The 57,671-nt window shown below is 39.8% G+C and carries 53 protein-coding genes, 4 pseudogenes and 1 other annotated feature; of the genes and pseudogenes, 27 read left to right on the top strand and 30 right to left on the bottom strand.

All coding sequences use genetic code 11. The features are described 5' to 3' along the window. Positions 1-112: 112 nt before the first annotated feature. A complete protein-coding gene (locus FTT87_RS07745; protein WP_373423504.1) occupies positions 113-661 on the top strand; it encodes a DUF2062 domain-containing protein in 549 nt (182 codons plus the stop codon). Positions 662-844: 183 nt separating this feature from the next. On the opposite strand, the gene apbC is transcribed toward FTT87_RS07745, so the two are convergent. Then, entirely contained in the window at positions 845-2,122 is a 1,278-nt protein-coding gene (gene apbC / locus FTT87_RS07740; protein ID WP_086195997.1) for an iron-sulfur cluster carrier protein ApbC, read from the bottom strand. Positions 2,123-2,460: 338 nt separating this feature from the next. Between apbC and FTT87_RS07735 the strand changes: the two genes are divergently transcribed. After that, positions 2,461-2,793 (top strand): hypothetical protein, encoded by a 333-nt coding sequence (locus tag FTT87_RS07735; RefSeq protein WP_086195998.1) that lies wholly within the window; start codon positions 2,461-2,463, stop codon positions 2,791-2,793. 314 nt (positions 2,794-3,107) lie between these two features. Here FTT87_RS07735 and FTT87_RS07730 read toward each other — a convergent pair whose 3' ends face one another. Next, on the bottom strand, positions 3,108-3,686 hold the full coding sequence (locus FTT87_RS07730; protein WP_180081220.1) for a hypothetical protein: 579 nt from the start codon (positions 3,684-3,686) through the stop codon (positions 3,108-3,110). Between the two features lie 604 nt (positions 3,687-4,290). Further along, on the bottom strand, positions 4,291-4,773 hold the full coding sequence (locus FTT87_RS07725) for a VOC family protein (protein ID WP_200223048.1): 483 nt from the start codon (positions 4,771-4,773) through the stop codon (positions 4,291-4,293). A gap of 1,536 nt (positions 4,774-6,309) precedes the next feature. Here FTT87_RS07725 and hcaE point away from each other — a divergent pair. From hcaE to FTT87_RS16225, 4 genes are all read left to right on the top strand, one after another. Then, entirely contained in the window at positions 6,310-7,677 is a 1,368-nt protein-coding gene (gene hcaE / locus FTT87_RS07720; RefSeq protein ID WP_166167679.1) for a 3-phenylpropionate/cinnamic acid dioxygenase subunit alpha, read from the top strand. Continuing rightward, the gene (gene hcaF / locus FTT87_RS07715; RefSeq protein ID WP_180042443.1) at positions 7,674-8,192 is read left to right on the top strand and encodes a 3-phenylpropionate/cinnamic acid dioxygenase subunit beta; all 519 of its coding nucleotides are present in this window, start codon (positions 7,674-7,676) and stop codon (positions 8,190-8,192) included. Before hcaE ends, hcaF begins: the two co-directional genes overlap by 4 nt. Positions 8,193-8,345: 153 nt before the next feature. Then, complete coding sequence (locus FTT87_RS07710; RefSeq protein ID WP_180042444.1) at positions 8,346-9,311, top strand: 3-carboxyethylcatechol 2,3-dioxygenase; 966 nt, start codon at positions 8,346-8,348, stop codon at positions 9,309-9,311. Between the two features lie 4 nt (positions 9,312-9,315). After that, complete coding sequence (locus tag FTT87_RS16225; RefSeq protein ID WP_180042445.1) at positions 9,316-9,462, top strand: hypothetical protein; 147 nt, start codon at positions 9,316-9,318, stop codon at positions 9,460-9,462. A 588-nt stretch (positions 9,463-10,050) separates the two neighbouring features. On the opposite strand, the gene FTT87_RS07700 is transcribed toward FTT87_RS16225, so the two are convergent. The 4 genes from FTT87_RS07700 to FTT87_RS07685 form a co-directional block, all read right to left on the bottom strand. Then, positions 10,051-11,499 (bottom strand): NAD-dependent succinate-semialdehyde dehydrogenase, encoded by a 1,449-nt coding sequence (locus FTT87_RS07700; protein WP_180042446.1) that lies wholly within the window; start codon positions 11,497-11,499, stop codon positions 10,051-10,053. A 19-nt stretch (positions 11,500-11,518) separates the two neighbouring features. After that, a complete protein-coding gene (gene gabT / locus FTT87_RS07695) occupies positions 11,519-12,778 on the bottom strand; it encodes a 4-aminobutyrate--2-oxoglutarate transaminase (RefSeq protein WP_166167689.1) in 1,260 nt (419 codons plus the stop codon). 280 nt (positions 12,779-13,058) lie between these two features. Further along, the gene (locus FTT87_RS07690; protein ID WP_180081222.1) at positions 13,059-14,240 is read right to left on the bottom strand and encodes a hypothetical protein; all 1,182 of its coding nucleotides are present in this window, start codon (positions 14,238-14,240) and stop codon (positions 13,059-13,061) included. Between the two features lie 145 nt (positions 14,241-14,385). Next, a complete protein-coding gene (locus FTT87_RS07685; RefSeq protein ID WP_166167856.1) occupies positions 14,386-15,657 on the bottom strand; it encodes a Glu/Leu/Phe/Val dehydrogenase in 1,272 nt (423 codons plus the stop codon). 319 nt (positions 15,658-15,976) lie between these two features. On the opposite strand from FTT87_RS07685, the gene FTT87_RS07680 reads away from it, so the two are divergent. After that, positions 15,977-17,479 (top strand): PLP-dependent aminotransferase family protein, encoded by a 1,503-nt coding sequence (locus FTT87_RS07680; protein WP_166167694.1) that lies wholly within the window; start codon positions 15,977-15,979, stop codon positions 17,477-17,479. Positions 17,480-17,896: 417 nt separating this feature from the next. After that, on the top strand, positions 17,897-19,342 hold the full coding sequence (locus FTT87_RS07675; RefSeq protein ID WP_180081224.1) for an amino acid permease: 1,446 nt from the start codon (positions 17,897-17,899) through the stop codon (positions 19,340-19,342). 754 nt (positions 19,343-20,096) lie between these two features. Here the strand turns inward: FTT87_RS07675 and FTT87_RS07670 are convergent. Continuing rightward, entirely contained in the window at positions 20,097-21,089 is a 993-nt protein-coding gene (locus FTT87_RS07670) for a Fic family protein (RefSeq protein ID WP_180174640.1), read from the bottom strand. 250 nt (positions 21,090-21,339) lie between these two features. Between FTT87_RS07670 and FTT87_RS07665 the strand changes: the two genes are divergently transcribed. From FTT87_RS07665 to FTT87_RS07655, 3 genes are all read left to right on the top strand, one after another. After that, positions 21,340-22,559, top strand: a protein-coding gene (locus tag FTT87_RS07665) for an IS3 family transposase (protein ID WP_180174639.1) whose coding sequence is annotated in 2 segments (ribosomal slippage) — positions 21,340-21,616 and positions 21,616-22,559 — 1,221 coding nt in all. Because the reading frame shifts where the segments join, the coding sequence is not laid out codon by codon here. After that, positions 21,615-21,731, top strand: a sequence feature (AL1L pseudoknot). Its footprint overlaps the gene before it by 117 nt. Before the next feature lie 41 nt (positions 22,560-22,600). Continuing rightward, positions 22,601-23,281: a cupin domain-containing protein gene (locus FTT87_RS07660; protein WP_180174638.1), complete on the top strand. Its 681-nt coding sequence runs from the start codon at positions 22,601-22,603 to the stop codon at positions 23,279-23,281. 160 nt (positions 23,282-23,441) lie between these two features. Then, positions 23,442-24,173: a Fic family protein gene (locus tag FTT87_RS07655; protein ID WP_180174637.1), complete on the top strand. Its 732-nt coding sequence runs from the start codon at positions 23,442-23,444 to the stop codon at positions 24,171-24,173. Between the two features lie 53 nt (positions 24,174-24,226). On the opposite strand, the gene FTT87_RS07650 is transcribed toward FTT87_RS07655, so the two are convergent. The 19 genes and pseudogenes from FTT87_RS07650 to FTT87_RS16220 form a co-directional block, all read right to left on the bottom strand. Then, positions 24,227-24,874, bottom strand: coding sequence for an OmpA family protein (locus FTT87_RS07650; RefSeq protein ID WP_180174636.1), 648 nt, complete (start codon positions 24,872-24,874; stop codon positions 24,227-24,229). Between the two features lie 4 nt (positions 24,875-24,878). Beyond that, a complete protein-coding gene (locus FTT87_RS07645) occupies positions 24,879-26,798 on the bottom strand; it encodes a hypothetical protein (RefSeq protein WP_180174635.1) in 1,920 nt (639 codons plus the stop codon). Positions 26,799-26,801: 3 nt separating this feature from the next. Beyond that, positions 26,802-28,079, bottom strand: coding sequence for a hypothetical protein (locus tag FTT87_RS07640; RefSeq protein ID WP_180174634.1), 1,278 nt, complete (start codon positions 28,077-28,079; stop codon positions 26,802-26,804). Positions 28,080-28,095: 16 nt separating this feature from the next. Further along, entirely contained in the window at positions 28,096-29,151 is a 1,056-nt protein-coding gene (locus FTT87_RS07635; RefSeq protein ID WP_257230570.1) for an ATP-binding protein, read from the bottom strand. 96 nt (positions 29,152-29,247) lie between these two features. Beyond that, entirely contained in the window at positions 29,248-30,150 is a 903-nt protein-coding gene (locus FTT87_RS07630) for a YafY family protein (RefSeq protein WP_180174633.1), read from the bottom strand. 592 nt (positions 30,151-30,742) lie between these two features. Beyond that, entirely contained in the window at positions 30,743-33,868 is a 3,126-nt protein-coding gene (locus tag FTT87_RS07625; RefSeq protein ID WP_180174632.1) for a type I restriction endonuclease subunit R, read from the bottom strand. 23 nt (positions 33,869-33,891) lie between these two features. After that, the gene (locus FTT87_RS07620; RefSeq protein WP_180174631.1) at positions 33,892-35,028 is read right to left on the bottom strand and encodes an AAA family ATPase; all 1,137 of its coding nucleotides are present in this window, start codon (positions 35,026-35,028) and stop codon (positions 33,892-33,894) included. A 1-nt stretch (position 35,029) separates the two neighbouring features. Next, positions 35,030-36,250 carry a restriction endonuclease subunit S gene (locus FTT87_RS07615; protein ID WP_180174630.1) on the bottom strand — a complete coding sequence of 407 codons (1,221 nt, stop codon included), beginning with the start codon at positions 36,248-36,250 and terminating at the stop codon, positions 35,030-35,032. Beyond that, positions 36,247-37,797, bottom strand: coding sequence for a type I restriction-modification system subunit M (locus tag FTT87_RS07610; protein ID WP_180174629.1), 1,551 nt, complete (start codon positions 37,795-37,797; stop codon positions 36,247-36,249). Before FTT87_RS07610 ends, FTT87_RS07615 begins: the two co-directional genes overlap by 4 nt. 151 nt (positions 37,798-37,948) lie before the next feature. Next, positions 37,949-38,956 (bottom strand): HNH endonuclease domain-containing protein, encoded by a 1,008-nt coding sequence (locus FTT87_RS07605; RefSeq protein WP_180174643.1) that lies wholly within the window; start codon positions 38,954-38,956, stop codon positions 37,949-37,951. Continuing rightward, positions 38,953-39,535: pseudogene (locus FTT87_RS07600) on the bottom strand (class I SAM-dependent methyltransferase). The gene FTT87_RS07605 and the pseudogene FTT87_RS07600 overlap by 4 nt, the downstream one beginning before the upstream one ends. Before the next feature lie 72 nt (positions 39,536-39,607). Continuing rightward, entirely contained in the window at positions 39,608-39,838 is a 231-nt protein-coding gene (locus FTT87_RS07595) for an AlpA family transcriptional regulator (protein WP_005096077.1), read from the bottom strand. Positions 39,839-39,933: 95 nt separating this feature from the next. Continuing rightward, the gene (locus FTT87_RS07590) at positions 39,934-40,833 is read right to left on the bottom strand and encodes a hydrolase or metal-binding protein (protein WP_180174628.1); all 900 of its coding nucleotides are present in this window, start codon (positions 40,831-40,833) and stop codon (positions 39,934-39,936) included. 177 nt (positions 40,834-41,010) lie between these two features. Then, the gene (locus tag FTT87_RS07585; protein ID WP_180174627.1) at positions 41,011-42,075 is read right to left on the bottom strand and encodes a YqaJ viral recombinase family protein; all 1,065 of its coding nucleotides are present in this window, start codon (positions 42,073-42,075) and stop codon (positions 41,011-41,013) included. Positions 42,076-42,226: 151 nt separating this feature from the next. Next, complete coding sequence (locus tag FTT87_RS07580; protein ID WP_180174626.1) at positions 42,227-43,261, bottom strand: DUF932 domain-containing protein; 1,035 nt, start codon at positions 43,259-43,261, stop codon at positions 42,227-42,229. A gap of 23 nt (positions 43,262-43,284) precedes the next feature. Continuing rightward, a complete protein-coding gene (locus FTT87_RS07575; protein WP_180174625.1) occupies positions 43,285-43,584 on the bottom strand; it encodes a hypothetical protein in 300 nt (99 codons plus the stop codon). A gap of 122 nt (positions 43,585-43,706) precedes the next feature. Beyond that, the gene (locus FTT87_RS07570) at positions 43,707-44,600 is read right to left on the bottom strand and encodes an inovirus-type Gp2 protein (protein WP_180174624.1); all 894 of its coding nucleotides are present in this window, start codon (positions 44,598-44,600) and stop codon (positions 43,707-43,709) included. A 413-nt stretch (positions 44,601-45,013) separates the two neighbouring features. Next, positions 45,014-45,187 (bottom strand): annotated as a pseudogene (locus FTT87_RS07565) (transposase domain-containing protein); the annotation flags it as partial. A 725-nt stretch (positions 45,188-45,912) separates the two neighbouring features. Beyond that, positions 45,913-46,286: pseudogene (locus FTT87_RS16220) on the bottom strand (IS66 family insertion sequence element accessory protein TnpB). Between the two features lie 338 nt (positions 46,287-46,624). Here FTT87_RS16220 and FTT87_RS07560 point away from each other — a divergent pair. Then, entirely contained in the window at positions 46,625-47,470 is an 846-nt protein-coding gene (locus tag FTT87_RS07560; protein ID WP_180174623.1) for a hypothetical protein, read from the top strand. Here the strand turns inward: FTT87_RS07560 and FTT87_RS07555 are convergent. The 3 genes and pseudogenes from FTT87_RS07555 to FTT87_RS07545 form a co-directional block, all read right to left on the bottom strand. After that, positions 47,464-48,171: pseudogene (locus tag FTT87_RS07555) on the bottom strand (tyrosine-type recombinase/integrase); the annotation flags it as partial. The gene FTT87_RS07560 and the pseudogene FTT87_RS07555 sit on opposite strands and share 7 nt — an antisense overlap. A gap of 176 nt (positions 48,172-48,347) precedes the next feature. Continuing rightward, positions 48,348-48,617: a hypothetical protein gene (locus tag FTT87_RS07550; protein ID WP_180174622.1), complete on the bottom strand. Its 270-nt coding sequence runs from the start codon at positions 48,615-48,617 to the stop codon at positions 48,348-48,350. A gap of 1 nt (position 48,618) precedes the next feature. Further along, positions 48,619-49,335: a hypothetical protein gene (locus FTT87_RS07545; protein ID WP_180174621.1), complete on the bottom strand. Its 717-nt coding sequence runs from the start codon at positions 49,333-49,335 to the stop codon at positions 48,619-48,621. 143 nt (positions 49,336-49,478) lie between these two features. Between FTT87_RS07545 and FTT87_RS07540 the strand changes: the two genes are divergently transcribed. The 15 genes from FTT87_RS07540 to FTT87_RS07470 form a co-directional block, all read left to right on the top strand. Then, entirely contained in the window at positions 49,479-49,748 is a 270-nt protein-coding gene (locus FTT87_RS07540) for a helix-turn-helix domain-containing protein (protein WP_180174620.1), read from the top strand. Between the two features lie 215 nt (positions 49,749-49,963). Further along, entirely contained in the window at positions 49,964-51,889 is a 1,926-nt protein-coding gene (locus FTT87_RS07535; protein ID WP_257230569.1) for a Mu transposase C-terminal domain-containing protein, read from the top strand. Positions 51,890-51,947: 58 nt separating this feature from the next. After that, positions 51,948-52,709, top strand: coding sequence for an AAA family ATPase (locus FTT87_RS07530; protein WP_257230568.1), 762 nt, complete (start codon positions 51,948-51,950; stop codon positions 52,707-52,709). Between the two features lie 60 nt (positions 52,710-52,769). Next, positions 52,770-53,432, top strand: coding sequence for a hypothetical protein (locus tag FTT87_RS07525; RefSeq protein ID WP_180174618.1), 663 nt, complete (start codon positions 52,770-52,772; stop codon positions 53,430-53,432). Continuing rightward, on the top strand, positions 53,422-53,643 hold the full coding sequence (locus FTT87_RS07520; RefSeq protein WP_180174617.1) for a hypothetical protein: 222 nt from the start codon (positions 53,422-53,424) through the stop codon (positions 53,641-53,643). Before FTT87_RS07525 ends, FTT87_RS07520 begins: the two co-directional genes overlap by 11 nt. Next, positions 53,624-53,974, top strand: a complete 351-nt coding sequence (locus tag FTT87_RS07515; RefSeq protein WP_174560794.1) for a LysR family transcriptional regulator — start codon at positions 53,624-53,626, stop codon at positions 53,972-53,974. The genes FTT87_RS07520 and FTT87_RS07515 overlap by 20 nt, the downstream gene beginning before the upstream one ends. A gap of 10 nt (positions 53,975-53,984) precedes the next feature. Next, the gene (locus FTT87_RS07510; RefSeq protein ID WP_180174616.1) at positions 53,985-54,194 is read left to right on the top strand and encodes a TraR/DksA C4-type zinc finger protein; all 210 of its coding nucleotides are present in this window, start codon (positions 53,985-53,987) and stop codon (positions 54,192-54,194) included. Positions 54,195-54,204: 10 nt separating this feature from the next. Further along, positions 54,205-54,822, top strand: coding sequence for a DUF3164 family protein (locus FTT87_RS07505; protein ID WP_016167194.1), 618 nt, complete (start codon positions 54,205-54,207; stop codon positions 54,820-54,822). Positions 54,823-54,849: 27 nt separating this feature from the next. Further along, positions 54,850-55,122, top strand: coding sequence for an HU family DNA-binding protein (locus FTT87_RS07500; protein WP_180174615.1), 273 nt, complete (start codon positions 54,850-54,852; stop codon positions 55,120-55,122). 83 nt (positions 55,123-55,205) lie between these two features. Then, on the top strand, positions 55,206-55,559 hold the full coding sequence (locus FTT87_RS07495) for a hypothetical protein (RefSeq protein ID WP_180174614.1): 354 nt from the start codon (positions 55,206-55,208) through the stop codon (positions 55,557-55,559). Between the two features lie 61 nt (positions 55,560-55,620). Then, a complete protein-coding gene (locus FTT87_RS07490; RefSeq protein ID WP_180174613.1) occupies positions 55,621-56,034 on the top strand; it encodes a hypothetical protein in 414 nt (137 codons plus the stop codon). Next, positions 56,031-56,327, top strand: a complete 297-nt coding sequence (locus FTT87_RS07485) for a hypothetical protein (protein ID WP_180174612.1) — start codon at positions 56,031-56,033, stop codon at positions 56,325-56,327. Before FTT87_RS07490 ends, FTT87_RS07485 begins: the two co-directional genes overlap by 4 nt. Continuing rightward, the gene (locus tag FTT87_RS07480) at positions 56,324-56,755 is read left to right on the top strand and encodes a gp16 family protein (protein WP_180174611.1); all 432 of its coding nucleotides are present in this window, start codon (positions 56,324-56,326) and stop codon (positions 56,753-56,755) included. The genes FTT87_RS07485 and FTT87_RS07480 overlap by 4 nt, the downstream gene beginning before the upstream one ends. Then, positions 56,721-57,155, top strand: coding sequence for a Mor transcription activator family protein (locus FTT87_RS07475; protein ID WP_016167200.1), 435 nt, complete (start codon positions 56,721-56,723; stop codon positions 57,153-57,155). Before FTT87_RS07480 ends, FTT87_RS07475 begins: the two co-directional genes overlap by 35 nt. A 119-nt stretch (positions 57,156-57,274) precedes the next feature. Next, a partial coding sequence (locus FTT87_RS07470) for a M15 family metallopeptidase (RefSeq protein WP_180174610.1) occupies positions 57,275-57,671 on the top strand: 397 nt, incomplete at its 3' end.

The following is a 57,671-nucleotide window of genomic DNA, read 5'->3' as shown; positions in this document are numbered from 1 at the left end:
TTAAAAAAAATTTCAACAAATACTATTTTAAGGTTGATCATTTATATTTATCTGGCTTGATCTGTCTCTGAGGGATCGATTCAGGCACAATACATCATCATTTAAGCGGCCTATTTTTATGGCAAAACAGTTCTTTCAGTCCTGGCTTCCCTCACCGCAAAAAGTTGCAGGGATGAAAGTAATGAAAATTTTTGGTGAGCGTACCTTAAATCCTTTACTTTGGTATGTGAACAGAAAGTCCATTTCAAAAGCTGTTTTTATTGGCACGTTTTGGGGCATGCTACCTTTACCATTTCACAGTATTTTGATTGTATTGACGGTATTGCTATTTGAAGTCAATTTACCTGTGAGCTTATGTCTTGCCTGGCTGACCAATCCTTTTACCCTGGTTCCAATTCTGTATCTGGGGTTCTGGTTAGGCAGCAAAATTTTCCAGGTCAATATGATTGATCAGGATATGATGCTGGGGGTGTTGCATCAGATCAGCCACGCTATCACCCACTTTGGGCATGGACACATCGACTTGAGTCTGGCGAAAATTTTATTATTCGGGTTGGTACTAGAGGCTTTCATCTTTGCAATTATATTCTTCGTGATTACCCGATTATTGTGGCGATGGAATATTATTCAGCACCATAAACGGCGCCGATATTTTCAATAATCATTGCATCTTTTAACTATATTTCACTATTTAGCCTATTCATATTCGCTTTAACAATAAAATAAACTTCTGTCTAATTGTTGATCCCCCGATTTATTTCCTCCCATCAAGAGAAAATTAAAGGAATTAAAGCCCAAACAACATTGGGCTTTTCGAAAATATTGCTTTAATCAGACAGTAAATTTAAAAAATTCTATTGTGTGGTTTTTCTACTTTCGGCAATTGATCGGCAATTTTTTGCGCAATCGCCATATAACTTTCAGCTGCATCATCCCCCACGAGTACAGAAGGTTTACCAGCATCGGCATTTTCACGGATTTGCACATTGAGCGGTAAACGCCCGAGTAAAGGAATATGGTATTGTTCAGCCAATTTGTCACCTCCACCTGTACCAAAAATCTGTTCCTCATAACCACAATTAGAGCAGATATGGGTCGACATATTTTCCACTACACCAATTACCGGAATCTGGACCTTATTAAACAGTTCAATGCCTTTGGTTGCATCCAGTAAGGCAACATTTTGCGGGGTGGTGACAATCACTGCCCCGGTCACCGGAATACGCTGCGCCAAAGTTAATTGAATATCCCCTGTCCCTGGTGGCATATCAATCATCAATACATCCAGGTCTGGCCACAAAGTCTGATTAAATAATTGCATTAAAGCGCCAGTCGCTTTGGGACCACGCCAGGCAACCGGGGTATTGTTATCTCCGGTTAGATGTCCAATCGAGAGTACTGCCATACCGTAGGCATCCAGCGGAACAAAGTTTTCTGCTTCAATCATGGGCGTACGTCCGGCATTGCCCAGCATGGTTGGAATACTCGGCCCATAGATATCTGCATCCAGAACACCGACTTTTAAGCCAAGTTTCTGTAAAGCCAATGCAAGATTGACGGTGGTGGTCGATTTGCCCACTCCCCCTTTACCTGATGAAACCAGGATCACATTTTGAATGCGTGGATGCTTGGGCACATCTCTTTGCTGCGGTGCCGGTTTCTGGATTGGTGGGTTATTCGGATCTTCTGCAGCTTTGCTTTCAGCTGGAGCAGTTTGTCCGGCAGCATCTACCACAGGGGGAAGTTTTTGCGCTGAAGCTGCCGTTGAAGCCTGTGCATCACTTGCACAGCTATGCCCCTGTTTGCCATGCTCAGGATTAGAACAGCTTTCATCCTGTTTATGCTTTTGTTGAATAACATGCATATTCAGTTCCCGGATGCCGCATTTTTCCAGTGCATCGGCCAAATCATCATGAATTTGTTGTAAATGATCAGCTTCTTCAGGATAAGTATGAAGAGTGATTTGTAATACCTGACCTTCTACATTGACCTGAGTAATCCGGTCTTTCAGGGCATGCTTGGAATTGGGCAAGATATAGCCCTGTAACACATTCTGGATTTCTTCCTCCTTCACCTCTTGCGCGGGTGAAAACACAGATTTAAGCGAAGAAAGCCACGACATAAGTTTACTCCAAGTACGGACATACAGCTGAATAGTATAGTTTAGCTTTAAATGCCTCGAAGGTTAAGCATAGTTCTCTATAGCTTGATGAATGTATGAATAAATCCAAATAAATCGATAGCTTGGACTATTTCATATTGTATTTTTATTTATGTCTTCAAAACCCTTGTTTAAGTCGTTTACCTAGTAAGCATATAGGGCGGTAAAACAGCTTCAGGTCAGATTAATTTATCCAGCATCCAGCCTTATTTCTGTTAATAATTCTGCTACAGACATGCTGCTATTTTGTTCTTTATATTGATAAATTGTTTTGATTGTCATTTTATTTTGGGGATAACATGTTACTTAAATATATAATTCCAGTGATTTTTTTGTCAGTAGTGTCATTTAATCACGCAGCGAATGAGACATCATCCATCCACACGCCTTCTGGTCAGTCCATCAGTTTGGGAGATTCTTATTCCGACATGCAAAACCGTATGTCTTTATCCCCCAACTCCATGAGCACACATGAAATCAAAGAAGGAAAAAACCATTATCTAGCCATGGACTATACCTATACAGTTGAAAATATGCTTTACACCATTACCATCGTGAACGATCGGGTGAAAAAAATTGAATGGCTGAATACCGATCAGGATATTAATAAAGATCAAATTACAAAAGAATGATGCAAAATCATTCATAGAAATGGCGACACTGGATAGTCCTTAGCGGTAAAATAACTTTAAAAACAAGCAAATCCAAGTCGCATCATTTTTTAATTTGTACAGGTCTTGGTGGCTATATTCTTTAGCTCTTCCAATTGACTACAGGTATAGGTGTTAAGTTCATCACATCTAATCGCAGCGGCATGTTGCAGTCCTGAACGGGATTTAAATTGCAGCGGCATACTCAGCAAACCGCTGCAATACAAGATAAAGTGTTTATCTCCAAAGATAATCTGCGTTTAAAGAATCATGACCACGACAGCGCACGATGACCTTTATTTAACCGGAATCATCAAGTGCTGATAAGGCGTTCCGGGCCACATGACATAAGGTACGGCAGTATCTGGCTGGGCATTTTGGGGATACATGTTATAAAAACCAGATTCGGCACCGACAATCATGACGTGTGGGCCGGTCTTGATCCAATGGTTACCTTTGGTGGGTTTTTGGGCATATGGGTCGGTATTACTGGCATCGGTTCCACCCGCCAACATATACATAAAGCCGATTTTACCTACATTTGGCGGTTTGTGTCCCATCCAGGCTTCTGCCCATTTCAGCGCATCCTTGTCCATGCACATTGGATCTGGACCGGGGGTAGTCGGATTATCAGGCATACAGGTAAAACCATTATTGCCTTTGCGCAAAGTGCGCATCTTGCCATCTTTGCCTATAACCACAATGGTGGCTGCTGCACTGACTTTTTTCGGTGCTGCGCTCATGGCGCTGGCGATAGCCTTCTGGTCAGCTGCGGAGGTACTGCCCGGTTTGCCACCTGTGGTCTCCGCTGCAAGTATGGCCAGTGTGGATAGAACTATCCATCCGCTCATCATTAATATTTTAGCGATGTTCATGGTCTTTTTCTCCAAATAGGAGGTTATGTTTGGACCCCTCACTCAAGTTATAAGATCCAATATTCGCCTTATAACAAAAATAGCTAAAATGGAGAAAAGCATCATTATTGTTTTATGGATTATTTTTAACCACATTTAATTATTCCATCAATATGATGTACCGCAATGCACAGATTTCATAACAAATGAAATCACTAGGACACAATAATTTACCAATATAGAAACCATGCCACTCACGGTATCCTGAACATAAAACGATCTTATTTGGACTGTCCCCAATATTGTGGAAAAATATTGTCTATTCTCTTTTTGAATAGGGAAAGAACATGATAAGTGATCATCACTTCAGATGTAGTGACAGCTTAAATTTTTCATTAAAAACGCAGCTTCAGCTGCTTTAACCTGTGCTAAAAATTATAGAAGGCTTTAATTTTGCAGCTTCTAATCAGGCAACTGATAAAAATTCTCGAACAAGAGTTTTCTAATAAAAGTTTTTTAATATTTGATTTGGTTTTTTAAATATGGTTCTTTTCAACATGTTTTGAGTTGCCCCATCTAAGCAAGCGGCCACAACTTGAAGGAATTGCCAGCTCCTGCCCACATCTCAAGCACGAAATGCGGCTTCTATTACAGAAATGTCAATTTTTTTCATGGTCATCATGGCATCAAATGCACGTTTGGCAGCCGCACGGTCAGGACTGGTATAAGCTTTCGTTAGGACGATTGGGGTAATCTGCCAAGAGATTCCCCATTTATCTTTACACCAACCACATTCGCTTTCCTGACCACCATTTCCGACAATCGCATTCCAGTAGCGATCCGTTTCATCCTGATCCTCGGTCGCCACCTGAAATGAGAACGCTTCGTTGTGTTTAAATGCTGATCCGCCATTCAGTCCGATGCAGGCAACGCCTAGCACGGTAAACTCCACAGTTAAAATATCCCCTGCTTTCCCTGATGGATAATTTCCAGGTGCACAATGTACTGCACCGATCGATGAATCAGGAAAGGTCTCAGCATAAAATCTTGCAGCGCCTTCAGCGTCATTATCGTACCAAAGGCATATGCTATTCTTTGCAATATTCATCATTTCACCTCTTTATAGAGACTAGAGTTGATGTGATTCGTCATCACTGTCCAATATGTCCAATATCGGTCTAAATATGCTATTCAACACTTTTTCTATATTTAAGCAAAAAATGGAATAGGCCTATTTCATAATTGTATTTTTATTAATCTAAACGTATTTTTTAGTGAGCAAAACTACTAATTTTTCATAGGATTTAATGAATGATGATAAAAAATTATGAGATAGGTTTGTGGTATTCCTCTATCACTAAAATATTTTCATTTTGATAATTAACGATAATTCATGGGAGTCTGAGAGACGATCATTTTTAGGGGGATTACCGATAATTAAATGATTACTACTTTCATTAAATGCTGATTTAGAGTTAAACATAATTTTCACAATATTTTTGGCGTCTAAATCCCTATTTTTATTCATGAAAACCGTATTAGACTTAAGTAGCAAAAGATAGAGGATATTCGTCAGGAATTGATTAATGTGGGCTTTTTGATAGTTTTTTTTGATGCTGCCATGGTTAGAAAAATAGCTAAAGTTGCTGAATTTGAACGATGGTTGATGATTTAAAAATAAACGATTTATCAAAAGAAATAAAAAACGAGCCTCTGTACTCCTCCGGAGTTCCTTCATATTCACCTAAAGGATAAATTAGCTTTATATCCATGACTGAAGCACACGTTCATCCATACTCAAAGACACAATATAGCCCAGCAAAATGGTACATTCTCAGCTCACCCCGATCGAGATAATAAAGGTTAGACAGGATATTCTTGACCTTTTGTACAATATTGTGCCGAATGCCCTAAGCTTTTAGTAAAGTCAAAAACCGCGTTGTGCAGGGTCAAGTACCCATTTAAGGAAAATACATTTTCCTCAGCAAACTCCTCTTTAGGTTTGATACATTATGGCTTTTCACATCAATGCCTTATTCCTCATCTTTGATTTATTGACTAAGAGAAGTTCACCTCTTCAGCAACGCTCATAAAGTAATGGAGGCACCATAGTTTTATATAACCGACTCGCCGAGTAATAAAAAATCTTACACCTAACACCTAAAAAAATATGCCCACCTTAAATATAAGTATTTTAGTAGGAATTACTACTTTAATTATAATTGTAAATACAAAAATTAAAATAAAACAACACATCCAAAATATGAGTAATTTAGTAGGAATTATTCCTAAAAAACAATGAAAAAACATATCAATAAAAATAGATAATATTAAATTAAATGTTTGTAAATAAACAATAAAAAATTGAAAAACAATATTCTAGTTAAATAATATTAATTAAATTAAAAAAACACACTTTAAATACTATCAATTTAGTAGGAATTACTAAAAAAAATACGTTCATTAAATTAAAAAACAGATTATAATCACGAGCAATTTAATAGGAATTATTACCACAATAATAATCCATTAAATATATTAATTAAAATAAATAAAATATTTCCTAAAATACACCCGAAAATTTCATCATCGTTGAAAAGTTAAGTCTATTACTTTGTGCCAAGATTGGTCGCAGGAGCTTTTCATGAGTGGAAAAATTGATGTGCGCGAAATCGACGCTTTAGTCGATGCACAAAATGGACGTATTACTCCATCTATTTATACAGATCCAGATTTATACGAATTAGAACTTGAACGCGTGTTTGGTCGTACATGGTTATTCCTTTGCCATGAAAGCCAGATTCCTAAAGCCGGTGACTTTTTTAACACCTACATGGGTGAAGATCCGATTATTGTGGCACGCCAAAAAGACGGTTCAGTTAAAGCATTCTTAAACCAATGTCGTCACCGTGCTATGCGCGTAAGCTTCGCAGACTGTGGTAATACCCGTGCGTTCACTTGCCCATACCACGGCTGGTCATACGGTATTGACGGTTCTTTAAAAGACATTCCGCTTGAAGAGCGTGCTTACCCACAAGGGGCTTGCAAAAAAGAATGGGGATTACTTGAAGTAACCCGTGTTAAATCCTACAAAGGCCTGGTATTTGGCTGCTGGGATGAAACAACGCCTGACCTAGAAGAATACATGGGCGATATGGCTTGGTATTTAGATGGTGTTCTAGATCGTCGCCCTGGTGGTACAGTGATTGTTGGTGGTGTACACAAGTGGGAAATCGAGTGTAACTGGAAATTTGCTGCTGAACAGTTCGCATCTGACCAATACCACGCATTGTTCTCTCATGCATCTGCAGTACAGGTGCTTGGTGCAAAACCGGACGATGATGCGTCTAAACACCTTGGTGCAGCACAAACGGCCCGTCCAGTGTGGGAAACAGCGAAAGACGCGATCCAATTCGGTTCACGTGGCCATGGTTCAGGCTTCTTCTTCACCGAAAAACCAGATGCAAACGTTTGGGTAGATGGTGAAGTAGCAAACTATTTCCGTGAAACTTATGAAGAAGTAAAAGAACGTTTAGGTGAAACCCGTGCACTGCGTCTAGCAGGTCACAACACCATGTTCCCGACACTGTCTTGGTTGAACGGTACTGCAACACTTCGTGTATGGCACCCACGTGGTCCAAACAAAACTGAAGTTTGGGCATTCTGTATCTGTGATGCTGATGCACCACAAGACGTGAAAGATGCATTTGAACGTTCTGCAACCCGTGCTTTCGGTCCTGCTGGTTTCCTTGAGCAAGATGACTCTGAAAACTGGGTAGAAATTCAAAAAGTATTACGTGGTTATAAAGCTCGTCAAAACAAACTGATCGTTGAGATGGGTAAAGGCAGCGAAAAAGTACGTGAAGATGGTGTCCCTGGTATCACCAGCTATATTTTCTCTGAAACAGCAGCACGTGGTTTTTATCGTCGTTGGGCAGACCTGCTGATTCATAAAGAATGGGAAGATGTTGAGAAAGCAACTGAAGCATATGAGAAGGAGCTTGTGAAATGAGTCAAATCAGTGTGGAACTTCATTACGAAATCAGTCAGTTCCTTTATCGTGAAGCAAAATTGCTGGATGACTGGAAATTCCGCGAATGGCTGGATGTTATGGCAGACGACGTTTCTTACGTCCTGCGTACGACGCCAAACGCGCAAACCCGTGACCGTCGTCGTTCAGTTGAGCCACCAACAACTTGGGTGTTCAACGACAACAAACATCTGTTGGAACGCCGTGTAGCACGTCTGGAAACAGGTATGGCTTGGGCGGAAGAGCCTCCATCACGTACCACTCACATGGTGAGCAACGTGATTGTCGAGCCAACTGAAGTTGCAGGCGAATACGACGTGTACGTGACTTACCTGTTATACCGTTCTCAAAAAGAGAAAGATATTACGATTTACTGTGGTAAACGTCACGACAAGATCCGTAAAGTTGAAGGTGGTTTAGGCTGGCAAATTTTTGACCGCAAAATCACCCTAGACCAAGTGACTTATACCTCACATAACCTGAGTGTGTTCTTCTGATGAATAAGATTTTTGTTTGTCAAGTTACAGTCTAGATATCCGTAGTTTACGTCAGCTGTATGCTAGATGCTTTGATGAATAAAAATCTAGTCTGATCAAAACGGACTTATCGGCAGCCTGTTCTTAGGCTGCCTTCCTTTTAAGGAGTCTCTTATGGCTATCAAACTTATTTGTGCATCTCATAGCCCTTTAATGGAATTTGCTTCACCTCAGGAAAAACGCAAAGAACAGGTTGTTCGTGATGCCTTTGCCAAACTGGCAGTTGAAGTAAAAGCTTATGACCCTACCCTGATCATTACTTTTGGTCCTGACCATTTTAATGGTTTTTTCTATGACCTGATGCCAAGCTTCTGTGTCGGTGTTCGTGCCAAGGCTGCAGGTGACTGGGACTATGGTAAAGATAATGACCACCTGAATGTACCTCAAGACAAGGCACTGGCTTTGGTTCGCAATGTACTGGATGAAGGTGTGGATGTTGCATATTCTTATCGCATGCAAGCCGACCATGGGGTAACCCAGCCTTTACATTTCCTCTGTGAAGGTCAGCTTGACCGTTATCCAACAATTCCGGTTTTTATTAATGGCGCTGCAGCACCCATGCCCACCACCAAGCGTACCATCGCTTTAGGCCGTGCTGTAGGTCAGTTTATCAAATCTTTAAACCTTGAAAATGAACGTGTACTTGTACTGGGTACGGGTGGCCTTTCACACGATCCACCGACTCCGCAAATGGGTTCTGTGCCACCAGAAGTGGAAGAGTTCCTGATTGCGGGCCGTAACCCGACACCTGAAGCACGTAATGCCCGTCAGGCGAATGTGATTTCTGTCGGTCAGCGTCTGGCTGCAGGCGACAAGAGCATTTCTGTGCCTCTAAACCCTGAGTGGGATCTGGCATTACTTGAAAAATTCAAAAATGCAGATTTCGCTGCACTGGAAGCCATGACTGAAGCTGAAATCCGCCGTGACGGTGGCCGTGGTGGTCAGGAAGTTCGTGCCTGGATGGCTGCATTTGCTGCCTTGAGCGAACTGGGCGAATACGACATGACGACACATTGCTATGAAGAAATCAGTGAGTGGATTGCGGGCTTCGGCATCGTATCTGCTGAGTTAAAAGCTTAATGACATGAGCAACATCGAAACCATCCGTGGCAATAGCGTAAATAAAATCAACGCTGAAGCGCATACGGTTGAATTTCAAAATGGTGACGGTGTTGCTTATCACAAGCTGTTGCTTGTAACGGCTGGTATAGGATGTCACTTGGTAAGCTAAGGATACGTTGAGTAAACATATTTATACTCTGCTTAATCTGGAAGAATCACCGGCACTGGTTCCCATAGTGCAGCCAGGCCGCCCAGACTTTTCAATTTGCCGAAAAAGTTGCCTGAAGGCGAAGGTATTGATTGGAATGTTGGGATTATAGATGCTACAAAAATTCTAATCTAAAGGTCTAAAACAGAAGAAAAACTATAGTGACCAGAAAAAAACGCATTTTCAAACAGCTAAAATTTTTAACAACTGTGCAACTCCCTTAAGAGATGTATTTGAAGTGGCCGTAAAGAATAATATTATTTCTAGAAATCCAATGAATAAAATCAAAAACCGTAAGGTTCAAGTTGAAATACCGGACCCCTTTACAAGAAAAGAAATGGAAACTCTTCTTTCATGGCTAGGATCAGAATAATTTTAGCCAATAAAGATATTTGGCAGAAAATCAATTCCAGTTATTGATATAGACAAATCATGTTGCTTAAAAATATTTTTTAACTGCTGTGTGAGTTAAGTTTAAACAGTTTTTATTGTATAAAAATCAGCCCTGAATGGGCAGGGCTGATTTTTAACTGGTTGATGTAGCATTTATTATGAAGATAAATCTACACACAGATATTTCATTTCGAGATATTCATCAATACCGAATTTAGAACCTTCACGTCCTAAACCAGATTGCTTCACACCACCAAATGGCGCAACTTCATTAGAAATGGCACCGGTATTAATTCCGACCATGCCATATTCCAATGCTTCACCGACACGCCATTGACGCGCTGTACTCTGTGTGAATACATAAGTAGCCAAGCCAAACTCGGTATCATTTGCCATCGCCACCGCTTCTTCTTCCGTGTGGAAGCGGAATAATGGAGCCAATGGACCAAAAGTTTCTTCTTTAGCCACTTTCATGTCCTGGGTTACTTCAGTCAGCACGGTAGGCTCAAAGAAAGTGCCGCCTAGACTTGAACGCTGGCCACCAATTTTAATCTGTGCACCTTTGCTCGCTGCATCTGTAATATGCGACTGCACCTTGGTAATTGCATCTTCATCAATTAACGGGCCTTGAGTGGAACCGTCTTGACGGCCATCACCCACTTTTAAATTGGCTACAGCGGCAGTCAATTTCTCAGCCAGCGCATCATAAATGCCATCTTGCACATAAATACGGTTGGCACAGACACAGGTTTGACCGCTATTACGGAACTTGCTGACCATAATGCCCTGAACCGCCTGCTCCAGATTGGCATCATCAAAAACCAGTACTGGCGCATTGCCACCCAGCTCAAGTGACAGTTTTTTGATGGTTGGCGCACATTGCTGCATCAAAATGCGGCCGACTTGAGTCGAACCGGTAAAGCTCAGCTTTTTCACTGTGTCGCTTTCGCACAAGGTTTTGCCCACTTCAATGGCATCGCCACTAATGTGCAGCAATACATCTTGTGGTAAACCTGCCTGTAAAGCTAGCACTTCCAGAGCATAGGCTGTTAATGGCGTTTGCTCAGCCGGTTTAACCAGCATAGAACAGCCGGCAGCAATTGCAGGCGCAGCCTTACGGGTAATCATGGCTGCAGGGAAATTCCACGGCGTAATTGCAGCGGTGACCCCAATTGCCTGTTTGATGACCAACAAGCGCTGATTCGGCAACGTTGGTGTCAGCACTTCACCGTCAATACGGCGCGCCTGTTCAGCAAACCAGCGGATAAAGGAGGCGGCATAAGCAATCTCACCGCGCGCTTCAGCTAAAGGTTTACCTTGTTCAGCAGTCAAAATCTGAGCCAATGACTCTTTATTTTCCTGCATCAAATCAAACCAGGCCCACAGCACATCAGCGCGTTGTAATGCTGTTTGTGCTTTCCATGCCTTCTGTGCCGTCTGTGAACGAGCAATTGCTTGTTCTACCGATGCACGGTCATGGGATTTCACCCATGCCAGCGTGTCATGTGTTGCCGCATCTTTTACTTCGATGTAATCGCCACTTAAGGGCTGATCCAAGCAAACATCCGGATGCTGTAATAAATATTTCAAATGATCTGGAAGCATTTCAATCCCTCATTCATTCTTATGCAGTTAAAGTTGCAAATCCCTGTTCTAAAATAGCCAGGCCTTCACGGAATTGCGCTGTTGGAATGGTTAAAGGATATAGGAAACGAATCACATTACCAGAACGACCGCAGGTTAAAATCAGCAGGCCATTTGCCATTGCATAGTTTTGCACCGCTTTGGCCTGTTCAGCCGTTTCCAATTCTACTGCAACCATTGAACCCAGCGCGCGAATATCAGTGACTACATTGCTGCTGGCTTTAATGTTATTTAATACCGAAACCAGTTCCGCACCCAAGACATTGGCACGATCACACAGACCTTCACCTTCAATCACATCAATAACTGCATGTGCTGCAGCAACGGCGATCGGACTACCCGCATAAGTACCGCCTAAGCCGCCAGGATTCGGTGCATCCATAACTTCAGTACGACCAACCACGCCAGAGATCGGGAAACCACCGCCCAGGCTTTTTGCCATCGTGATCAGGTCTGCTTTGGTTTCGTAGTGATTCATGGCAAACAGTTTACCGGTACGGGCAAAGCCTGTTTGTACTTCATCTGCAATCATCAAAATACCATGCTGATCACACAATGCACGTAAACGCTTTAAAAATTCTGCCGGTACAACATTAAAACCGCCTTCACCTTGCACAGGCTCAAGTACGATTGCCGCCACATCATGTGCAGCCACATCTTCAGCAAAAATGTCTTCAATGCTTTGGATGGCATCGTCCACAGTAATGCCTTTTGACTCTACCGGATAACGTGCATGGAAAACACCCGCCGGCATTACCCCAAAGTCACGTTTGTAAGGGGCAGTTTTACCCGTCATGGCCATGGTCATGAATGAACGACCATGGAAACCGTTACCAAAAGTTACAATGCCGTGACGGCCAGTATAGGCACGGGCAATTTTAACTGCATTTTCTACTGCTTCAGCACCAGTAGAAAAGAATGAGGTTTTTGCAGGGCCGTCAATTGGTGCACGCTCATTAATACGCTCAGCAAGAGAGACATAACTTTCGTAAGGTACAACCTGATAGGCTGTATGGGTAAATTTTGTTAATTGTTCAGTAACAGCAGCAATAATTTTAGGATGACGATGACCGGTATTCAGTACCGCAATACCACCTGCGAAATCGATATATTGATTGCCTTCAGCATCCCAAATTGTCGAGTTCTCTGCTTTCTCCGCGTACCATTGACACATGACACCAACACCACGAGGCGTCGCTTGCTGTTTACGTGCATTCAGTGCAGAGTGTTTACTGTCCATTTTGTATCCTCATTCTTGATTCATACAGTGTAAAATTTTGGCATCCATATCATGTGATTGATGAGATGCAAATGACTGGTTGATCTTCCTCATTTTGCGCTTTTATCGGCCTGACACGAGAGCCACTTTGAATCAGATAGACAGGGCCAATTCACCCTGTCCCGAAGATTTAAAAAATCAAAAAACAGAATAATTAAATACAAATCATAAACTTGAAATTACACCATAAAAAAATAGCACCTTTTTATAAGGTGCCATCTTGATAACTGAGAGCAAAAATTTAGAAATTGTACATAAACAGTAAATTCAGCAGTCGGCTATGGCCTGCTGCATCTCCTTGCGCCAAAGAACCGGCATCACCGCCAATGAATACATCATTTTTACCGATGATATATTCGGCTGCCAGCGAAAACTGCTTAACATCCAGCTGAGCACCCAAAATATTGCGTGTAGATGTGGCGAAACCGGACTTGTCTTTATCAAAGACGGTATAGCTGACATAAGGCGTCAGATCGTAATCCTTATAAAAATCAGTCATTTGATAATCCAGATTCGCCACATAATAATTGGCTTTATTGGCCACATGATACTTCGATTCAAAAGAACCTACCGTCGCATAATTTGGATTATCTACAGCCTGGGTATCTGCGCGATTCTGTCCGGCAGTCAGGGTCAGGTTTGCATTCTGGTAGTTTAAGCGACCAAACACATTCCATGCATTGCGATGCCCAGTTTGACCATTGCGGTTATTTTCCAAATCTGAATACCAATACGAGCCGCCAACATTCAGTTTAACCGGGCTGTCCTGTAGTGGAATCTGCTGATTGATACGTGCAACCCACATGTTTTTTTCTTCAATGTCATCGGTGCTGGCATCTTCCGGCTTGACATAATTGGCCGCATAACGCGCAGCATCGTCACCAGTGCCGGCAAAACTTCCCCCATCACGCACAAAATAAGCCACATTGACTTTGGTATTTGTACCTAGCTGCTGCTGCCAGTTAATACCCAGATTATGCACATCTTCCAGTCCGGCATTGTCCATTGAACTGCCGTACCAGCTGCTGCTCCAGAAGCGGCCAATACCAAAAGGCATATCTTGCAGACCCAAGGTGATGCGGCTGTCATCATTCAGCTTATAGCCCAAGTTGGCATTCACCAAAGTTGAAAAATCACATAGGGTATCATTTTGATAGCAACGGTATTCCACATCGCCGAACAATGACTTGGCATCATATTTCAGGCTGAGTTTCGCCGCATTAAACTTTACTTTATGGTCACTGTCCGAATAATCCTTATCCTGATAATTCGCTCGTAGCCACCCCGATACGGTCAGTTTGCCTAAATCGGTATCGGCATCTCCCCAAGAAAGCGAATCTGCCTGCACGGTGGCAGACATCGTAACGGCACTGGCGACAAGCGCACAGAACGAAAATGGTTTTACTAAAAAACGTTGCGACATTATAGAAGCCCCAAAAAAGAAATAATAATTTTCAAAACCAGGTCGCTGGCAAAAGCAAAGTTTCTGACCAAATGGAATCAGCAAAGGCGTTAAATATCCAAACTTATGCCGGGTCAAATATTGCATCCTGCAAGAGACCCTACCCTTAACCTGGATAGATGCCGCGCTCTTGGCGAGCCATCAGAATTCGTTCACATGCCAAAATATAAGCTGCGGTACGTAAAGAACATCCGGCCTGCATGGCTTTGAGCCAAACGTCATGCACAGCATTTTTCATGATCACATCCATGCGCTGATTGATTTCTTCTTCTGTCCAGAAATAGCTGGCAAGGTCTTGTACCCATTCGAAATAGCTGACAGTCACGCCACCAGCATTGCAGATCACGTCCGGTACAACAGTGATTTGACGCTGACTCAGGATTTCATCCGCTTCAGTGAGGGTCGGACCATTGGCCCCTTCCAAAATGATCTTGGCTTGAATAGTTTGGGCAACATGCACATCAATCACCCCTTCCAGCGCCGCAGGAATAAACACTTCTGCGGGAATTTGCCAGAATTTTGCCATCGCGATTTCGTCGCTTGCAGCAAACCCCTGAATCTTGTGATAGGTGTTTGAATATTCCATTAACTTGGGAATATCAATCCCTTGTTCCTGATATAGGGTTGCGGAGTGATCCTGTACGCAAATCACTTTGCTGCCATTTTCATGAAACAGCAAGGCGGCTTCGCTGCCGACATTACCAAACCCCTGCACACACACCCGGGCATCCTTTAAATCCAGGTCAATTTGCTGCGCCACTTCACGCCCGCTAATATACACGCCACGTCCTGTGGCTTTACTGCGGCCTAAAGAACCGCCAAGATGCACGGGTTTCCCGGTCACCACACCGGTAATGGTAGAACCGGCATTCATGGAAAAGGTGTCCATCATCCAGGCCATAATTTGCGGATTGGTCCCCACATCCGGTGCCGGAATATCCTTTTGCGGCCCAATAACCAAATTGATTTCTGCGGTATAACGCCGTGTCAATCGTTCTAGTTCACGCTTGGATAACTGGCTTGGATCAACCCGTACACCGCCTTTGGCCCCCCCAAAAGGTAAATTCAGTGCCGCACACTTAATCGTCATCCATGCCGACAGTGCCATCACCTCATCTAAATTGACATCAGGATGGAAGCGCACACCGCCCTTGCCCGGACCGCGGGTCAAATTATGCTGAACTCGATAACCTTCAAAATGCTGAACGCTGCCATCATCCATAATCACCGGAATATCCACAATCAGGCTTCGCTTCGGACGTCGCAACATATCCAGTCTTTCGCTGAGTTCACCCAGATAAGGAGCCACTTTATCCAGCTGTTTCAGATAATTGTTCCAGGCCGTCGTACCGTGCTCGGTATAGGTGAGCCCCTTCATCATTGTGTTCATTGCATGATCCTATTTTTTGTATGCAGACGCATTTCCTTGCGACCGCAAAAAGTATAAATTTATCTCTGCTTGTCGGCATTTATTGATTCAGCTCTGTAGCCAGCGTGATCTGAGCTAAAACATTCAGCTTGGATTTTTCGCTTTGGCTTTAACCAAGATATGTGTATATTGCCTGCCGTTTACAGGCCCGTATTTACATGCACTGTGCAACAACGGGATACTTTACAATTACTGCCTGACCAGATTATTTTGCACATACCGATATCGCTCTCACGAGAGCCACTTTGAATTTGTAGGAGAGAGCCAATTGCGTAGCTTGCTTGGAGACTATTTGCTGCAGCGATTACAGCAAGATATCGATGGAACATTGCAGCTACGATTATTTCGCTGCTTACGTAATGCCATAATTGACGGCGTATTGGCACCCAAGACTCGTCTGCCGGCATCCCGCGATCTGGCCAAAGAGATCAAGGTTTCCCGTAATACGGTATTAAGTGCGTATGAACAATTACAGGCACAAGGGTATGTCGATGCCCGCACAGGACAAGGCACCTGGGTCACAGATAAACTGCCCGAATCCTTTTTAATCAAGGCGGAAAATAGCAACGCCCCTATTCAAGAAAAAAAATCTCAGCAAAGTTACAGCTTGTCTCAGCGTGGTTCTTACTTAATCGGCTATTCAGCAGCCTCGCCTTATCAATGGGGTGCTTTTGTTCCCGGTGCACCGGATGTGACAGAGTTTCCGCATCACATTTTTAGCAAAATTCAGACCCGTTTGAGCCGTGAACCGGAAATTACCCGCTTGATTTACAGCAATGCTGGCGGCTGTCTGGAACTGCGCCAAGAACTTGCGGAATATCTGAAAATTGCACGTTCGGTGCAATGCGATGCCGATCAAATCATTATTACCGAAGGCACGCATCAGGCGATTGATTTAGTCTCGCGTACCTTGAGCGACATTGGCGATGAAGTCTGGATCGAAGATCCAGCCTACTGGGGCGCCCGCAACATTTTGCGCATTAACGGGGTCAATCTGCGTTCACTGCCGGTCGATCAGGAAGGCATTATTCCTGATCTTGATCCGAAAGTACCCCCCAAGCTGATCTTTGTTACACCCTCCCACCAGTATCCGCTAGGTTCACATCTAAGCCTGGAACGACGCAAACAGCTGATTGCAATTGCCCGGCAGCATAAAAGCTGGATTGTGGAAGATGATTATGACAGTGAATTCAGGTTTTCAGGCCAGCCCTATCCGTCTTTACAAGGATTGGAACCTGATTCCCCGGTCATTTATATGGGCACATTCAGCAAAACCATTTATCCTGCACTGCGTATCGGCTATCTGGTGGTTCCGAAGAAACTGTTTTCCCCGCTGCGCATTGTGGCCGCAGAACTCTATCGCGGTGGACATTTAATTGATCAGAAGGCACTGGCAGAATTTATCCGTGAAGGCCATTATGAGGCGCATATCCGACGCATGCGCTTACTCTACAGTAAACGCCATGCATTTCTGATTGATTTAATTCACCGTCATTTAGGTGAAGATTTTCTGCACGAATACAACACGGCAGCAGGCCTACACCTGATTTTAAAACTGCCAAGCAGCAGTGATGATGTCCTGATTGCATCGAATGCACTTGATCAAGGTATTAAGGTCAGAGCCCTATCGCAATACTATACCAAGCACTATTCTACCCGGCAGAAAGGATTACTGCTCGGTTTCGCCTGCGTGAGGGAACAAGAAATATTGGTGGCTTTCGGCGTACTGTTGAAATGCTTGCGCGACAATGGAATTCATACTTTAAACTAGTAAAATTCCGATTCTAATTAAAATTTTATTTTTAAAATCAATATATTATAGGCCAGTTTTTAAACAAGGAGTAAAACCTTTTATGGCCACTTCATTTTATTTAGTCTTTATTTTTCTGTAAACATTTCTTTCTGTAATTTTCACCTTTTTAAAGCAATTGGCTCCCTTCAATAGCTAAAAAATGGCTCTCGTCACCTGACAACAAAAAAGAGAAATTAGCAGCATACATAAACAGCATGTAACAGTTTTGTAATCAAAGTGTGATTTTTCATGTGTTTATAGAAACATCAGCTTTATTAAGTTTAACTTAAAATTAATGAAGTGATTGCGAATTCGGTTACAGTTTCAAAGGATAGATAGTGTACACAAGGTAGAGAGCTCTATTGCTGTTACACTATGGATATTAAGGGAAATTATATGGCAGAACATCAACATGTCTCCACGCCCGATTCATCACACGGCTTAAAAAGTGGACTTAAGTCACGTCATCTTACAATGATCTCGATTGCCGGGGTAATTGGTGGCTCACTGTTCATTGGCTCTGGTAATGTAATCTACTCGGCAGGTCCCGCTGCAATTTTGGCCTATGCTTTTGGTGGGTTGCTCATTCTATTAATCATGCGCATGCTGGGTGAGATGGCCGTTCTCAACCCGGATAGCGGTTCATTCTCAACCTATGCTGATCGTGCAATTGGCCGCTGGGCAGGTTTTACCATTGGCTGGCTGTATTGGTGTTCTTGGGCCTTACTGATGGGCTGGGAAGCGTATGTCGCAGGTAAAATTCTCAACAGCTGGTTTCCGTTTATCCCCATCTGGGGCTATATGCTCCTAGTGATTGTGTCATTGGTTGTAGTTAACTTACAAAATGTCAAAAACTATGGTGAATTTGAGTTTTGGTTTGCACTGATCAAAGTGATTGCAATTGTTATTTTCTTAGTCATTGGTAGCTTGGCCGTCATGCACTTATGGCCATGGAGCCAAGCAGGTGCGACAGGTATTACCCATTTAACCGCTGAAGGTTTCATGCCCAATGGTTTCTCTGCGGTAATCACGGCATTACTCGGAGTTATGTTTGCCTACATTGGCGCTGAAATTGTGACGGTGGCTGCCGCAGAATCACAAAACCCTGCACGTGAAATCCGTAAAGCATCGAACTCAGTGGTATGGCGTATCATGTTGTTCTATGTTGGTTCAATGCTTATTACCGTCTGCCTCATTCCACATAACAATCCACTACTCAAAGACCCAACTTGGGGAACCTATAGTGTGACCTTAACTGCACTTGGTATTCCAGAAGCAAAACACATTGTCAATTTTGTGGTTCTGACTTCAGTGTGTAGCTGTTTTAACTCTGCACTCTATACCTGTTCACGCATGCTGTTTTCATTGTCAAAACGTTGCGATGCACCGAAAAGTTTTGGTTTAATCAACCGTAATGGTAGTCCTTGGATGGGTGTTCTGGTGTCATCATCATTCGCTTTATTGGCAACCTACCTGACGGCCACTGAAAGTATGAATGTCTACGACATCTTTATGTTAGCGACAGGTACAGCGGCACTCTATGTCTATCTCACCATTGCTTTTTCTCAATTACGTATGCGTAAGAAATTAGAAGCGGAAGGACAAGTGATTGACTTTAAAATGTGGTTATTCCCCTGGCTGACTTATCTGGCAATTTTCTTTATTATTTGTGCCCTGATTACCATGCTGGTTGAAGGAACATATTTCAAAGAAGTGACTTATACCAGCTTGCTTGCACTCTTTATTGTGGGATTAGGCATCTGTGCACAAAAATTCAATTGGGGTAAAGATTCACAAAAAAAAATTTCGCAAAATAGAATAAACCTGAGCGACAATATTTAACGCTCAAGCTGATAAAATAAATCTTGGGGACAGAATCAGACCCAGCTGGTAGGTGAATCGTTAATCTAAACTTTCACCTACCAATAACAATAAAAGATCTTTTATCATTCAAAAACTGCTCTTCTTTTTATCGGATATAAATAGTAGCAACGTTCTCAATAGTCGGGCATCATCTGCCTAAAATGCCTTAAATAATCTCCCATTTTATAGATCTTTTTTTCTTGGATAACATGGCGAACAAAATCAAGTTCCCGATAGTCCTTATCTTCAGATTTTAGATTTTCTAATACTGGATCTGATAAAGGGCGCTTTTTAATATCTGAACGCTTTATTGTGTATCACAATGGTTTCAATTACTTATCAATAATACACGATATGATCAAACTCATATACTCGGTTAAGCTCAGTTATATACAGGCATAAAAAAAGCCTAAACCATTGAGATTTAAGCTTCATTTACTTATATATCGTCATTCAACAACATACAAATTTAAGAGGTGGCGTCAATTGAACTCAAAACCTAACTCATTCATTTTAAAGCTCTTTTGTTGAATAAAAAAATTCATTGACCCAATTTTGACCCAAATTAGATTTAGTGCATTGAATCACTTTAAAATCTTGTTCAAATCCGAATTCAGGATTTGAAGTAGCGTACGGCATTATAGCAGCAAATTACACTTAGAAATAAATATAATGTTATAACATTTCAATTAGCTCATTATGATATTAATAATCACATCAACTTCAGTACAGTTCAATTTTTTAATTTGTACTTTTGCTTAGGACTCTTAGGCTTATCAGGAAGGGTACGTTCAATCACACCTGCTTCTAATGCTGGAGTTAAATAATTTTTTTGGAATGTGGCTCGATGGGACAAGTCCAATAGAGCCATAAGCTCAGTTAAGCTATATTCTTTCTGCTCCATATTCTGGATGAGACGTTTAACTTGATCGCTAACTTGTACGCTAGCTTGAGCGGTATCTTGATCGCTGGCATCAGAACTAAGTATTGCATCTAGAATCATCTGCAAAATAAACTCAATAAAAGGTGCAGAATCTGAACGATTTGTGCTCGCTTGCAATGCATCGTAATAAGCTTTTTGGTTTTGATAAATCAAGCTTTCTACAGGGATGTTGAGAAAAATAGGATTCCACTGGCTTAAGATTAAAGTTTGCCATAAACGCCCCATCCGCCCATTGCCATCAGCAAATGGATGTATAAACTCAAATTCATAATGAAATACTGAACTCTGAATTAATGGGTGCTCATTACCTTCAGCCAACCACTGTAATAACTCTCTCATTAAACGCTGGACTTGATTTGCAGGCGGAGCCATATGCACGACTCGATCCCCTGACATCACACCAACACCGCCATGACGATACTGTCCAATTTCATCAATCAGTCCTATCATCAATATTTGATGTGCTTTCAGCAAATGCGATTCTTGATCAGGATTCCAATCTTGAATTTCTTCATATGCCTTTAGGGCATTACGTACCTCTTGAACTTCTTTAGGTGGAGCGATAATGGTCTTGCCATTCAGGATCGCTGTGATTTGCTCTGTACTCAAGGTATTCCCTTCAATTGCTAAAGACCCTTGAATCGTTCGAATACGATTGGCTTTTCGCAATTTAAGGCTATCTTGGATTTGGGTTAATGCAGTCAAACGCCCTATTGATTCACTAATTTGTGCAATCAAGTGAATAATTTTAGAGGTGATCGTATAAGGCGGTTGATATTTCATGCCATTCCTAATTGATGTAAAAACAAAGCACAGTTGATTAAACTCTAAAATATTAATATTTCATAGCTTAGTGAGTAATATCTGCTATCAACATGCTTATCTTTTCTGAAACAGTGAGCTAACTAATCGCTATTTCTTTTAAAATAAACCTATGCATTCTCGTTAAAATACTTAGGTTTCTTCATTACAGGACAGCATTATGAACCGTACCGGGTTTGTCGGAGAGTCAATATTCTGAGAGACTATTCCGATGAAAAAACCAAACTATACCCCCGAAATTAGAGAAAGAGCGGTTCAATTACTAATTGAATCTGAAAAAGATTATCCATCGAATTGGGCAGCAGTTTCCGCAATTGCTCCTAAAATTGGCTGTACTCCTGAAACACTACGTGTTTGGTATCAAAAATACTTAGATCAACAAAATCCCGCCAAAGTACAACAGGTATCTGACCAAGAAAAAATGAAGCAAATGGAACGTGAAATTAAAGAATTAAAACGTGCCAATGAAATTCTACGTAAAGCAGCGGCTTTTTTCGCCCAGGCGGAGCTCGACCGCCCACACAAATAATGGTGGATTTTATCCTTAACAATAAAGATCGATATGGTGTTGAGGCGATTTGTAGGATTTTACCGATCGCTGCTTCAACCTATTACCGGACTTTAGATCTCACAGTAAATCCAGAACATCGAGCGAAACGAGATTTACATGACTTGCAGCATGCTGAGGAGATTAAGCGAATTTGGAAAGAAAGTTCAGGTCGATACGGTGTGCGTAAGGTCTGGCAACAACTGAAACGTGAAGGCTATGTGATTGCACGTTGTACAGTTGCTCGATTGATGCAAAAGCTAGGTATACAAGGTGTTTGGCGTGGTAAGAATAAACAAACCACCCGTAACCGAGATGACCAAAAACGGGCAGATGATTTAGTGAAACGTAATTTTAATGCTGATCATCCAAACCAACTATGGGTGGGTGACTTTACGTATATTCAAACTCATTCAGGCTGGGTATATACCGCATTTGTTATTGACGTGTTCTCACGAGCAATTGTTGGATGGAAAGTATCTACACGGATGAATACAGATATGGTGCTCGATGCATTGGAGCAAGCATTGCACGATCGAGGTATGCCTAAGAATGTGATTCATCATTCAGATAGAGGTGTTCAATATCTTTCTATTCGCTATACCAATCGTTTAGAAGCAGCAAATTTACGAGCATCAGTCGGTACGACAGGTGATTCATACGATAATGCTTTGGCTGAAACGGTGAATGGCTTATACAAAACAGAAGTGATTGAATATTTAAAAGCAGATTGGCAAGGTTTAGCGGATGTACAACTTGCGACATTAAATTGGCTAGATTGGTTCAACAAAAAGCGTGTACACAGTGCACTGGGTTATGTATCGCCTTTTGAGTTTGAAGCAATGTACTATGATAAGATTAATCCGTTAGGTCAGGTGGCCTAACTTAAATAAAAAAGTCTCCGACAAACCCGGTACGGTTCATTATGTTTATTCATGCCGACTTCTCACAACCCGTCATCATCAAGCCAGAGGATTACCATTGGGTGAAATCTCCAGGAGGTGAAGTCGATAGAATGATGCTTGATCGTATTGGCGATGAGAAAGCACGTGCAACTAGTCTTGTGAAATACGCACCAGAATCTGCCTTTCCTGAACATCAACATCCTTTGGGTGAAGAAGTCCTCATCTTGTCAGGCATTTTTACCGAGAATGCTGAAGATGATTATCCAGCAGGCTGGTATTTACGCAACCCCCATCATTCAACTCATCGGGTTTCCAGTAAAGCAGGTTGTTTAATCTTTGTGAAACTGATGCAAATGACTGAACATGAGATAGAGCCCATCCGGATTAATACCAATGATCCAGCGAATTGGAAGCTTACCGAACATCGGATGATATGCCCGTTATTTCAATCGGAACATGAGCAGACCTATTTAGAAAAGCTAAAACCTGATCAAATTTTCGTAGAGAAATCAGAACAAGGGATTGAGTTTCTAATTATCAAAGGTCAATTATTTTGCGGCACTGAAATATATCCAGCAGGTTCATGGGTCCGTCTTCCCATCAATAATAGTGCCGCTAAATTTCAGGCAGGTCCATCAGGTGCAACTCTTTATGTCAAAACTGGTCATCTGCAACATGCCATAGATGTATGGGTAAAATGAACAATAATGTGTCTTCAAAATGAAGCTGTCTCGTGTCTAGAATACTGGAAGCCTTCCAATTACTACTTTTATAATCAATAAAATGTAATGATATATCACTACATTTCTGATATTTCTTTTTTCATGTATTATCGACTAAGACAAATTCAGGGATAAGGTTATGTTTGAAACTATTGATGATTTAAAGAAAAAATTAGATCAACATCGCCCCCTTTCTCCATCAATTGTCAAAAATTTACAAGAAGATCTTATTGTCCGTTGGACCTATCATTCGAATGCAATTGAAGGTAATACCCTCACCCTGCTAGAAACAAAAGTAGTACTCGAAGGTATTACTGTTGGTGGAAAGGCATTAAGAGAACACTTCGAAGCGATCAACCATAGAAATGCAATTTACTATGTTGAAGATATCATTCGGAAAGAGGAGCCTTTTTCTGAGTGGCAAATTCGTAATATCCATCAGCTTATCTTAAAGAATATTGATGATGATAATGCTGGACGTTATCGTCAGCAAAACGTTCTGATATCAGGTGCTACGTCTACCCCGCCTGATTACACATTATTAAATGACAAGATGACTCAATTAGTAGACTGGTATAATAGTGAAGCGCATAAGCTGCATCCAATTGAACGTGCAGCCAAAGTACATGCTGATTTTGTTGGCATTCATCCCTTCATTGATGGCAATGGGCGTACATCACGTCTATTGATGAATCTTGAATTATTAAAATCTGGCTATCCACCTTGTGTCATCACTGTTGAAAACCGATTGGCCTACTATGAAGCCCTGGATCAGTGGATGGCTTATGGAAAAACTGAAGCATTTATTCAATTGGTTGCTGATGCTGTATTAGAAGGGTTTAAGCCTTATCAGGTAGTCTTAAGAATATAAAAACCCCCTCTCTCATCGTCTTAAGACGATGAGAGAGGGGGTGTATTAGATTGTTATTTACTACTTTCTGATACTGCAAACTGAATTTCTACCCGTCTATTTCTTCCATCTGATGGATCAATACCATTTAGAGGACGAGAGTCACCATAACCCGCAACGATAACCCGATTTGCATCTTTAGAATCCAAACTTGAAATGATTAGTTTTCTAGCTTCTCTTGCTCTAGCCGCAGATAACGTAAAGTTATCATCATAAACCGTACATTTTTCCTTAAACTCAAGAACAGGCTGCTTTACAACTGAATTATCAGTATGTCCCTCAACAAAAACAGAGGCATTCGGATTTTCCTTTAAAAAACTAACGATACGTTGATCGAGGCTTTTGAATGTTTTAGCTGCCGATGGTGTGATACAAGCACTGCCTACATTAAAAATATTTTCTTTTAATGTGATTTTTCCATCAGCGATGTCAAAGGAAATTAAATTACTCGCTCCTGTTTCATCTACAGAATTCTTTAGATCCGTTAACATCTCACTAATTCTTTTCTGCTGGGCAGCCCCCCCCTGCTCTAACTCTTGCTTATGCTTTAATTCTGCATAGGTTTTTTGTAGAACTGACATGACAAGCAACAACATTACGACAGCCATTACACCAGCCATAAGATCTGAAATGGATACCCACTCACTTGGCTTATCCTTCATTCACTCAATCCTTCCAACCCAGTAGTGCCTGTGAAATAGCAGAATTTACATTAGCACTCTTAATCTTTTCATTTTTCTTTTGAGAACTATTTTGCTTTAAATTCTGAGACTCCATCCTTTCCAATGTTTCCTTCTGTAAAACAATACCATTTGCTAAATTTTCTAGTGTAGGCTTCAAACCATTAAGAGCATCGAGATTTTGAGACAAATCATTAAATACGTTCCCCACTGTTTGTGTAAGATCCTCGCTACTTAGTTTGATTTGTTTACCCAGACCAATCACTTGACGATTACTTTCTGAAACAGCTTTTAATCCACCTGTAATATCTCCAGACAACTTATTAACCAAACCTGTCATCTCTTCAATATATTCATTTAATGTATTCGTGCTCTGAGTAAATACTTTTTGTGCTTTTGTCTGCAATTCCATGGATTGACCAATCGTAGCAGTAACTTCATTCATCGTTTTATCAACACTTGTAGATAAACTAGTTACCGCATTAGAAATATCATGAGTTGCTTCGCCTAAACCTCTGGACATTTCAGACATATTTTTCTTGAAGCTTGTACTCATATCACCAATAGACGATTTGAGATTATCTGACATTTTTGTCATATTTTGGCTAAAGCTAGTATTCATATTAGAAATGGTAGAGTTCAAGTCTTTTTTCATCAAAGAAATGACTTCTTCCATATTCTTTCTAAAGCTATCAATAACGGTCTGTAGTTGGCTCGCTGACGTTCCCATTGTCGATGCGGCTTGAGACATTCCTTCAGCAGCCTTTCCTAGTCTAACAACTGTTTCTTCATTCTTATGAATGAAGTCAACCATAGCATCACGCGTCTGAACACTCTGAGCTACATTATCTTGGAGCAATTGTGCAGTTTCTTTATGTTGCTCTCCAACTAATTCGATTAGGCTCACTGATTGTTGCGCTAAAACATCGAATTTCTTTTCCAACAATGTAGACTGTTTGTTTAAAGTTTCAATTTGCCCAGAATGATTTTGAGTAAGCAATAAAAGATGATCTTTACTATTTTGCTCAAATGATAATAAAAATTTCCCTGTTTGTTCTAGATGAGAAGCATGATTTTGCTGTGTGTTCTCAACTAACCCTTCTATAAGTCTAGATTGTGAAGTTAAAGAACGTACATTTTCTTCATTACTTAAATGTAGCTGTTTTAACTGTTCATCATGACTAAGTTGAATGGCTTTAATCGTGTCTTGAGTATGCTGAGTTAATTGCTTGAGTTGTTCTTGATTAGTAGATTGATTTTTCGCAATAGTTTGTTCAAATTGCATAGCTATAGTTTGCATACAATCAATCAGCTTATTATTATTGTTACGGTCCTCTTGTAATTTCTGATCACGAACAATATCGAGCTCACTTTTCACTTTTTCAATTGACCAACGTAAGCGACGTTCTTCATAACCATTTTTAGATAAAATGACTTTTAAAAGAATAAAAGCAAGTAATCCCCAAGTAGATGTTTTAAATTTAGTCCCTAATCCCTCAAGCATTTGCATAAGGTTCGCCATTGATGCATCCATATTACTCAATGCATTAGCGCCCGTGAGAATTGAAGATGCTTTATCTAAGGCAAGCCCTAAACCTAAAAATGTACCCAACAAACCAATAATCAGAATCATGCCAGGCATAATATCTGCCAATTTTTCAGATGGTGTTGCAACAGCTTCGCTAATTTCCATAACGGAGCCATGTTCGGCATCTAGTTTTTTTGACTGATTATTTTTGTTGCCACCATACCAATTATGCTCCCAATTCTCAGGCTTTGCTGTTTGATACACTCTAAAAATTGTGAAGAAGAAAAGACCCCAAATAACAAAAAAGAAAATACTAGGTAAAGCATCTAATTTAAATGGAGACAAATGAAAAGGAAGTAAAAAACTCAAAATTTCCATAGATCAGACCTCTGCCTCAACTAACTCTTGAGTTCGTTTTTTACTGTCTTCTGCGAAAATATTCGCATAGTCAGTAATAAGGCTTTGCTCATCCCCTGTTAGCTCGTTCCATTGTTTACCATGCTGGGCACACTCAACTAGTAGACGTCCAACAGTTGCAACGTCATCTACAATATAGTCACGACCTTCTTCTTCAAATTGTTCAGCAGTTTTCTCTAAAACTTGAAGGAAACCTTCTGCAGCGTGAACATAGCTTTGCATTGCACGGTTTTCTTCTGCTTGTTGAGTTAGTTGGTGAGAGATATTTTTTGCATCATTTTTCAAATCAACCAATTGTACTTCTTCATCAGAAGTGAGTGATTCAATTTGCATTTTCACTTCCAGTTCTTTTATTTGACGTTTTAAAGTCGCTGACTCTTTATTCATCTGTTTCCATTTTGCTTCCATATTTTGTAACTTAGTTTCCCAAGCACAAATTAATTCTTCAAATACAAATGGAACTAGTGACTTACCACTGAAACGACGTTTAATAATTCTATCTAGTTTCTCTGCATCAGCATCGCTAAGATTTGGATTTTCTGCGAGCAGATCAGCACCTATACGTAAGAGGAATGAATCATCTGCGGTAATTTCATCTAAATTACGAGCAGTATTTAGTGTTTTTTCCGCAGCTCTTAATAATTTTTGGGTTGCACGTAAACGTAGATAATGTGAGAAATCTTTCACCGTATCTTTTTCTAAGATTTCTTGGATATGGGTTTGTACTAAAACATAATCATTAATCACAGCTGCAAAACGAATAGACTGACGTTGTTCCTCAGTTTTCATCGCATCCATAGCTTCTTGCAAGTCCTGCTGACGCTGTTCAGCTTCCTTCACATCTTTAGGCGTCATGTACATATCACGGAAATGCTTTGCCGCATTTGAAGCCCAAATAATCGCTTGCTCAACCTTTTTTAAAATAGGGCTATTTTCCAATGCCAATAATGCTTGGATACCCTTTTCTACTGCTTTTGCAACTGCTCCAGCCCATGGAAATGGAAGTAAAGCGATACCTTTGGAAATATACGGCGCTATTTTTTCCACCCATGGTTTGGCCATTTTCCAAACATCTTTTACCTTACCAACAAAGTTTTCAGCTTCATCTGCCATCCAATCAATAGCTTTTCTAGCTGCACTTTTTGCTGTATCCCATACTGCACTTGCTGCAGATGATATCCCCCTACCAACAGATGAAACAGCTGAACCAATAGCTGAACATGCACTACTAAACCAACCCATGAATTACCCCTCTTATTTAATTTTTAACACCAAGTAAAGACTTAGCGGTACTAATTTCTTTCGCATTTAATTTACTGTCATTATTCGCAACTTCAACTTTAGCCTGCTTAATACGATCAATAACTTCTTGAAGTTGCTCTAACTTAACCTTAGGCTCTTCTTGATTTTTTTCAGCTTCTAATAAAGCTTTAGGCAGAACTAATCTCATACAAGTACGTATTTCTCGCCCAGAGAATCCATCAGATAAGTCTGATGCAGTTTGTATAAATTCGTCTTTAGGCTCTAATAAAGGTATTTGATCTACCAACATTTTTGCCCAAAGTTTTTTACGCGCTTCTAAATCTGGCAAATCAAAATGGATGTGATGACTAATACGGCTTCTAAAAGCCTCATCGTAATTTTTAGCAAAGTTAGTCGCAAAAATAGCAATCCCATTGAAACGTTCTAATTCAATCAATAAAGTAGAACGCATTGCATTGACTTCATTATCAATACCTTGGGTAACAGAAGATAAGCGTTTACCTAACAAGGTATCAGCTTCATCAAAAAATAGGACTGCATCTTCTTCTGTAGCCACTTTAAATACAGCCTGAATATTTTTTGAAGTCTCCCCCATAAATTTACTTTCTAATTCAGCTATACCTAGTTTAATAATAGGCTTTCCTAAACTTCCTGCAAAAGCTTCTGCTGTTAGAGTTTTTCCAGTACCGGGAGCACCATAGAAATTTAGAATAACGCTACGTCCCTGTTTATCTACACTACCGAAATTCCAGTCTTCATATATTGTTTTATGAAATTTTAACTTAGCCAATCCTTCATCTAATTGAACACGAGTTGCTATCGATAAAATCACATCATTATCTAGAGTGACGATTGGCTGTACTATCTGAAAAACAGAATTAAGAGTCCCTTCTTTTTCAGAAGGATGTTCAACAATGCTATTTTCCTCACGTTCTGTTTGAAATTTTTGTAACCGTTCTCTAGCTTTTTCCAAACTCACGATATTGTCTTCAATATTTGATATTTGTTTGCCATTTCCAACATTAAAAATTTCTTTAATCATATTTTTCATTACTAATGCCAACTTTAATTTTTAAAAACTCACTAATCCATGTCTTAACATTCATCATCTTTATGTGACTGTATTAACACAGCTCCCCTTTTTTTCTCATGCTAGAGATAAGTATTTTTTTAAATCTTTTTCTAGCTCTTCTTGCAATCCATCTGGATTGACAATTTTTAAATGTGGAATCCAAAATCGTATTAATGGCAATAACTGCATGTCATGATTAATTTTAGAAGAAACTAGCAATCCACCATCGTTTAACTCTTTTAATATTTGCTGGTCAGGTAAGATAGATCGCTGCTTAAAATAAAATGCAACCTGACTATCAATAGATAAAATGATTTCCTGCTTATCCTGCCCAAACCAGATACTGTCATCATCTTCCACAAGTTTTACAATATCTCGGTCAGGGACAAATTGAGAGTTTTGATGTGAAGAGTGCATGAGCTGAATATGCGAAATGCGATAAGTACGCAATTGATCTGTTCTGACTGCTGCCAAATACCAACTGCCATGATGATGGATCAGACGATAAGGTTGAACCAAGCGAGGCTCTCCTTTATATAAAAAACCAATTTGTCGCTGCTCTTGAATTGCTTTTCCAAGAACTTTGAATAGTTCTTTAAACTGACTAACATCTTCAAAAGAGTAACCCTTAGCACTATAAATTTGATGTGCTCTACTATCTAAAAGCTCACGCAGAAATGACATATCCAATGATGGATACAAATGACTAATCCCTGAAAGCTGAGCAAAGTTACGAATATCTTTCGGGGCAATTTTCCCTAAGTAGTTTAAATCCAGATAATATCTTTTACTTTCAAAATCCTGTAACAAAGGCAAATAAGTATTAAGGCGGTCAAAATCTCTCGAAATAGTGCGCGTACTCACCCCAAAATCAGAGGCAAGCTCTTTTATACTTAACTGATGCCCCATATTTAATTTTGTTAAAATATTGGCTAATCGGTCGGCTAAACGCTCATGAATAGAATCATCACGCTGCATAAATTTTCTCTAATTATTTAAAAATATATACTAGGTGTTCAAGTTTTAAATATGCTTGAAATATAACACAATAAGTAAACAAAAAATTACATCAAATCACAAAAAAAATATTAATGTAAATTCAATTTGTAAAAATTTAGTTTTTCCAAATATCGTTCTAAATGCAAGATTTATAAATAGAATTTGTTAGAATAAGCCCACTTAATTTCCCTCAGTATTAGTTCTCTAAAAATACGTGTTAGAGCTTTTTTCTTATGTTTATGAGTAAATGGATTGAGGCTTATCGTCATGCTCTAATGTCCTTTCAATTTGATTTTTAAATTTAGACTTTTGATCAAAATCACTAAACAATGGAATGAAGCGAAGATAAGACATAAAAATGACAGGACATGTCATAAGTCTATAAAATTATTTTATTTCTTAACTTTTTATTCTTCTTAATTGAAATGCTCAAAAACAGAGATGGTGGCAGTTTAACCCAACATGTAATAGTCTAATATTTCTATATTAAATACTTCTAGCTTTACCCAATTTAACCCACTAATGCTAACTACCTATGTTGCCACAGGTAGTTAGCTAACAGATCTTATTTTTATTTTAAATTACCGCCAACACCTTTAAACTTCTCAACTAGAATCGAAATTTTCTGGAAAACATTTTGTTTCTTAGTTAAATACTGTGGGTTCAATGGACTCATTTTAGGCAAAATTGTATTAAGTTCAGTGCCATTTTCACTTGCAAATTCCCTCTTTAAAGAAGCCATGATATATCGTTTAGTAGCGTCCTCATTCAAGTTTTCATCGTGAATCAGTTCCTGAACCTCACGCTGTTGTTCTATTTGAGCGAAAGTGTAAAAAGAATCCATCACACTAGCTTTATCCTCAATCTTGTCTAAATCGGTATGATTAATAAAATCAACGATAAGACTTTCTTTAGATCGACTCTCCAAGCTTGAACGAATCACACGTCGCATATCATCAACCAACGCAACTTTATCCCTGATCTTTTTATTACTTTCAAAGATAAGTTCTAAAATATAGTCTAAATTAATTTCTTGTGACTTTAATAAATCAACCTCAAAAACCACATCGTTCCAATCGATCGTAGATTCTTCTTTTTGCTCTGCTAATCGCTCCCTACGCAACCAATCCCGTATATCATTATAACTAGATCGATAGTCTTGAATTTTCCGTTCAGCTGGCATATCAATTGCTGTAAGCTGTGCTAATTCTTCATCATTTAAATAATGCTTATTTTTAAATTCTTCGACTGCACTAGCATCATTCAAATCAACAGTTTGTAATTCTTTTAGACTCGCATATTCATCATAGTTTTGCAGTACGTTTTCTACTCGCAAGTATTCACCAAATAATTTAGCAAATGCCTTTTTATCTGACTCTTTAAAAATTTCATCGGTGTTAGGGAACCGTTGCTCCAACTCTTTAACTACTTCTATATAGCCTCTTCTTGCTTCTCCAGTTAATACATCAGTGAAGCCTTCCATATATTCTTCATAGCTTTGTTCTAAAACAATATTCTCTATATCTCGATCACCAAATAATCGTATTGCTTCAATCGTTGGCTGTTCTAAATCACGGAAAGTTACGATATTGCCAAATGTTTTAGTCGCATCAAAAATGCGGTTAGTCCGTGAGTATGCTTGTATAAGACCGTGATAACGCAAATTTTTATCGACAAATAAAGTATTTAATGTTGGAGCATCAAATCCTGTTAAGAACATCCCAACCACGATCAACAAATCAATTTCTTTAGCTTTGACTTGCTTAGCTAGATCCCGGTAATAGTTTTGGAAACTCTTAGCTTCAACACTAAAGTTTGTTTTAAATATTGCATTATAATCTGCAATCGCTGAACTTAAAAACTCTTTGGCACTACTATTCATAGCCGATACGTCAAAACTTTCATCTTGAATATCACCAACTGCATCCTGTTCTTCATTGGCTATAAATGAAAATATAGTTGCTATTTTTAAAGGTTTATCACTATTTTTTTGTAAATCTTTTAAGCATTCATAATACATCTTAGCAGCATCTACGCTACTCACAGCAAACATAGCATTAAAGCCTTTGCTAGCCACTTGTAAACGATGCGTTTTTTGACGATAGTTATTTAAAATGTACTGACTAATTTCTCGTATACGATCAGGATGCAATAGAGCTTGTTTATTTTCATATGCACTCAGCTTTTTAACATCTTGTTCTCTTTCTATATTTTTGAACTGTGGGCGTACATCATTATAATCCACTTTAAATTTAAGGACTTTTTCATCACGAATTGCATCGGTAATTACGTAGGCATGCAAAGCACCTCTATTTTTATCTTTGTCGTACGTACCAAATACGCTAGCAGTTGTTTCATTACCTAAAGTATTTTCAGAAAAAATCGGAGTTCCTGTAAAACCAAATTGATAAAACTTTTTAAATTTTTTCTTTAAATTTTTCTGTGCTTCACCAAACTGACTACGATGGCATTCATCAAATATAAACATGACTTGCTTGTTATATATCGGCAAATCATTTTCACTTTTCATCAAGATATTTAGCTTTTGTATGGTCGTTACAATAATTTTATTATCATCTTTATCCAAGTTTCGCTTTAATCCAGCTGTGTTTTCAGAACCATTTACACTATCAGGAGAAAAACGTTGGTACTCTTTCATTGTTTGATAATCAAGGTCTTTTCGGTCTACCACAAAAAAAACTTTATCAATAAAATCAAAATCTGTTGCTAAACGAGCTGCTTTAAAACTTGTTAAGGTTTTACCTGAACCTGTGGTATGCCAAATAAATCCACCACTCGAAGATTGACTCCATTTCTTGGTTTCAAATGAGCTTTTAACTTTCCATAAAATACGCTCTGTTGCGGCAATCTGATAAGGACGCATTACAAGTAAAGTATCACTTACATCAAATACAGAATAATTAAGTAAAACATTTAGTAAGGTATTTTTTTGGAAAAACGTTGCTGTAAAGTCTTTTAAGTCTTTAATGAGACTGTTATCTGACTTTGCCCAGTTCATCGTAAAATCAAAGCTGTTTTTATTACGTGCTGTTGTATTGGCAAAATAGCGAGTATCTGTTCCATTTGAAATAACAAACAGTTGTAAATATTTATACAGTGAGTTTTCACTATTGAAACTTTCTTTGCTGTAACGATGTACTTGATTAAATGCTTCACGGATCGCCATACCACGCTTTTTCAGTTCAACTTGTACCAATGGCAGACCATTGACCAAAATGGTGACATCATAACGGTTGGCATGATTACCTTTTTGTTCAAACTGTTTGATGACCTGAACTTTGTTACGAGCAATTTTCTTTTTATCAAGTAAATAGATATTCTGAATACGCCCATCATCAAAAACAAAATCATGAATGTAGTCATCGTGGATTTTTCTGGTTTTTTCTACGGCACTATCACTTGATTTATCTAAATATGTTTCAACAAAACGTGACCACTCACCATCTAAAAATTGTACATTATTTAATAGCTGTAATTGCTCTCGCACATTATTCATCATGGCTTGAGCATTATTTAGGGACGGTAAAAAATCGTAGCCCTGATTAGTTAGATCTTGTATGAGTTCACGCTCTAAATCTGCTTCAGTTTGATAAGTATCCAGTGCTTGAGATTCATTGATATATTTATCAAGAATAATAAAATGGTTAGATTCAGCAACTATTGAATAATTATTCATATTCACCCCTTAAAGTCAGTATTTTAATACTGTCTATTTCCCTTATAAATTTTATCTAACTCACCAACCAAAAACTTGAATACTCGTTTGTGATCCTCGTGTACTTCCTTAATTTCATCAGCTGAATGCTTATCATGGTTATACAAATTGATAATTCGCGCATAAGGGTTCGCACTACTCACAGAATCACTACTCTCAACAACTGGTAATAATTCACCCCATTCGTTATAACCTAAAAATGTAGATGTTTTCTCTAGAACATTACGTAGAAAATTGAAGTGATATTTATGTATATCACCTGAGTTTGCAGCTTCTAGTAGTTCATTTTTCAAGTAAAGGTGATATGAAAAAGGTGAATCATAGTCCTGTTTCATTAATTTATAGGTTATTGTGTCACTTTCAGATTTTCGAAATATATATTTGTTTGCACGACTAAACTCGTTATACATTACATTATAAAATAATGGGTTATGTGTAGTAATGACGAATTTAAGATTGGAATCGCTTGATTTTATTAATCGCGCTAAATCAATCGCTAATTGAATCAAATGATTTTCATCTAATGAACTCACTGGATCATCAATAAAGACATACTCTAATTGATCAAATTGATTCGTTTCTCGATCTGTTGGATCAGCAACATTGAGTATCGTAATCACTTGATCTAGCAGTGTATAAAATACACTCCAGATAAAATTACTTTCTTCTCCTTTAGATATTTTTAAATTTCCAAAGTTCTCATCATCACCACGCTCAAAAGTAAAAGTAACTTCTGTTAAATCTGCACTAAAGTTCGGTGTTAATTTATCATTGGTATAATGTTGGAAATATTTAACAATATTTCCATCTTGCCCCAGATCTTTCAGGAGGGTAAGCAACCAATCTGTATAAGTGTTGGGTTGAATTTTTAGTTTAGGTTCTAAATTCCCTTCTAAATCATTATCCCAATAAAACAGGTCTTCAGTGAAGGCATTATAATAAAGAATTTTTTCGCGTGTAGATGTTGTGCCATCAGGCTCCCCCCCATCATTATCCGCGATTAGTTTTTTAAACTCTCCTGATAAGCGTGTTTTTCCAGTCCCATTAAAGGCATAAATTAACTGTACCTTCTTCTGAGCGTTTCTTAACTGATGGGCAACTTCCGCTAAAGTATTACTCATATTATATTTCTACCGTTTCAGAATTTGGAAAACTGAATAACAAATCACGATAGTATTCATACTGCTGTTGGCGCAGTTCGATTTCACGAGGTAGACCTTCTTTAATCGAATTGGTTAATATTTCAAACTTATCAAGAGCGTTAACAACTTGAATCTGTTCTTCTAGTGAAGGGACAGGTATTAATATTTTAGCTAAATTGTCTGCATTTACACGTCGTACTTTTGCTCCAGTAATGTACTGCCTTTTCTGACTTTGAAATTGCTCTGTCTGAAAATAATAAGAAACATATTTAGGATTAAGCTTATGTTTGTAAATACAAGCATCACTACTTACAGCAATTTCTTCATCACCTAACCATGCTACTGCTTTACATACATCCTCATCATTCTCACTAGTAGTTGCAATAATTAAATTACCTGTTTGCGCCTTCCTACACTTTTTAGCAAGTTCGGGTGAAACATAAGTTTTTGTCTCATTCGCATAAGTACCGTAATACGTATAAATTTGACCATAATGGATACAGCCAACACCTGTTTCCGTAAAGTCTTTTTTTTGGAAGCTCCCACCACGGACAAATAGACCAATTTCCTCATGCCCCATTGGTAGTTGTTTAACCTCTCTATCTACAAAATTAAACAACTGTTCACGATAGTAATTGAATTGTTCGTTTCTCATGCTAAGCTCGGCGGTCAGCTCGGCGGTCATGGCACTAAATGCGTCTAAAATTCTCACAATTTCTGATTGAATTTCTAGAGATTTTTCAGGATTATCTGGGCATGGGATAGGGACTAATCTTTTTTCAATCGCACCTTTACTAATATGTACCATTGTTGATCCCGTACCATGCTCTTCTTTTAGCGCTTTAGCATCCCACTCCAATAAGTAATATAGAAACTTTTTATTAATAATGCCCACATCAGGAATAATTTTCCAAATGTGGTAGTGATAAATAGTCTTATCGCCCTCCCAAATTTTGGGTCCAAATGAGGCTGACCATGCGTATAAAAGATCACCTTTATCACAATATTTATCATTATCAAGTTCTAAGTCTGAATAATACCAATTAGTATTTGTAAAAAAATTACCTACTCTTAGAACAGGATATTTACCCTGTTCTAATAATTCAGATTGTTTATAAGCCCTGCCATTGATAAATCGGCAAACATTTTCCAATGATCTCAATTCCACATGAACTCCCGCTAGCAGCTCAACTAAACTCATACCTCGCCCTCAATCTCTGCAACAATTGCATCAATATCTTTACGAAGCTGATCAATTTTAGCTACAGTGGTTTTTAGTTCTGCATTCAGTTGTACAATATCGACAACTTCACGATTATCTTTGGCTTCAACATAGCTACTTACAGACAAGTTGTAGTCTTTCTCTTTTATCTGCTCAAATGGAACAGACATAGCAAAATGATCTACATTATTTTTACGATCAAACACCTGCATGATTTCTTCAATATGCTGTTCGGTCAATATATTGTTATTGGTCTCTTTTTTAAATAAACCACTTGCATCTATAAACTGAGTGGACATATCTGTTTTATGCTTAGACAACACTAAAATATTTACAGCGATGCTCGTACCATAAAACAAGTTCGGTGCAAGTGAAATCACTGTCTCAACATAGTTATTATCAATTAGATATTGACGAATTTTCTGCTCGGCGCCACCACGGTAGAAAATACCAGGGAAACAAACTATCGCCGCGCGACCTTTGGCAGATAAATAACTTAAAGCATGCAAAACAAATGCAAAGTCAGCTTTAGACTTTGGCGCAAGTACACCAGCTGGTGCAAAACGATCATCATTGATGAGTGTTGGATCATCTGAACCAATCCATTTCACTGAATACGGTGGATTCGATACAATCGCATCAAATGGCTTGTCATCAATAAAATGAGGATAATGAAGCGTGTCACCAAGTTGGATATTAAATTTATCGTAATTAATATTGTGCAAAAACATATTCATACGCGCTAGGTTATACGTCGTATGATTAATCTCTTGTCCAAAAAAACCATCTTCAATGATGTGTGCATCAAAATGCTTCTTAGCTTGAAGAAGCAAAGAACCTGAACCGCATGCAGGGTCATAAATTTTATTGACATGCGTTTGATTGTGCATTGCCAACTGTGCAATCAGTTTCGATACATGTTGAGGTGTAAAGAACTCACCACCTGATTTACCTGCATTTGCAGCATAGTTAGAGATCAAAAACTCATAAGCATCACCAAACAAATCAATTTGGCTATTTTGAAAATTATCACCGAAATCTAATTCCGCCACACCATTTAAGACCGCAGCTAAGCGTTTATTTTTTTCAGGAACTGAATTACCTAAACGGTTACTAGTCGTATCGAAGTCAGCAAATAAACCTTTGATATCTTTCTCAGATGGATATCCATTAGCAGAACTTTCGATCGCTGAAAAAATTTTGGCTAAGTCAGTATTCAAGCTTTCATTATTATTGGCGCTCTTTACGACATTGCTAAAAAGTTGACTAGGTAAAATAAAATAACCTTTGGTTTTTATCGCGTCATCTTTAATCTCAGGAGTAATGACACTATCGGGCATTTCATTATATTTGATCTCTTTATCACCACCCGAAATATAATGAGCAAAGTTTTCAGAAATAAAGCGATAAAATAATGCACCTAAAACATATTGCTTAAAGTCCCAACCATCCACTGCGCCACGTACTCCGTTGGCAATTTGCCAAATCTGGCGATGAAGTGCTGCACGTTGCTGGGTACTAGTCATTAATACTTCCTTTAAAATCAAAACTTTAAAACACAATACCAATTAAATAATGCATTGTATTTAATTAGTTGAACATTATAGCGAAATAAGTCTGTTAATAGTAATTCGAGAGTGATTAGTCGAAGCCAGATTGTTTGTTAAATTAGCATTTTCAACCATTCCACATTAAATAGTTATTTTCTTTTCCCTGCGCATACGCCCACTCCGCCACTTTATGCGATCGCTCCTTATCCGTCAGAAAACCAAGTACTGATATCCGATCCATAATGATCAAATCCTGCTCTTCATTCCGCTCCTGCCATTTATGTAAAAATTCATTAGAAGCGAGCAAATTACTTTTCTTAGAATTACAGCTTGAGTCTGCCAATACGAAATTGTGACCTGTGTCTGATGGATACATTGACCAAGGAATAAAATGATCGACGGCATAACTGCCTTTTCGCATCGGCTTATTGCAGTAGAAGCATTTACAGTCTTGTAACTCGACTAACACATTTGCCACTGCATTCAATTGATTCCGACTTGGCTCAAACATGAATTGCTCTAGGTTCGGCAATTTATTCAATATTGTTGCGTTGGTGCTATTATTACGGATATAGTCAATCCAACGTTTCTGACATAACTCTTCAATAATTTCGCTGAATTGTCTTAAACAAAACATGACTTGAGGCAGAAGAATGAGTTGCTTGCCACACTGATCGAGCTGATATAAAAACTCAAAATTTTTACCATTGATGTTTTGCAAGTAACGTACAGGCATCTCTTTTACGGTTCTTGCCACATCTTTAATTAGCTTCAACCATACCAATGAATCTCGTCGTAAAATCCCAAGAGATGAGTAACTCTGCCGAAGCTCAATAATTCGATTTACAATCGCTGCTTGCTTACCGTTGTTCTGATTTAAAATAAGCTGCCCTTCGTCATTGAAAGTATATGGCACAGCCTGTTTCCAATACAGTTCGATAAACTTCTCAGCAATGTCACTGTACTCAAGCGCCAATTGCTCGCCACTATTCTCACCCTTTTCAATGGCTAATCGACTCAGGCTAATGAGCAATGCAAACTTATAGGTACTGCTAAAACTACCTGACTGTAGGATGAGCTGAATATTTTTAAGAAACTTGAGCTGCTCTTGTGCCGTGGGAATGGAATTAATCATTTTTTCTTCCAAAGCAGGTTTAACCACTGCTCTTCCCGCTCAGGTCTTTTATCAATAGTGATCCATTGCTGAACCCAGCTCACCTGATCAAATTGGGCTAATAGTTCCTGTGCTTGCTGTTCATTCAAATCGGTAAACTCTCGACCATATTTCTCTCGGTCTGAATCCCCATATTTAAATGACATGTAGATCACACCATCAGGCTTTAATGTGCGAAGCATTTTCTCAAGTACTTCAGCTAATCGCTTTCGCTCACAATGCAATAATGATGCACACGCCCAAATTCCATCATAAGCTTGATCAGCATCAATCTCATAAAAGCTCTGTAACCTAACAGGAATACCTGTAAGCTGAGTTGCTTTTTTGACGAGTTCTTCTGAATAGTCTATTGCATCGACCTGATAGCCTTTATTTTTAAAAGCCAGAGTATCTCGTCCTGGACCCACAGCCAACGTCAAGAATCCGAGCACCTTCCTGCAGCTCAACTAGAAATGGCTGATATAGGCTTTCCATATCAACTTCAAACGTTGAAGCTGTAAATTCTTCTGCATGCTTATTGTAGTAGTCTATTGTTTTCATTACGGACACTTAGGCTAAAAGACATTTTCAGTCTACAAGAAAACAAAAAAATAAGGGAGCTAAGAGCATCCCTTATTCTCGACTCGCCAACTTACTTTCAATCCATTGATGGATCTCATAAGCTGACCAGCCGATACGATTTTGAGTAATTTTAACTTTCTTTGGAAAGGTTGGATCATAGTAAGGTGAGTCCTCATCCATCATCTCGTAGATGGTAGAACGCCCCACACCGACAAATTCTACGACCTGCTTAATACTGATGAGTTGATTCATTTGAAATGTTTGACCGATAAACGCATTCATGAGGCTAGCTCCTAATCATTGATGCGAGCGGCTATTCGCTCAAATAATAGAGCTGGTCTGTAAAATTTAACGTTAGCTATCTTCTCTCCTCTCGCTTAATTCACAGCTCGTACACTTTGCTGTAACCCCTGCTGAATATCCTGTACAAACTCTTCAGGCGAAGCTTGTTGCTCCACCACCCGGTTTTGTTCTTGTTCAGGGTAATATTCTTCCAGCACATCCAATCCTTCCTCTATATCCGTTTCAAATCGCGCATTCGCAAAACCCTTCCTTGCCGTAAAGTCCAAAGCCTCCTGATAAAACCCTGCCTGCTTGCTCTGTTCATCAATTTTCTTGGCTTGAGTAATGGCATCATTCAGACTAATGCCCTCCCGTAAAGTCAGATCCACGTAATACACCGGCTGACGATAGCTTTGAGTAGTGCTTTTGCCTCTTAAAGTGAGTTGCAAAGGCAAGCAAGACAATAAGCCTCCTGAAGCTGCATGGTAATAACTCAGCCGTGCAGCCAAAGTCCGAATACTGTTAAAGCCCGTAGTTCTAAAGATGAAGGCGCCAAACTCATCCGAGTCATCCAGGTTCACATGTAAACGTCCATAAGGTTTACAGTTGCCGCCTTGTGCCAGAGAACATAAATCTGGCGATGGACAGGGATGTTGCTCTACACCTTGATTGGTTAATCGCTGGCATGTTTCACCGTTGCCGACACAGACTGGCCGTCCAGTCTGACGGTCAAACAGGCTGTATTCCGCACGTAGGTTTAAGTCAGGATCATTAAAAATCATTCGCACGGGAATGGTTCTCAGTTTTTGCCCTGTAGCCTGACTGCGTAGCTGTTCATCCAGTGGATGTTTCACCCATCCTTCTTTGCTTTGGATTTGGGAAGTAATGGTGAACTGATCATCCTTTTCAGGCAGACGTTTGCCGTTCTTTTCGACCATCCGACCAATACTGATACGTCCTAGAGCCGGTGGTGTAATCGCTAAACCTTTAATCATTCTATTTTCCTCAATTTGATTTTTTTACAGATCATCCACCTTTATGTAGATCACCTGATTCAATAAATATGTATATAGCTAGCTACAAAAGCCGCGACCGTATTGCCCTCTATTCCTAGCGAATGGAGGGCGGGGAGCGGTTTTTGCGCTTCTGTGATTGAATGGACTGAAACAGGCTTAGTCGGTATAGATGTTGAATCGACGACTGCCCTGCTTTTCAAGTGGATAAAGTTCGATGAGTTCAGGCTGGTGCTGAAGTAATGCTTTGGTATTCAGACTGATTGAGTCCTTGGCTTTCTTCCAGACCACTGAGCCATTGGCAAAGGTGGCTCGTTCTGCATCTTTCATCATCATTTGGATGTGATGCTTGAGCTGATCAAAGCGTTCCTGCTTATGCTGAATCTCTTCTTTCATTTTGATGAGCTTATCGAACATCAAATTGGCATTTTCATTTTGTGAGAGATCTTCAACGGTCAGTGGAATATGCGCTGGATACAGTTGCAGGATGGCTTTAGCTGCGGATTCACTGGCATCCACAGATGGTGGAGTATCCGTTTCCACACACTCCCAGAAATAACGCTCTGCCTTAACGATGTGTTCAATCACCGATTCAGACCGTGTCACTTTGAAGATCTTGGTTTCATGTCCACAGATGAGCACACAAACATGCGCTGCCTGTTTACCTGTCACTGCAAGTTGATGTTGCACCTGACAAAGCACGTATAAAGGCACACCATCTCGCCATAACCGGGCACCATATTCCCCTGCGGTTTTGCATTCAAGAATTTGCACTTCATCACTGCCGACAACTGAGTAATCTAGGTTTGCCAACATAAAGGATTTATCCGGATCGGGATGCTGAAGCACGGCATTAACCCGACGAACTTTATTATTAGTGTGCAGGCTGTAGTACTCAGCAACTAAAGACTCTAACTGTTTGCCCCAATACAATGGTGCAACGCCTGAGCTGTCATCATCAATTTTCTGTTGAGTTCGGCCGGTTTTGATCATCCACAGTTCCAGCATCGACATGTAGGGATTCAATCCACATGCGGTTGCGGCATCACTACTGCCAATGCCTTGCTTACGCACTTCTAGCCATTCCTGGTAATCCATATTTTTGGTATTGGCTAAACGCTTGGCTGTCACTGTTCGTTTAGCCGCTGTATTTGATTCATTCATCTCATTTAAGATTGGGAGATGAGCATGCTGATTTCCTGTCATCGGTACGATTTGGTTCATGGGTTTATCCTTATAAATAGCGGGGTCTGTAAAAATTTGCGGCATAAAAAAAGCCACATCTGGAGATGTGGCAAAATGGGTGTTTTCATCGGAGAAGGATCATCTGCATGACCCTTGACCGTTACTGTAATAGTACTGATTTAAATAAAAGTTAAACTACTAAGCGGAGTGCCTGTTCTAGACCACGCTGCTTTAACGCGGCACCTGCACCAAACCAAGCTGAGTCCAGACGATGATCGGTACTCATCGCACGACGTTCATGATCGGCAAACTCGGTAATTGAACAGAGTAAGCCATAAGCAGTATCTTTGGCTGAGCTGAGTCCTGCACCACGGCCTTGTCCATTAAACATATTCATGGCTTTGCTCATGGCACGTCCATTCGGTTCAGACTTTTCTTTCGCTGGATTTGGGTTAGCAATATTGCGATAGAATTGAATGATGTTCTCTTCCTGATCGGCAACACTCATGCTGGTATTGTTAAACACTGCATCAAAATAGGCGGCCGCTTCTCCTTGAGTCACTTTACGTTGACTCAGCTGTTTCAGCTCATACATGTGTTCATCCCAAGCACGGACTGAGATGCCCAATTGCTGCTTGACCTTGTCGGCATCAAACTTGGTGCTGTGTGGCACTTTAACCACACCCGCACTACTGCTTTGTCCACGTAAGGCAATCGCTAAGGTATTGTTACACACCACCCGGATATTGGTGAACTGTGCCGTTGTCGCCAGTGTACCGTCGCAAGCAGTTGCCAGCAGAATATAGCCATTGCTGACATCCTTGCCTTTGAGTGCTGTGCTTTGCCCGGTACGTGCCAATGCCCAGAACTTTTTACCGCCTTTCAGAACACCTGCGGTTTCCAATTCAAAACCGGATTGCTCAGTCAAATCCCGATAGAACTCCAGAATCTCCATCGGCTGAACTTCCTGATAACGCTGACTGACCACTGACAAGGGTGCATGAGTATCAGAACGATACAGCACTCGCTGTTCTTCATAGGGCATGAGGATGCTTTGCCCGCGTTCATTCTTTGCCATGTAGCTAACATCGGAGGATTCAATCCGCCAATCCATACCTGCTTGCTGTGCCCAGATTTCAATCGGCTGATTTTGAGTGAGTTGATTACCTAAGCCATGCCAAGGGGTATCACCGACATAAGCCATTTGTTCAAGTTGATGTGCCATAGTTATTATCCTTTTGATATGAATTATAGGCTTTGGGATGATGTACTGACATCAAAATGATTTTTACATGACTGGCAGTAGTACATAGGCTGATTAATTTCACCACTATCCTTCGCCAACACCATAAACACCCCACCAATAACTGCCCCTGCAATTGCACCAATAACTGGGGGGAGATTGGTTGAACGAGTTAAGCTTACCCCTAATGCTGCCATCTTGGCGGGGGAAGACAGTAAAGTTGAAACATCGGATACTGCTGGCACTCGTGACTTGATCTCAATCAAGCTGATCTGACTAGAATTACAAGATGGGCATTGCTTCATAATATATAGCTCCAAATAACGAAAAAGCCTGCTTTTAAAAGCAGGCTTAAAATTGACCGATCTTTTGACTCAAAATAAAACAGTCTATGATTCTCATATTTGTATTATATATTTGAAAAATTTTAGCTTTTGATTCCTCGTCTCCAGAGCACACTAAACTGTCCCGTACCAAAAGTTCTCATTTTTGGGGATTTAACTCTTAAAAATTGATCGTCTTTCTCAGGTTTTACCAAGTACACTCCCACATTGATTGCATTAGCTACTTCACTAGCATTATTACGATGAATCATTCCCACCCCTAAAGAACCAGCATCTCTAAATTTGGCTTTATAATCCGGATGGTTAGATGTAAAAAAAGTCCCTTTTCCATTGAGAAGCTTTTGCCAACACTTACCCACTTCTAAACCTAAGTAGCAGTCATTTTGATGCTTGTGACCATCGTAGATAAGAAGTAAATGGCAGTGGTATCCTCGCTGCTTGCCTTGCTCTACTGCCCAGGCATATCCTTGTAGATCAGAAAAACAACCATCCTTATTGGATATTCTATTTCTCAAGGTTTTCATATATTGAGCATATTCAACCATTGATACGTCTATCGCTCCCTCCTCATTAAGATAAAGATCAACTCTCACAAAAAGCAATTTTGCATAATGCTGTGTAAGTTGATTCACATATTGTTTTAAAGACTCACGGTTTAAGACTTCCTGACTTTTTAAATTTTCTATATCTGCCTTCAGAGCAGATCGTTGCTCCTTTATGCTCATAATAAGACAATCAACAAAAATACAATCTAAGCACATAAAATTATTATAATTTATACCATTTCTATCCACTTCTAGTTTTTTATCAACTAAAGTAACCATATGAGCAAACAGTTGAATAGATAAGCAATAATATAGTTCTGGCTTATAGTGAAATTTAAAAGGTTTGATTAATTGAGATAAAGTTTTCTTGAATTCTTTTGGCAAAATCCCTTGGTATGGGATTTTCCTTATAAAAAGATCAATTTGAGTCATCACATAGGACTCATTGTAAAATAATGAAGTATCAAACATGCTCATCACGCTTAGGTTATTAATCATACCTAAGCATGCTATGTATTTTTTTATGAGCTTCTTATCTATCACTGCTAGCCATAAGCAGTGATACCAGTTCAATGGTAAAGCTCTATGTAAGGAAATGAATAGATTATATATTTTTAAATTCTTATTAAATATAATTATAAAAACCCATTAAGAGAATAGCTCAAGAACACGGGGTGGCCAACGATCATAAGAAAGACAATCCAGCCCACGCTTGTCATTCATCATTTTTTTGAAGCTAAAGTTAACTTTTTAAGACAAGCATTTGGATAACCTCATGTGGAGTCAGAATAGTTGCCAGTTATGTAGCATCTTAGTAAGCATCCGCCGAACTCCGTGCCTGTTTTTTAATTCGGTTCAGGTTTCCAGCAGTGTGGCAACAATTTTTTTATTTGGTTCACCTTATGTGTAGGCAACCTTTTCAACACATCACTTAAATAGGCATAGGGATCTAGCCCATTCAGTTTTGCTGACTCGATCAGCATCCACGATGTTCGCGCTCGCTGACCACTTTGTAGTGAGCAACAAACAACTAGTTCTACGCCCCATGAGCTGCAGTTAATGCAGAGCAACAGGGACGTATCTGATCGTTAGATCATCAGACGTAATTACCTACGCAAACCTAGGAACCATGCATATGAGCTTTCCAGCACACAGCCTAATCCTCTACGAAGGCGCATTTCAGCACCCGGTTATACCCTCCTTAATATTCAAAAATTACGTACTCCTTTGCGTAGTACAAGTAGTAGATCTAAATATTAGTGGACGCTTCCATACCCGATGACTTAGCTTCAGAATATAGCGGCTGTGCCATTTCTTTGATGACCGATTTAAGGCAGACCCAGTAGTGACCGCATTGTTTGGCAGATAGAAGGTTTGGAGGACGGCTGAATAGACTGATTTAGAGCATATTCACCCTCCGCTGTAATACGATTCTCTGCCAGAGCAACCCCTGGATCAAGGGTTGTAACTGTTCCGAGCTAATCGCCACTATTTCAATCTGGTGAACTTTAGCCCAGTGAAATTTACTTTATTCTAGTAACTAGCAGCTAGCAGCCAGGCACACAGCCAGCCCCCTGTCCATCATGCACCAACACTTTCGCGATGACCATGCTTATTACAGAACAAGGTAGGCGCAATGTGGTTTGATATAGCTAAAGACTTTCACCTGAGCCGTGGCAGTATCCATCCCTGCACACATATCTAGGGACTCTTGGTAGAGAGAACCAGATTTCATTGATACGGATCATGTTGGCAGCGCCTTGAGTAATTCTGCCAAGGCGGGTATTTCTGATGCCTGCCATTTTATCTGGATCGCGTTATTGGTATGAGGCACAGTGATTTGCAGTGTGATTATCACATCAATAAGTTAACTGATTGCAGCCGTATAAGGCAAAGCAATAAATGCGAGCTTAACATGAGCAGGATCATGTACGACACCTATCATGTTGATGAAAGTTCCTAATCCAAAGACTGACGAGGTTGGCAAGAAGACCGTGCCTCAGGGCGACCGAGATATTAGGATCTTTGCAGGCATTTTCAATGCTGAGTTTGTGTTCTTTACTGTATGTTCTACATTTTTAGCAACTGAGTTATTGCAGAATATATATCTATGATCATGGACCAAGTCCACCATTTATTTTTAAGTTAGAACCGAACTAAGGATTATGAGATAGTCTGGCAAGATTAGTTCTCTGTATGTTCATACCCCTAACTACAAGATACACTTGTAAAAATCCTTAAAAAATAAATAAAAAATTCACAAGTGATTGATTTTGAAAAACACAAATAAAAAATTAAATAAAAAATACCACCAAAATATCACTAAAATATCACTAAAATATCACTAAAATATCACTAAAATATCACTAAAATAATATTTAAATATTACTTAAATATCTTTATTTTTTTAAAAAAAGGGATAAAATTATTATAATTATCAAAAAGAATTTTGTATCATGGCAGTGCACTTTAAGTATTCAGACCTATTGGAAAAAAAGTTATATGAATGCTCAAATAGGCAACTTAACTTTTTATGCTATAACTTGAAAATCTGTGACAAAGATCAATTTATATTTATCAACAACTTAAATAAACACGTAAAAATATCTCAATTAAGAAATCAAATTGATTTTTTTGAAATTGATCTGAATAAATTAAATTCAATACTAATGGAAAATTTGATTGATGAAGAATGCTTTAACCATCTTCAGTCTAATGATTTAAGACAAATAGTCTTTTTATTACATAAGCATTTACCTGAGGGAACTAAAGGATTACCAAACACGAATCTATACGAGTATTTGCAATTTACGATAGATACCATTAACAAATCGATTAGAGAGAAAATAAATTTTTTATTCATGTACATGCACAACTACCAACACAACGCCACCCCTGAAAATGATCTTAAATGGATAGATTTTAAAAATTCACACCAGACAAGTTGGATCATTAAATATCTCGAATCTAAAAACTTGCTACTAAGTTTATTTTTGGGAAATTTTAGCTTAAGGGATCAACCATCTATTATTATTACCTCCTCTTTAGACTCACTATCCCTTGATACAAAAGAAAAAAAACTATTACTTCAAAGAATGTCAAAATCGTGGAGCCAACAAAAATTTAGAGATGCGGGAAAAACCAAGACAAAACACCACTTACCTCTCACAAAACAAGCGAAAAGAAATCTAAAAAAACTTGCGCTCTTTAAAAACAAGAGTGAGAGCGAAATACTTGAAGAATTAATTAATGAATCGTATTTACTTGAAATGTGTGATGATGAAGGGAGGGCTCTTTACTGAGCCATCCATTCCTTCACCTGCTCCCCGTACCACTCCATCAACCTTACCCTTTCATCCCAATATTGCGCTCGGTTATAGGCCGAGCGAATTCTATTTTGCGGCACATGAGCAAGCTGGCGCTCAATGGCATCTGGATTAAACAGATTCGATTCATTTACGACAGTACTGAATAGAGATCTAAAACCATGTGTGGTCATTCGTCCCGTATAGCCTGAACGTTTGATCACAGCCAAAATAGACTCACTACGCATTGATTCTTTGTTATTTAAACGATGTGGAAATAACAGTTCCTGATTATGAGTAAGCCTCAAAGCCTTTAGCTCAGCAATAATCATGTCCGTCAACGGTACACGATGCGGAAGACGGTTCTTCATACGCTCTTCAGGGATATCCCACTTACGCCCTTCCAGATCAAATTCTTCCCAGCGTGCTTGTAGCAACTCACTAACCCGAACACCTGTCAGCATAATCAGAATAATCGCATGATGTGTCTGAGCATCACTTGGGTATGCTCTTATCTTTCTTAAAAATTCAGGCATTTCAGAGGCAGTAAGCGAAGCCAGGTTTTTGACTCTTTTATTCTTGAGAGCATAAACCAGATCACCTGCCGGATTATCATAACGATAGCCATGCGCAATTGCATATTTCATGACCATACCGCAACGAGATAAAGTACGTTTTGCAATTTCAAGCTGTGACTTATTAATTCATTCTGCACTGGAGTGATGCGGGAAGATTCGGGAAGTCCTGGGATTATGTGGGATGAAAGCTTGAGCTGATAAGCATTTGAGGATTTTTTTAAGGGCAAACCAGGTTGAACTTGATTTGCCCTTTATTTTGCACTGAATTTAACGCTTTCTCTGGATGTGTGGTTTTTTTAGTTTTTATTTTGCACTGTTTTTATGAGCGGAATTTGGTTAAGTAGAGCTTCAACAGTTGCCCCTACAATGTGAGTGGTAGTCTTGTCTGGGCTGTTGATATTATCCAGGTTAAATTGCAAAGTGCATAGTTCTTCATTGGCTAGCTTTAGGACTATAGATATTGGCTGGGTTTCTGTGATTTTTGAGAAAATTCCTAAAGCATTGGATGGTAGTTCAATTCCCGCTTTTGCTAAGCTAGATAAACAACCATTATTATTTTCAAGCATGTTACGAAACACTCCTTATAAGTTGGTCTAATGCGGACTTTAGATGTTCTTCTGTCCAGGGCTTGTCATAATAAAAGTTGTAAATGACTATAATCAATTCACTTTTTGGTTCTGGCGACAAAGTACGTCGCGTCTCTTTGAGGGCCTTTTCAATTAAGCTAATACAAGCTTTTAGTAAATCTTCATTTATATTGCTCAAGTTATCATTAAAGAAAAGCGTGGCAATAAATTCTGCCTTATCGTCTGGTGTCATGGTGCCATTGGCAATAGTCAGGGCTTTTTCAGCCGTTTCAATTGATTGAGTAAGTAAGTACTTATCTATGCTTAAAGGCACGTCTGTTTTGTCACTGTGATCGGCTGTAACAGCAGGCTGTTCTGTTTCACTGCCTGAAGAAAATGGTTCATCTACACCATGTTGTACCCACGCTGCATTGGCTCCTGTAGCTGACGCTATCTTTTGAGCAACAGATAAATGCATATTTTTATTATTTTTTTTAAAAATTCCAAAAATTGTCGAATTAGATAACCCCAAACGACCACACCATCCATATAAGGATTCATCAACACTTCTAGGCATTGAGCCATTAATCATTAAAAAATACATACGAGTTTGAATAGGTGTTAATTCCTCTTCGCAATTAAATTCTTTGAATTGCGAAAACTGGACATTATTTAAATCAGAATTACGAAATTCTTTATTTTGTTTTTTATCAATCATTTAAACACATCCCACAAAAAATACTTCGCAATTATAATTGCGAAGTATTGACTACGAAGTTTTTACGAAGTATCTTTTGCTTAGAAAGGGTAAATACCCATTCTAACGAGTTAAAAAAATGCCTAAAAAGGCAAGGAGTTCATATGGGATTAAAGCAAAACCCCACAGAACAATGGGATAGATACAGTATTGAAGCTGAAATTAAGCGACGCGGTAAAAGCGTTACTCAGCTTGCAAAAGATTACGGCATGTCTGACAGGACCGTTCGTAATGCGCTGTATCACCCAAGTAAAAAGGGAGAGGTTGTTATCTCCAATTTTCTCGGAAAACCTTTGCACGAGCTATTCCCAGAACGTTGGACGGCTGATAACAAACGCATCTACCCTCGTTATAGCAATAAGGAATGTGCCTAATGAAAACACATTACAGCATTGCTGATCTACTAGCGCTAAATCTAGCAGGCTTCCCATCCACACGAAGAGGTTGGGAATATCTAGTAAAAACTAACAATTGGAAGTATAGAGAAGTTCCAAGCAGAGGAAAAGGTGGAATCCGAAAGGAATACGAAATTAATAGCGAATTAAGTAATTTAATTTCCATTAGCGAAATTAAATCTGAAGTAACTACTATGCCTTCTGAATTGACCACCGCTGCAGAAGTTCAAAAAACAACGGAACTAATGCGTTGGCAAAGAGAAATTGCTGAAAACCGTTTATTCATCGTGCGCTACATTCAGCAGCAGATCAAACAGGGGAGTAAAAAAACACCGGCAATCGAGCAATTTATTGCTGATGCTGAGGCTTTTTTACTGCCTGAAGAAATGCAGCTTGCCGTTCAAAAAGCCAATGCCAAGGCAGGTGAAGGACGCACTGTTTCACGTCGCAGTGTTTTCGACTGGGTTAAATCAGTAGAAGAAGCTGAACAACATAAAATCAATGTCATTAGTGTGTTGGCACCTAAAGCCCGTCGTTCGGATATTCCAGTCTGGGCAATGGACTTACTTAAGCTTTGGGCACAACCACAAAAACCGACATTGGCTGCTGTGTTGGAATTACTTCCAAACTATTTAAAAGCCGATGTGCCTTGTCCTACCTATAACCAGGCATACCGTTTTATTAAAGAAAAAATGGGCAATGTCGAGGCACAGCGCGGTCGTATGGGCAACCGTGAGTTAAAAAATTTACAGCCTTTTATCCGTCGTGATACCGAGCAGCTTTTACCTACAGATGTCTATACCGCTGATGGTCACTGCTTTGATGCAGAAGTTGCTCATCCTATGCATGGAAAACCTTTCCGCCCTGAAATTACATCCATTATTGATGTGGCTACACGTCGTCTGGTTGGCTGGTCTATTGACCTGGCAGAAAGTGGTTGGGCAGTACTGGATGCGGTACGTATGAGTGCCTGTGAATGCGGTATCCCTGCCATTTTTTATGTGGACAACGGTTCTGGTTATAAGAACCAAATGATGGGAGCAAAAGGCCGTGGCGTGATGGCTCGTTTAAATACGGAAATGAGTCATGCCCTGCCCTATAACTCCCAGGCCAAAGGTTTGATTGAACGTAGTCACCAGACTTTGTGGGTAAAAGCTGCCAAAAATTTACCTTCATACATTGGTAAAGACATGGATGCTGAAGCCAGCAACAAGATGTTCAAGCTCACTCGTAGCGAAATCAAACAGATTGGTGTTTCCAAGGGGCTAATGAGCTGGGCTGACTTTCTGAATTATGCGGCTGAAGTAGTCAATAACTACAACAACAAACCGCATAGCAGTCTGAAACGTATTACTGACCCGGTCACTTTAAAGAAACGTCATTTGAGTCCGTTAGAGGCCTGGAATGAAGCGTTAGAAATGGGTGCGCCAATTGACTGTGTTGAAGACTGGGACGCAGAGGATCTGTTCCGTCCTTATGAAGAACGCAAGGTACGTCGTGGTGAGATTGAACTGTTCGGGAACCGCTACTTTAGCCAGGAACTTGCTGAATACCATGGGGATACAGTTTGTGTTGGTTATGACATCCACAATGCTGACCGTATTACGGTGCGTGATGAAGATGGCCGCCTGATCTGTTATGCATTCTGGAATGCCAATAAACGCAGTTACTTCCCAATGACCAAGGTTGAACAAGCTCGCCAGCGTCGTGCTGACGGACGTTTACGCCGCTTGGCTGTGAAGCAGGATGAAGTCTTGCAGGAAGTTAATCCACAGTTGGTTATTGAGCATATCGAGAATCAAACCGTTATTCCATTTAACCAAAACCAACATGCTGAATTGATGGCTGAGCTGAATGCTTTACCTATTTCAAAACCTAAAGATGGCGTGATTTATTTTAAAGAAGCCAGTGCATTGAAAACAGTGAACGATGAGATGCCATCTATGACTGAAAGCAAAATTCAGAGATGGATTCGTTTAGACCAAAAATTTAACCGTAATGAGGAGATGAACGAAGCAGACAAAACTTTCTGGGAATTTTTCCAGACCTCTAAAAAGTTTGGAGAACTTGAAGAGGAAGACGCTGAACTAAAAAGCTATTTAGCCCAGCGTCAGGGATAAAGCGGTATTTGCCGTACCACTTTAAAAACCACTTAACAACAATTTAATGGTGATTTATATGAACACAAATGTCAATGCAATGGAGATGAACGCTCCATCGGGGATCGCTCAAATCCGTAATATTTCACAGTGCTATACCGCTGTAAAACGTACCTTGGAGCGCAATCCGCTGTTGCCTGGTATTTCTGCATACTACGGACCAAGTGGCTTTGGCAAGTCCACCTCTGCCAATTTTGTGGCAACCAAAACCAATGCTTTTTATGTACAGGTGAAAAGCACTTACACGAAAAAGGCTTTCTTACAGGCTTTGCTGCGTGAGATGAGTATTCCTTATCCAGCAACTTTGTCTGAAATGATGGAACTGGCAAGCAGTGAACTGGCTAAGTCTGGCCGCCCGTTAATCATTGATGAGTTTGACCATCTTGTTGTTGGTAACAAGGTTGAAATTGTACGTGACCTTTATGAAGCCAGCCAAGGGACATTCTTGATTATTGGTGAAGAAATGCTGGCGCGTAAGCTGGAGAAATGGGAACGCTTTCATGGCCGTATCTTGAATTGGGTGCCTGCCCTGCCAGCCGATCTGTCTGACACCAAACTGCTATGCAGTATTTATGCACCGAAACTGGAGATTGAAGATCCTGTACTTGAACAGCTCTTGAGTTCAGTACGTGGTTCAACCCGTCGGGTATCAACTAATCTGGAAATGCTGAATGAAACAGCACTCGAAAATGGGGTTAAACACATCAGTCTAAAAACCTTAAAAACATTGTTGCCAGAAGGCTTTGTTACTGGCGAAAGCCCTAAACCACGTAGTTTCTAAGGATTGTTGTAAATGCAAGTTGGTACAAATTCGTCAATTTTGACACAGGGGAAAAATCTTATGGATGCAGGACAACCTTACCAATCACCGCGTCAACGGGTTTGGGCTGCCATTCGTAAGCATCGTAATGAATTCACGATTCAGCAGGTCGCTGAATTAGGTCAAATGAAATATGACAGTGCTCGTGACTTTATCACGGGTTTAAAAAATGCAGGAATCATTGCTGAAGTAAGACGTGAAAAGCTGCCAAATATGAGTAAAAAAATTGATCTGATCTTTTTCCAGTTGGTTGAAGATTATGGTTATAACGCCCCTTCAGTTGATCGAAAGGGAAATTTACTGGGTAAAAAGGCAACTGTGAATAAGGCGATGTGGAATACCTTGCGTATTACCAAGCAGCCCGTCAATGCACATGAACTTGCAGCTTTGTCGAGTACAGACGAACAAGCAGTTTCAGTAGAAACAGCAGATAGTTATTTACGTTTTTTGTTCCATGCAGGGTATTTGAAAGTTGCACGCGCAGCTCACCATGCAGTACGTAAAGCCAAATATCTTCTTCTGCCACATATGAATACGGGGCCTATTCCCCCTCAGATCCAACGTGCAAAACAAGTTTTTGACCCAAACACAAATACCTTGATGTACACAGAACGCCCAGAACTCGAAGAAGAACTGAAGCATGGGACGCTGTTGCTCAACCAAGAGGAAATTAATGATGAATAACCAAGCCCATATTGATCCAGAGTTACATGCTTTTGTTAAGCAAGACCGAATTCGTTTATTCACAGAACGCAATGAGTTCAAGGCTTTAGCTGAAAACTTTGAACGCGATCTTTATAACACCAAATACCGCAGCCGCAATGTGATTGGCATTTTAATGTTCATCATTGTGGTGCTCATTGGAGTAATCGCTTATGTCTCGAACTTCAGCTAAACCGGAATGGATCGTACTGGTTGAACAGCGCATAGAACAGCTCGGAAGCATTCAAAAAGTTGCTGAAGAGTTGGGATATGCCAGGCCAAGTCTGTCACTGGCCCTACGCGGTAAATATGTGGGCAATACAGACCGCTTAGAGCAAACAGTTATGAAAGTGTTGGGTAGTGTTCACTGCCCTCACTTGAACCAGAAACTCAGCCCTGATGAGTGCATTAACTTTCGTGAACGCGATGCACCTACTCAGAACCCGGCAGAAATGCGGCACTGGCGAGCTTGTCAGCAATGTGATGTGGCTTGCAAGAAGAAAAAACGTAAAGAAATTTTTTGAGGGTAAATAGATGGCTGATTTAGCAGACCTTGCTGGTGAAATTGCTGATGAGCGCTTGGCTCATACGCTTGAAAACCGGAAGCAACATGACACTGAAAGTGAATTTGAATGCCTCGAATGTGGCTGTCAAATTCCAGAACAACGTCGTGCCTTGGGTGGTGTGACACTTTGTATTGACTGCCAAACGGTAGTTGAAATTCAAAACAAACAATATCGTTAATGGGGAAATAATGAACGCAATTGTAGAAGTTCCAGCAGGTTATCGTATTGATGCCAAAGGACGTTTGATCCCGGTTGATCAAATTAAAGCGATTGATATTGAACGTAGTGATCTGGTCGAACGTTTGATTGGTGGTGCCAAGCTGCTGCAGCAACAAATGCTGGCATTTAAAAAATTAGCATTTGGAGATATTGCTGCCTTTATTCAGCTATCTGCTGAACAGCATGGTGTGCAATTAGGCGGTAACAAAGGCAACGTGACGCTATTCAGCTTTGATGGCAAATACAAGATTGTGCGCCAAAGCCAGGAAAGCATTCGTTTTGATGAAAGCTTGCAGGCTGCCAAAGCGTTAATTGATGAATGTATCTCTGAATGGGCTGCGGGTTCTAACGACAACATTCGTGTGCTGATCAATGATGCCTTCCAGGTAGACAAGGAAGGAAAAATTTCAACAGGTCGTGTACTCAGCCTGCGTCGCTTAGACATTCGGGATGAAAAGTGGCTACGTGCAATGGATGCAATCAGTGACAGCATTATTGTGACTGACAGCAAAAACTATGTGCGCTTTTATGAGCGTGACAGTGAAGGCAAGTATCAAGCGATTTCGCTCGATTTTGCGAATGTTTAAACTTTAACAAATACAGGTAATAAAACCATGAACAAAGCAGAACTTATTCAACACATCGCAACTACTGCGGGCATTAATAAAACTCAAGCTACAGCTGCCCTTCAGGCATTTGAAACTGCTGTTATTGATAGCTTGGCTAATGGGGAAACGTTAGAACTTAAAGGTTTTGGTACTTTCAAAATTACTGACCGTGCTGAACGCCAGGGTCGTAATCCAAAGACTGGCGAAACCCTCACCATCCCTGCAACCAAAAGCCCAACGTTTAAAGCAGGTAAAGCTTTCAAGGATGCTGTGAATTAATGCAGATCAAAACCAACTGATTTAACAAAAACAAAAGGTCCCGCCTTTTGGCGGGATTTTTTTGACCAAAATTTAGGAAATTTATGAAAACTACAACAATCGAAGTCGTTTTAGAAAGCTTTATAAAAATCTTGGAAGCTGAACAAATTGACCTTGAGTCGATAACTTTCAATTTGCAAGCCAATGGGGGAAAAGTCCCTGTACCTTTCAGCAAGTTAATAGATTTAGCAAAGAAGGATTTAGAACAAATTCAGACTGAGTCTACACGCTTAGATTTTCTATTGGAGAACAGAATTCGGGTAGAAAAATGGAATACAAATCCATCTAGTGAATTTTATTTTGTGATGAATGAAGACGGTGAATCCATCGCTAAAGCTAAAGATGGTCGTGATGCAATTGATGAAGCAATGGCAACTTTTGAGGATGAAAGCGAATGATCAAACATGAAGATTTAGACCAATTGCCACCAGAGGTAATCATCAGCCTTGGAGAAACACCATGAGCCTAAGCAAAGAACAGCAAGATCATGTACTCAAAGAATTAGACATTCCGTACAACAAAGTCATCCTGCATTGTGATGGCTACGATGTCACACTTCGCCTGGTGCGCATGAAAATGAAATTGGTCGTGGATATTTACGTTGACCAGATGTTTAAGGGAATCTGGCTGACTGAACCAGATAAACATCCAGAGGCAAAATTTTTACCGACTAAAAAAGTAAAAATATACAGCCAAAAATCTAAAGCTGAAATCATTAAAGTTTTAGGTAAACGTGAAGCAAAAAAATCATTTCCTGACTTAGACAAGGTCATTGAGTCGAAATCTTATTATTTTTCTTCACCTAAAGCAGCTCTATCACACCTGATCAAAGTCAGCGATTCAATTGAACTTCTAGCGGAGATGGCAGCGTGAAGAATAAACGTAAATTAACAATTCAAGGTTCGGCTCAAGAAGTGGCTGGGCAAATCTTTGAAACAGTGATTACTCCTGTCTATTCACACATGCACGCTGTACATGAAGTTGAAGCAGATAATTTTGCCTTCTGCATGGCAGGTGTTACGGTTGCTGGCTATTTAGCAGCAAGCGATGACTTGGAAGCGGATAAAACCAAACTGCTTACTTATATTGAAGAAATGTGTAAAGACATTCAAAACGAAAAAAAAGGCTTAGGTATTTTAGCTAAACCTATGGGGAAACCTGCATGAAAAAATCATCCCGTAATGAACGCTTAGCTGCCATTCACATGGGAAAAAAAGCGTTGAATCTGGATGAGGATACTTACCGTGACATGCTTGAGCATGTCACTGGCAAGCGATCTGCCAAAGACATGGACATGAATGACTTGCTTAAAGTCATTCAGCATCTGGACCAGCTGGGTTTTTCCAAGCGTAATTTTGGAAAAAAACCCAAAGTGAAGTTGAGTAAGGAGGCTTTGATTAGCAAAATTGAGGCACATTTAACCGAGCATAAATTGCATTGGAATTATGCAAAAGGCATTGCTAAACAAATGTTTCAAAAAGAAGCGTTAGAATTTTGTACAGAAAATGAACTGTGGCGTATAGTTGCAGCATTGGAGTACAAAGCAAGACGAGCGCGCAATGAAACAAGACGAGTACCTGGACAAACTACCTGAAAACCTTCGGCTGATTATTCAGCTGACTGACTATAGAACTGCCATGATTCTGATCAAGCATTATGGCGGTTCGGACTATAGTTTCCCTCCCCTTAAATCCATTTCTGAAAGCCATGAACTTGCTGAACTGCTGGGCTTCAATAATCTGAAAAAGCTCTGCCAGTTCTGGAATGGCGATATTGTTTACATTCCTAAGTCTGACCGTTACCTGGGTATTTTACGTGATAAGCGTATTGAACAGGACCTTGCAGAATTAGGGGCATCCTCTGATATTCAACGTCAGCTTGCTAAAAAATATAATGTCACAACACGCTGGATTCGGTCCGTCCGTAAAAATCAGGTCAGTAAGACTCCAGCTGTTTCAAAGTATGATCGACAACTCGATATGTTTGCCTGCTAATTGCTTTTACTTTTTCTCCACTGACCGCCTCCGGGCGGTTTTTTTATGGAAGTAGTTCCGCAAGGAATAGATTGCAAAATCATCAAAACTTACAAGACGTTAAATAAGAGTTTATTTCAATGTCTGAAGTTCAAAAAAAGAAATTTGTTTTATCCAGGCTAAGCTTAAGCCGTCTTGAAGGTGTTCACCCAGATTTAGTCAAAGTGGTTAAACGAGCAATTGAAATCACTGAAGTTGATTTCCGTGTTTCAGAAGGACTTCGGACCAAGGCCAGACAAGCTGAACTGGTGAAATCAGGTGCAAGCCAAACTCAAAACTCTCGCCACCTTACGGGTCATGCTGTCGATCTAGTTGCCATGATTGGTTTAGACATTCGCTGGGATTGGCCGCTGTATTACAAAATTGCCGATGCCGTTAAACAAGCCGCAAAAGAACTGAACGTTCCTATTGAATGGGGTGGCGACTGGAAAACATTTAAAGATGGTCCACATTTTCAACTACCTTGGGGAAGCTACA

This window comes from Acinetobacter sp. YH01022 (genome assembly GCF_013420235.1).
Classification (GTDB): Bacteria; Pseudomonadota; Gammaproteobacteria; order Pseudomonadales; family Moraxellaceae; genus Acinetobacter.
The sequence above is the reverse complement of the archived record's forward strand: the minus strand, read 5'-3'. Positions and strand labels throughout refer to the sequence as shown.

Coding starts and splice junctions, on each gene's coding strand:
- FTT87_RS07730 (WP_180081220.1), bottom strand. CDS start 3,686: ATGAACATCGCTAAAATATTAATGATGAGCGGATGGATAGTTCTATCC.
- FTT87_RS07710 (WP_180042444.1), top strand. CDS start 8,346: ATGGCTATCAAACTTATTTGTGCATCTCATAGCCCTTTAATGGAATTT.
- FTT87_RS07550 (WP_180174622.1), bottom strand. CDS start 48,617: ATGCTTGAAAATAATAATGGTTGTTTATCTAGCTTAGCAAAAGCGGGA.
- FTT87_RS07510 (WP_180174616.1), top strand. CDS start 53,985: ATGGCTGATTTAGCAGACCTTGCTGGTGAAATTGCTGATGAGCGCTTG.
- FTT87_RS07495 (WP_180174614.1), top strand. CDS start 55,206: ATGAAAACTACAACAATCGAAGTCGTTTTAGAAAGCTTTATAAAAATC.
- FTT87_RS07545 (WP_180174621.1), bottom strand. CDS start 49,335: ATGATTGATAAAAAACAAAATAAAGAATTTCGTAATTCTGATTTAAAT.
- FTT87_RS07640 (WP_180174634.1), bottom strand. CDS start 28,079: ATGGGTTGGTTTAGTAGTGCATGTTCAGCTATTGGTTCAGCTGTTTCA.
- FTT87_RS07570 (WP_180174624.1), bottom strand. CDS start 44,600: ATGACTCAAATTGATCTTTTTATAAGGAAAATCCCATACCAAGGGATT.
- FTT87_RS07575 (WP_180174625.1), bottom strand. CDS start 43,584: ATGAAGCAATGCCCATCTTGTAATTCTAGTCAGATCAGCTTGATTGAG.
- FTT87_RS07670 (WP_180174640.1), bottom strand. CDS start 21,089: ATGAAATATCAACCGCCTTATACGATCACCTCTAAAATTATTCACTTG.
- FTT87_RS07700 (WP_180042446.1), bottom strand. CDS start 11,499: ATGCTTCCAGATCATTTGAAATATTTATTACAGCATCCGGATGTTTGC.
- FTT87_RS07595 (WP_005096077.1), bottom strand. CDS start 39,838: ATGAATGCGTTTATCGGTCAAACATTTCAAATGAATCAACTCATCAGT.
- FTT87_RS07655 (WP_180174637.1), top strand. CDS start 23,442: ATGTTTGAAACTATTGATGATTTAAAGAAAAAATTAGATCAACATCGC.
- FTT87_RS07675 (WP_180081224.1), top strand. CDS start 17,897: ATGGCAGAACATCAACATGTCTCCACGCCCGATTCATCACACGGCTTA.
- FTT87_RS07475 (WP_016167200.1), top strand. CDS start 56,721: ATGAAACAAGACGAGTACCTGGACAAACTACCTGAAAACCTTCGGCTG.
- FTT87_RS07685 (WP_166167856.1), bottom strand. CDS start 15,657: ATGAAGGGGCTCACCTATACCGAGCACGGTACGACGGCCTGGAACAAT.
- hcaF (WP_180042443.1), top strand. CDS start 7,674: ATGAGTCAAATCAGTGTGGAACTTCATTACGAAATCAGTCAGTTCCTT.
- FTT87_RS07605 (WP_180174643.1), bottom strand. CDS start 38,956: ATGATTAATTCCATTCCCACGGCACAAGAGCAGCTCAAGTTTCTTAAA.
- FTT87_RS07530 (WP_257230568.1), top strand. CDS start 51,948: ATGAACACAAATGTCAATGCAATGGAGATGAACGCTCCATCGGGGATC.
- FTT87_RS07520 (WP_180174617.1), top strand. CDS start 53,422: ATGATGAATAACCAAGCCCATATTGATCCAGAGTTACATGCTTTTGTT.
- FTT87_RS07505 (WP_016167194.1), top strand. CDS start 54,205: ATGAACGCAATTGTAGAAGTTCCAGCAGGTTATCGTATTGATGCCAAA.
- FTT87_RS07725 (WP_200223048.1), bottom strand. CDS start 4,773: ATGAATATTGCAAAGAATAGCATATGCCTTTGGTACGATAATGACGCT.
- FTT87_RS07610 (WP_180174629.1), bottom strand. CDS start 37,797: ATGACTAGTACCCAGCAACGTGCAGCACTTCATCGCCAGATTTGGCAA.
- apbC (WP_086195997.1), bottom strand. CDS start 2,122: ATGTCGTGGCTTTCTTCGCTTAAATCTGTGTTTTCACCCGCGCAAGAG.
- FTT87_RS07620 (WP_180174631.1), bottom strand. CDS start 35,028: ATGAGTAATACTTTAGCGGAAGTTGCCCATCAGTTAAGAAACGCTCAG.
- FTT87_RS07590 (WP_180174628.1), bottom strand. CDS start 40,833: ATGATTAAAGGTTTAGCGATTACACCACCGGCTCTAGGACGTATCAGT.
- FTT87_RS07645 (WP_180174635.1), bottom strand. CDS start 26,798: ATGGAAATTTTGAGTTTTTTACTTCCTTTTCATTTGTCTCCATTTAAA.
- FTT87_RS07500 (WP_180174615.1), top strand. CDS start 54,850: ATGAACAAAGCAGAACTTATTCAACACATCGCAACTACTGCGGGCATT.
- FTT87_RS07580 (WP_180174626.1), bottom strand. CDS start 43,261: ATGGCACATCAACTTGAACAAATGGCTTATGTCGGTGATACCCCTTGG.
- FTT87_RS07480 (WP_180174611.1), top strand. CDS start 56,324: ATGAAAAAATCATCCCGTAATGAACGCTTAGCTGCCATTCACATGGGA.
- FTT87_RS07525 (WP_180174618.1), top strand. CDS start 52,770: ATGGATGCAGGACAACCTTACCAATCACCGCGTCAACGGGTTTGGGCT.
- FTT87_RS07490 (WP_180174613.1), top strand. CDS start 55,621: ATGAGCCTAAGCAAAGAACAGCAAGATCATGTACTCAAAGAATTAGAC.
- FTT87_RS07615 (WP_180174630.1), bottom strand. CDS start 36,250: ATGAGTTTAGTTGAGCTGCTAGCGGGAGTTCATGTGGAATTGAGATCA.
- FTT87_RS07515 (WP_174560794.1), top strand. CDS start 53,624: ATGTCTCGAACTTCAGCTAAACCGGAATGGATCGTACTGGTTGAACAG.
- FTT87_RS16225 (WP_180042445.1), top strand. CDS start 9,316: ATGAGCAACATCGAAACCATCCGTGGCAATAGCGTAAATAAAATCAAC.
- FTT87_RS07635 (WP_257230570.1), bottom strand. CDS start 29,151: ATGAAAAATATGATTAAAGAAATTTTTAATGTTGGAAATGGCAAACAA.
- FTT87_RS07690 (WP_180081222.1), bottom strand. CDS start 14,240: ATGTCGCAACGTTTTTTAGTAAAACCATTTTCGTTCTGTGCGCTTGTC.
- FTT87_RS07535 (WP_257230569.1), top strand. CDS start 49,964: ATGCCTTCTGAATTGACCACCGCTGCAGAAGTTCAAAAAACAACGGAA.
- FTT87_RS07650 (WP_180174636.1), bottom strand. CDS start 24,874: ATGAAGGATAAGCCAAGTGAGTGGGTATCCATTTCAGATCTTATGGCT.
- FTT87_RS07560 (WP_180174623.1), top strand. CDS start 46,625: ATGGCAGTGCACTTTAAGTATTCAGACCTATTGGAAAAAAAGTTATAT.
- FTT87_RS07660 (WP_180174638.1), top strand. CDS start 22,601: ATGTTTATTCATGCCGACTTCTCACAACCCGTCATCATCAAGCCAGAG.
- FTT87_RS07735 (WP_086195998.1), top strand. CDS start 2,461: ATGTTACTTAAATATATAATTCCAGTGATTTTTTTGTCAGTAGTGTCA.
- FTT87_RS07625 (WP_180174632.1), bottom strand. CDS start 33,868: ATGAATAATTATTCAATAGTTGCTGAATCTAACCATTTTATTATTCTT.
- FTT87_RS07630 (WP_180174633.1), bottom strand. CDS start 30,150: ATGCAGCGTGATGATTCTATTCATGAGCGTTTAGCCGACCGATTAGCC.
- hcaE (WP_166167679.1), top strand. CDS start 6,310: ATGAGTGGAAAAATTGATGTGCGCGAAATCGACGCTTTAGTCGATGCA.
- FTT87_RS07585 (WP_180174627.1), bottom strand. CDS start 42,075: ATGAACCAAATCGTACCGATGACAGGAAATCAGCATGCTCATCTCCCA.
- FTT87_RS07540 (WP_180174620.1), top strand. CDS start 49,479: ATGGGATTAAAGCAAAACCCCACAGAACAATGGGATAGATACAGTATT.
- gabT (WP_166167689.1), bottom strand. CDS start 12,778: ATGGACAGTAAACACTCTGCACTGAATGCACGTAAACAGCAAGCGACG.